The following is a 40,697-nucleotide window of genomic DNA, read 5'->3' as shown; positions in this document are numbered from 1 at the left end:
GGCGCCCGACGGTCGGCGCGGCGGTGTACGCGGTGCTGGTGGGCCGGGCGCAGCTCGCGGTCGTGCGGTCCGGCGGCGGCGCCGGCGAGGTGCGCGCGGCCACGGCGGCGGGCGTCCACGGGATGGTGCCGTTGCAGGCGGCGCTCGCGGCGCGGGGTTCGTGGCGGTCGGCGCTGGTCGTCGCGTGCGCGCTGCCGCTGGCCCGGCGCTTCGGCCGACAGGTGGGTCCCTCATGAGCACCAGGTTCGGGTACGGCACCAACGGGTTCGCCAACCACCGGCTGGACGACGCGCTCGCCGTCATCGCCGACCTCGGCTACCGGGGTGTCGCCCTCACCCTCGACCACCACCACCTCGACCCCTACGCGCCCGACCTGGCCCGCCGGGTCGACGCGGTGGCCCGGCGGCTGGCGGAGCTGGACCTCGGCGTCGTCGTCGAGACCGGCGCCCGCTACCTGCTCGACCCGCGCCGCAAGCACCACCCGACGCTGGTCTCCGACGGGCAGGAGCGGCGGGTGGACTTCCTGGGCCGGGCCCTCGTCGTGGCCCGCGACCTCGGCGCGGACTGCGTGTCGTTCTGGGCGGGCGTGCGCCCGGCGGACGTGCCGCCCGACCGGGCGTGGACCCGGCTGCGGTCCGGGGTGGCCGAGGTCGTCGACCTCGCCGACCGGGCCGGGGTGCGGCTGGGGCTGGAGCCCGAGCCGGGGCACGTGGTGGAGCGGCTCGACCAGGCGCTGGCGCTGCGCGCCGAACTGGGGGAGCCGCACGCGCTGGGCATCACGCTCGACGTGGGGCACTGCGTGGCCGTCGAACCGGAGGACGCGGCGGCGTGCGTCCGGCGGGCCGGCGACCTGCTGGTCAACGTACAGCTGGACGACATGCTGCCCGGCGTGCACGAGCACCTGGAGTTCGGCGAGGGCGCGTTGGACCTGCGCGCGACGCTCGCCGCGCTGGAGGACACCGGGTACCGGGGGCTGGCCGCGGTCGAGCTGCCCCGGCACAGCCACGCCGCGCCCGAGGTCGCCCGCCGCGCCCTGGCCGCCCTGCGCGCGGCAGGCACCCCCGACTGGCTGACCGGGGCCGAGCGCCGGGTCCGCGCCGACCCGACCGCCATCCGCACCCTGTTCCCGGTCGTCGGCCGCGAGGTGGGGCGCGGGCCGGTGCGGGCCGACGACCCGGGCGGCCTGGCGCACGGCACGGTGGACGACGCCGCCCGCGCCCGCCTGGTCGCGGCCCTGCCGGACGCCGCCGAGCTGCCCGACCTCTACCGGTACGGCGACGACGCGGAACGGCGCGGCGTGCTCCGGGCGCTCACCCCGGACACCGACCCGGCCATCGGCCTGCCGCTGGTGCGCGACGCGCTGCGCACCAACGACACCCGCCTGGTCGCCGCCGCGCTCGGCCCCTTCGCCGCCGCCCACCTCGACCCGCACACCTGGCGGCACGGCGTGCTCAAGTGCCTGTTCACCGGTGTGCCGCTGACCGTCGTGCACGACCTGGACCGCCGCGCCGACGACGAGCTGCTGCGCATGACCGCCGACTACGCCGCCGAGCGCGAGGCCGCGGGCCGGCCCGTGCCCGACGACGCCCTGCGCCTGCTGGGGAGGACCCCGTGAAGATCTTCGACCCGCACGTCCACATGACCTCCCGGACCACCGACGACTACGAGTCGATGGCGGCGGTCGGGGTGGCGGCGCTGGTGGAGCCCGCGTTCTGGCTGGGCCAGCCGCGCACCTCGGTGGGCTCCTTCGTGGACTACTTCGACTCGCTGATCGGGTGGGAGAGGTTCCGGGCGGCGCAGTTCGGCATCCGGCACCACTGCGCGCTGGCGCTGAACCCCAAGGAGGCCAACGACCCCCGGTGCGCCGAGGTGCTCGACGTGCTGCCCCGCTACCTGGCCAAGGACGGCGTGGTGGCGGTCGGCGAGGTCGGCTACGACTCCATGACGCCCGAGGAGGACGACGCGTTCGCCCGGCAGCTGGAACTGGCCGTCGAGCACCGGCTCCCGGTGCTCGTGCACACCCCGCACCGGGACAAGGCGGCGGGCACCCGCCGGACGCTGGACGTGGTGCGCGAGTCCGGCCTGCCGCCCGAGCGGGTGGTGGTGGACCACCTGAACGAGATGACCGTCGGGATGGTCGCGGACGCCGGGTGCTGGATGGGGTTCTCCATCTACCCGGACACCAAGATGGACGAGGAGCGCATGGTCGCGATCCTGCGCGAGCACGGCACCGACCGGGTCCTGGTCAACTCGGCCGCCGACTGGGGCCGCTCCGACCCGCTCAAGACCCACCTCACCGGGCTCGCCATGCTGGCCGCCGGGTTCGGGCAGCCCGACGTGGACCGGGTGCTGTGGCACAACCCGGTGGCCTTCTACGGGCAGAGCGGGCGACTGGTGCTCGACGAACCGGGGGAGACCGGTGTGTCCGGTGCGCCCGGGGCGTCGGGGACCTTCGCGGGCAACTCGATCCTGCGGGGTGGGTCGTGACCCTGTCCTACTGCACCAACGTGCACCCGGCCGAGGACCTGGCCGGCGTGCTGGCCCAGCTCGACCGCTACGCCGTGCCGGTGCGCGAGCACCTCGGCGCGGAACTGGGCCTGGGCCTGTGGCTGTCCGCGCCCGTGGCCCGCGAGCTGGCCGGGGACGCGCCGCGCCGCGCGGAGCTGCGCGCCGCCCTCGACGCGCGCGGCCTGGTCGTGCGCACCCTCAACGCCTTCCCGTACGGCGGCTTCCACCAGGAGGTGGTCAAGCACCGCGTCTACCACCCGGACTGGACCACCTCGGCGCGGCTGGAGTACACGCTCGACTGCGCGGCGGTGCTGGCCGACCTGCTCCCGGAGGGCGGGGCGGGCAGCGTCTCCACGCTGCCGCTGGCGTGGCGGCACCCGTGGTTCCCGGCCGACCACGCCGCCGCCCTGGCGCGCCTGGAGGAGGCGGCGGCCGGCCTGCGGGCGCTGGCCGACCGCACCGGCCGCGTGGTGCGGCTGGCGGTGGAACCCGAGCCCGGCTGCGTGGTGGACGACGTGGCCGACGCGGTGCGGCTGCTGGGCGGGCGGGTGGACCCGGAGTTCATCGGGCTGTGCCTGGACACCTGCCACCTGGCGGTGTCGTTCGCCGACCCGGCCGGTGCGGTGCGGTCGATCGACCGGGCCGGGCTGCGCGTGGTCAAGGTGCAGGCGTCGGCGGCGTTGGAGCTGATCGACCCGACCGACGCGGCCACCGTGCTCGGGCCGTTCGCCGAACCCCGCTACCTGCACCAGGTGCGCGCCTTCGCGCGCGGCGGCGTGCATCGGGCCGACGACCTGCCCGAGGCGTTCACCGCGCTGCCCACCGACGGGCCGTGGCGGGTGCACTTCCACGTCCCGCTGCACGCCGACCCGCCCGCGCCGCTGCGCTCGACCACCGACGTGCTGCGGCAGGCGGTGGCGGCGGTCCGCGAGGTCGGCCACACCCCGGACGTCGAGGTGGAGACCTACACCTGGTCCGTGCTGCCCGACGGTCCGACCGCCGACTCCGCCGACGAGCTGGCCGCCGGCATCGCGGCGGAGCTGCGCTGGGCCGCGAAGAACCTGGAGGTGCCGGCGTGACGCTGGTCGTGATCGACGTGGTGGGCCTGACGCCCGCGCTGCTGCCGCACATGCCGAACCTGCGCGCGGTGGGGGAGCGGGGCTTCCGGGCCGAGCTGGGCACCGTGCTGCCGGCCGTGACGTGCTCGGTCCAGTCGACGTTCCTGACCGGGCTGACCCCCGCCCGGCACGGGATCGTCGGCAACGGCTGGTACTTCCGCGACCTGGGCGAGGTCCACCTGTGGCGGCAGCACAACCGGCTCGTCCAGGGCGAGAAGCTGTGGGAGACCGCCCGCCGCGCCGACCCCGGCCACCGGTCGGCGAACATCTGCTGGTGGTACGCCATGGGCGCGAGCACGGACATCACCGTCACCCCGCGCCCGATCTACCACGCCGACGGCCGCAAGTCGCCCGACGCCTACGTCCGGCCGCCCGCCCTGCACGACGACCTCGTGGCGGAGCTGGGCGAGTTCCCGCTGTTCCAGTACTGGGGACCGACGGCCGCGCTGCGCTCCAGCGAGTGGATCGTGGGCGCGGCCCGCCGGGTGCTGGCCTCGGACCGGCCCGACCTGCTGCTGGTCTACGTCCCGCACCTGGACTACGACCTCCAGCGCTTCGGGCCGGACTCGCCGCAGGCCGTCCAGGCGGCCCGCGACGTGGACCGCGCCGTGGCGCCGCTGCTGGTCGACGCGCACGAAGCGGGGGCGACCGTGGTGGCGCTGTCCGAGTACGGCATCACCCCGGCCCGCCGCCCGGTCGACGTGAACCGCGCCCTGCGCCGCGCCGGGCTGCTGGAGGTCCACGCCCAGGCCGGGATGGAGTACCTCGACCCCTGGACCTCGCGGGCGTTCGCGGTGGCCGACCACCAGGTCGCGCACGTCTACGTCCGCGACCCGGCGGACCTGGCCAGGACCCGGGCGGTGGTGGCGGAGCTGGCCGGGGTGGACGAGGTCCTCGACCGGGACGCCCAGGCCCGGTTCGGCCTGGACCACGAGCGCGCCGGCGAACTCGTCGCCGTCGCCGAGCCGGACGCCTGGTTCACCTACTACTACTGGCTCGACGACGACCGCGCCCCCGACTTCGCCCGCGGCGTCGAGATCCACCGCAAACCCGGCTACGACCCGGCCGAGCTGTTCTTCGACCCGGCCGACCGCCTGGTCAAGGCCAGGGCGGGGCTCAACCTGGTGCGCAAGAAGGTCGGGTTGCGCTACGCCATGAGGACCGTGCCCCTGGACCCGTCCCCGGTGCGCGGCAGCCACGGTCGGTTGCCCGACCGGCCCGAGGACGGGCCCGTGCTGCTCTGCTCCACGCCGCACGCCCCCGAGGCGGTGGAGCGCGACGGCCGCCTGCCCGCCACGGCGGTCCGCGACCTGCTCCTCTCCCTGCACCACCCGCCGCGCCGACCCTGAACCGCTGCCGGACCACCCGCCCCGCCGACCCTGAACCCCCGCCACCGGAACACCTGCCCGCCTCGCCACCCGATCCGCCCCACCGGCCCTGACCCTCGCCCCCTGGCCCTCGCCCCCTGACTCCGCCGCCGCCGAACCTCCCCCCGCCTCCAACCCCCGCCGCCGAACCCGCCCCCACCTCCTGACCCCCGCCGCCGACCCCCGCCCGCGACCCCTGCGGTCGCCCCACACCGCCGACCAGCCACCCGCCCACGCGCGCTCCCTTACCCGATCGGGTGGCGGACGCGTTCCGACAACGTTGTCATCCTTGGGAGGGCCCTGTCATGAGCCCGCGAAGGCCGCGCCTGCCCGCCGTCCTCGCGCTGGTGCTCGCCGCGTCCGCGACGACCGCCACCGCACCCGCACAGGCCCAGCCACCACCGCTGGTCACCGACCCGACGAGCCTCGTCAACCACTTCATCGGCACCGGCAGCGGCGGCGAGCACGTCGGGTCGGTCAACACCTTCCCCGGCGCCGCCGCGCCGTTCGGGATGCTCAGCTGGAGCCCCGAGACCACCTCCAGGCCCGCCGGCGGCGGCTACGACCACCGCGACGCGGCCACCCTCGGCCTGAGCGTCACCCACCTGTCCGGCGTCGGCTGCCCGGTCCAGGGCGACCTGCCGATCCTGCCCACCATCGGCGCGGTCACCGGCTCGCCCGCGCGGGCCACCCTGCCGTTCAGCCACGCCGACGAGCGGGCGAGCCCCGGCCTGTTCGAGACCAGGCTCGGCGACGCGGGCACCGGCGGCGCGATCACCACCCGGGTCGCCGCGACCACCCGCACCGGCGTCGGCCGGTTCGAGTTCCCCGCCACCGACCGGGCGAACCTGCTGTTCAAGGCGGGTTCCTCGCAGGTGGCCAACACCGCCGTGCGGGTCCGCGTCACCGGTCCGGACCAGCTCGCGGGCACCATCTCCGGCGGCCGGTTCTGCGAGCAGCGCAACACCTCCACCGTGCACTTCGCCGCCGTCTTCGACCGGCCGTTCGCCGCCACCGGCACGTGGCAGGACGACGTGCTCACCCCCGGCGGCACGGCCGTGGACCACCCGCGCGGCGGCGCGTGGGTCACCTTCGACACCCGGCAGCAGCGCCAGGTCGGCCTGAAGGTCGCGATCAGCTACGTCAGCCAGGCCAACGCCCTGGCGAACCTGCGGGCCGAGGCGCCCGGCTGGGACGTCGACGGCGTCGCCCGGCAGACCCGCGCCGCCTGGCACCGGCTGCTGTCGAAGATCCAGGTCGGCGGCGGCACGCGCGACCAGCAGGCGCAGTTCTACACCGCCCTGTACCACTCCCTGCTGCACCCCAACGCGTCCAGCGACGTCAACGGCCAGTACACCGGCTTCGACCAGCGCGTGCACACCTCGGACCGCGTGCACTACACCAACTTCTCCGGCTGGGACACCTACCGCAGCCTGGTGCAGCTGCAAGCCGTCCTGGCGCCCGCCGAGACCAGCGCCATGATGCAGTCGCTGGTGGACATGGCGGCCGAGGGCGGCTGGCTGCCGAAGTGGCCGGTGGCCAACGCCTACACGGGCGTGATGAACGGCGACGCCGCCGCGGCGCTCCTCTCCTCGGCCCACGCGTTCGGCGCCCGCGACTTCGACACCCGCGCCGCGCTGGCCGCGGTGGTCAAGGGCGCGACGCGGGTGCCGACCCCGGCCGAGCTGGGGCAGGGCTGGTACGAGCAGCGGCCCGGCCTGGCCGAGTACCTGCGCGACGGCCACGTGCACAACACCAGGGCGTTCGACATCTCCCACGTGCCCAACGGCGCGTCGGCCACGCTGGAGTACGCGTTGGCGGACTTCGGCATCTCCCGGTTCGCCGCCGCGCTGGGCGACCAGGCCACCGCCCGCGCCTTCCTGGACCGCTCCCGGAACTGGACCACCCTGTTCAACCGGGGCTCCGGCTTCCTGCAACCGCGCGACGCGACCGGGGCGTTCCCGGCGGGCAACCCGCTGACCACCGGCCTCGGCGTGTTCGGCCAGTCCGGCTTCCAGGAGGGCAACGCCGCCCAGTACCTGTGGCTGGTGCCGCACGACGTCCGCACCCTGCTGGACGCGGTCGGCGGCGACGCGCGGGCGATCAGTCGGCTGGACCGGTTCTTCACGCGGGACAACGCCGGGCCCAACAACCCGTTCTACTGGGCGGGCAACGAGGTCAACATGCACGTGCCCTACCTCTACAACTACGCGGGCGCGCCGTGGCGCACCCAGGAGGTCGTGCGCCGGACCCTGGAGACCCGGTACGCCAACACGCCCGGCGGCGAGCCGGGCAACGACGACCTGGGCGCGCTCAGCTCCTGGTACGCGTGGTCGGCCATCGGCCTGTACCCGGCGACCCCGGGCACGGACGTGCTGACCGTGACCTCGCCGCTGTTCCCCCGGGTCAGCGTCGACCTGCCCGGTCACCGCACCACGATCACCTCCACCGGCAGCGGCACGTACGTGCGCGGCCTGGCGGTGGACGGCGCGGCGACGCAGCGCACCTGGCTGCCGGGGTCGGCGCTGCTCGGCGACGGACCGGGCGGCCGCACGGGCACCTCGCTCGCGTTCGCCCTGACCGGGCAGCCGGACCGCTCGTGGGGCACGGCCCCGGACGCGCGACCGCCGTCGTTCCCCGCCGGCGAGCCGAGGTTCCCGCCCGCCGTGACCCCGGTGGAGCTGACCAGCGCGCCCGCGCGGCCCTCGGTCGCCGTCGGCTCGACCTCCGAGGCCACGCTGTCGTTCGCGGTCGGCGTGGGCGCGGAACCGGTGTCGCCGGTGACCGTGCCGTCCGTGTCGTGGCGGGCCACCCCGCCGGCGGGGGTGACCGTGACCCCGGCCGAGGGCACCGCGCCGGTCGTGGACGGTGTGGCCACCGCCCGGGTGTCGCTGCGGGCGGAGGAGGGCGTGGTGCAGGGCTTCACGGGCATCCCGATCACGCTGACCTCGACCGCGGCGCTGTCCCCGGTCTCGGTGCCGGTCGCCGTGGTCGGCGCCGGCCCCACCGCCCGCGTGTGCGGCGTCCTGGGCGCGACGAACCAGGTCAGGGGCATCACCCACATCGAGAGCGGCGGCGACGGCGTCACCACGCCGGTCGTCGTCGGCGGGCGGGAGGCGCGCCGGATGGTCGAGCGCGTGCCCGGCGGCCTGCACATGTACTTCTCGGTGGACCAGCGGATCGCCTCGGACGGCCGGTTCCCGACCACCTTCGCGGTCGACTACCTCGACGAGGGCGCCTACTCGTGGGGCCTCCAGTACGACTCCCGCGACGGCGGCGCCTACCGGCACGCGGACAGCGTCACCAACACCGGCACCGGCACCTGGAAGACCGCCACGTTCACCGTGCCCGACGCGGCGCTGGCGCACCGCCAGAACGAGCGCGCCGACTTCCGCCTGGCCTCGGGCTCGCCGCTGGCCGTCCACCGGGTGACCGCGGTGGTCGCCGGGACGGGCGTGCTCCCGATGGACCTGTGCGGCTGATCCGCCAACGAGAGGAAACCTGCGATGTCCCAGTCCCCAACGGTGTGGGCACGGGCGATCGGCGCGGTGCTGCTGACCGCGTCCCTGCTCGTCGTCCCCCAGAGCACCGCCGTGGCGGTCATCCCGCCCGGCGACTACCAGCACGTGCAGCTCGCGGCGGGCGCCGCGAAGCTCGGCGAGGCGATGTCCCTGGCGGTCCTGCCGGACCGGTCCGTGGTGCACACCGCCCGCGACGGCACGGTCCGCGTGACCAACGCCGCCGGCAACACCACGTCCGTGGCGGGGAAGCTGAACGTCTACACCCACGACGAGGAGGGGTTGCAGGGCGTCGCGGCCGACCCGAACTTCGCCTCGAACAGGTGGCTGTACCTGTACTACTCGCCCCGGCTCTCCACCCCGGACGGCGACGCGCCGACCGAGGGCACCGAGGCCACGTTCGCCGCGTGGCGCGGCGAGCTGTACCTGTCGCGGTTCACCCTGCGCCCGGACAACACCCTGGACCTCGCGAGCGAGAAGATCGTGCTGCGCGTGCCCAACGACCGGGGCCAGTGCTGCCACGTGGGCGGCGACATCGACTTCGACGCCCAGGGCAACCTGTACCTGACCACGGGCGACGACACGAACCCGTTCGTGTCCGACGGGTACACCCCGACCGACGAGCGCACGAACCGCAACCCGCAGTTCGACGCCCAGCGCTCCTCGGGCAACACGAACGACCTGCGCGGCAAGGTGCTGCGGATCAGGCCGCAGGCCGACGGGACCTACACCGTCCCGGCCGGCAACATGTTCGCGCCGGGCACCGCGCGCACCCGGCCCGAGATCTACGCCATGGGCTTCCGCAACCCGTTCCGGATGAGCGTCGACAAGCCCACCGGGCACGTCTACCTGGGCGACTACGGGCCGGACGCGGGCGTGACGAACGCGAGCCGGGGCCCGAGCGGGCAGGTGGAGTTCAACCGGATCACCGCGCCGGGCAACTTCGGCTGGCCCTACTGCACCGGCACGAACACCACCGACGAGACCTACGTCCGCTTCACCTTCCCCAGCGGCCCCTCCGGCGCCCGCTACCAGTGCGGCTCCGGCGTGACCAACTCCTCGCCGCGCAACACCGGCCTGGCCACGCTGCCCCCGGCGCAGCCCGCGTGGATCAGGTACTCCGGTGACGCGGGCTCGCCGCCGGAGTTCGGCGGCGGCTCGGAGTCGCCGATGGGCGGCCCGGTCTACCGCTACGACCCGAACCTGAACTCGCCGACGAAGTTCCCGCAGTCGCTGGACGGCCGCTACTTCGCGGGCGAGTACGGCCGCCAGTGGATCAAGGCGATCGGCGTGAACGCGAACGGCTCACCGGGGGTGATCGAGGACTTCCCGTGGGACGGCACGCAGGTCATGGACATGCAGTTCGGCCCGGACGGCTCGCTCTACGTGCTCGACTACGGCACCGGAGAGGGCAACCAGGCCATCTACCGCATCGACTACAAGGGCAACGCGCCGCGCAACCCCGTCGCCAAGGCGGCGGCCGACCGGACCTCGGGCCCGGTGCCGCTGACCGTCCGGTTCTCCTCCGCCGGCAGCTCCGACCCGGAGGGCGGCGCGCTGTCCTACCGGTGGACCTTCGGCGACGGCGCGACCTCGACCGAGGCCAACCCGACGCACACCTACAGCAGGGCGGGCAACTACTCGCCGACGCTGACCGTCACCGACCCGCAGGGCCTCACCGGCACGGCGAGCGTCCTGGTCACCGCGGGCAACACCGCCCCGACCATCACCCTGGGCACGCCCGGTGACGGCACGCTGTTCTCCTTCGGCGACACCGTGCCGTTCCAGGTCACCGTCACCGACCCCGAGGACGGGCCGGTGAACTGCTCGCGGGTGAAGGTCACCTACCTGCTCGGCCACGACAGCCACCGGCACCAGATCACCCAGGCCACCGGCTGCTCCGGGCAGATCGCCGTGCCGGTCGACGGTGAGCACGACGCCGCGGCCAACATCTACGGCGTCTTCGACGCGGAGTACACCGACAACGCGGGCCTGACCTCGCACGCGGTCAGCGTCCTGCAACCGCGCCACCGGCAGGCCGAGCACTACGCCGCCCAGTCGGGCGTCGAGCCCGCCAACCACGGCGGCGCGCAGGGCGGCCGCACCGTCGGGTTCACCGACAACGGCGACTGGATCTCGTTCCAGCCCTACCGCCTGGGCAACGCCCGGTCGGTGACGGCCCGGGTGTCCTCCGGCGGGCCCGGCGGCACGATCGAGGTGCGCGCGGGGTCGGCGACCGGCTCGCTGCTCGGCACCCTCACCGTGCCGAACACCGGCGACTGGGACACGTTCGTGGAGGTCTCGGCGAACCTGTCGAACGCGCCGACCGGCACCACGGCGCTGGTCTTCGTGTTCAAGGGCGTGACGGGGCAGGGCAACCTGCTCGACCTGGACGCGTTCACCTTCGCCACCGGCACCACCCCGCCGCCGGCGACGGAGGTACTGGTGTTCAGCAAGACCGCGGGCTTCCGCCACGACGCCATCCCGGCGGGCACCCAGGCGATCCGCGAGCTGGGCGCGGCGAACGGGTTCACGGTCACCGCGACCGAGGACGCGGCCGCGTTCACGGCGGCGAACCTGGCGCGGTACGCGGCGGTGGTGTTCCTCAACACGACCGGCGACGTGCTGAACGACGCGCAGCAGTCGGCGTTCCAGTCCTACGTGGACGGTGGCGGCGGTTACGTCGGCGTGCACGCGGCGGCGGACACCGAGTACGACTGGCCGTACTACGGCCGGCTGGTGGGCGCGTACTTCCACTCGCACCCGAACATCCAGCCGGCCACCGTGCGGCCGGAGGACCGCGCGCACCCGGCGACCGCCCACCTGCCGACCGCGTGGAACCGCACGGACGAGTGGTACAACTTCCGCACCAACCCGCGCGCCACGTCCCGGGTGCTGGCCAACCTGGACGAGGCCAGCTACAGCGGCGGCAACATGGGCGGTGACCACCCCGTCTCGTGGTGCCGCGCGCAGGCGTCGGGCCGCTCGTTCTACACCGGGCTCGGGCACACCACCGAGTCCTACGCCGACCAGGCGTTCCGGACCCACCTGCTCGGCGGCATCCGGTACGCGGCGGGCCTGGTGCAGGCGGACTGCCGCCCGCAGCAGCAGCCGTCCACGCGGGTGGAGGGCGAGGCGTACACCTCGTCGTCCGGCGTGCAGGTCGCGTCGCACGGCACGGCCAGCGGCGGCCAGACCGTCGGCTACATCGACGGCGGCGACTGGGCGGGCTACGGGCAGACCGCCGCCTCGGGCAAGCGCCAGTTCACCGCGCGCGTGTCGTCGGGCAACGCGGGCGGGCGGATCGAGGTGCGCGCCGGGTCGCAGACGGGCACGCTGCTGGGCTCGGTCGCGGTCGCCAACACGGGTGGTTTCGACCGGTTCGCGGACGTGTCGACGACGCTGACCGGCAGCGGGACCGGACCGGTGTTCCTGGTGTTCACCGGCACGGGCTCGGGCGGGCTGTTCGACGTCGACCACTTCACCCTGTCCTGACCGGGAGCGGGTGAGCCCAGGTCCCCGAGCCCGGTCAGCGCGGGCTCGGGGACCTGTTCGACCCCGTGCGCTTCTGTCCGATCGTGTCAGTGACAGGTGTTTGGTCCAGACCATAACCTGGGGTGACGCCGCCGCTGTCCACCCTGTCGCGAAGAGGAGTTCCACTCGTGAGGACAGCACGCACGATCACCGCGACGGCCGCCGCGGCCATCGCCACGGCGGCCCTGAGCGCCGCGGCCCTGACCACCGCCGCCCTGCCCGCCGCCGCCGGTCCGGTCACCGACTGGGACCGGATGCTCGCCCAGCAGCCGCTGGTGCGCACCGCCGACACGGTCCAGGCCGAGGTGCTGCGCGGCGGCCACGCCGGGTTCGCCGGCCTGGTGCTGGAGGACGACCACGTCGCGCTGTGGTGGAAGGGCGACGTGCCCGCCGCCGTCCGCGCCGCCGCGTCCCGGGGCGAGGCCCCGGTGACCTTCGAGGCCGCCCGCCACTCCAACGCCGAGCTCCGCGAGGCCGCCAAGGTCGTCCAGGCGCAGCGCGGACCCGGCGTGCACGCGATCAAGGTGCCCGCCGACGGCAGCGGCCTGGTCCTGGGCGCCACCTCCGAGGTCGCCACCCGCGCCGTGCGCGTGGACGTGCCGGTGCGGACCGTGGTGGAGGAGCCGCTGGCCCCGGTGTCCCGGCAGAACGACGCGCCGCCGTGGAAGGGCGGGGCGACCATCGTGCTGGGCAACGCGGCCTGCACCTCCGGGTTCTCCGTCCGCAACGGCGACAACGCCCGGTTCCTGCTCACCGCGGGCCACTGCGGCAACCCCGGCGTGCGCGTCACCGACCCCACCGGCGAGTACATCGGCACGGCGGGCGCCAAGCACGGCGACCACGACATCATGCTGATCCCCACGGGCAACGTGGTGAACCAGCAGTACGTGGGCGGCGGGGACAGCAACTCCACCGAGGTCGTCCGCGGCTGGGGCGACGTCTACACCGGCGAGTACCTCTGCCAGTCCGGCGTGACCAGCGCCCGCACCACGGGCGCGCCGGTGTGCAACATCAAGGTCCTCTTCTTCTACGCCGACCGCGAGGACCTCGTGGAGGGCGAGCAGATGAACGGCCAGCCCTCCGCGCGACCCGGCGACAGCGGCGGCCCCGTGTACGGCCCCTCGTCGTCGGGCGGCGTCATCGCCAAGGGCACCGTGACCCGGGCGGCGGGCGCGCGGATCGGCTTCCAGGACTTCCGCACCGCCAACCGCGACTTCGGCGTCTACATCCCGCTCTGACCGCGCTGACCACCCCGATCCCGACCGCGCCGCGGGGGCGGTTCCGACCGCCCCCGCGGCGCGGTCGTCACTGCGCCTGTGGCGTCGGGTGGCCCTCCGAAGCCTGCACGACGACGATCCCGTGCCCGGACAGCGCGAGCTGGTACGCCTCGCCCGAGCCCCGCCCGATGGCCGCGGCGAGCTTCGCCGTCCGCCGGATCGAGGACTGCAACGAGGTGGACCACAGGACCGAGGACTGCATGTCGACGAACGTCGGCACGTCCACGTTCAGCACGACCGGCGTCCCGTACGCGGTGACGGCGAGCGACCCGGTGCCGGTGAACGTCGTGTTGAACAGGCCGCCGCTGAGCATCGACGCGCCCTCGACGCGGTTGATGTCCCACTTGAGGGTGCTCTCGAACGCGAGCACGTTCTTGCCGTTGACGGTCACGCCCTCGTCCTCCAGGTGGACGATGAACACCTCGTCCGCGTCCTGGGCGAGGAAGACGTCCCCGCTGCCCGACACCTTCATCAGCGACATGCCCTCGCCCGTGAGGGCTTTCTTGAACAGCTTGCCGAGGCCGCCGCTGCCCTCGTAGGCGAAGTCGACGTCGCCCTGGTAGGCGACCATCGACCCCTGTTTGGCGAAGAAGAAGCCCCCGGTGCCGGTGAGGTCGACCTTGAGCATCCGGTCGTTCTGGAGCTGGAAGCTGCCGGGCTCGACCGATCGCTCCGCGTGGTCGAGAAGTGAGCTGCGCATGACCCGATGGTGCAGGTGTTCCCCTGAACGCGCACCCCGGCACGCCGCCCGACGGCTACTTCCCCGGCCGGTGCCGAGGCGCCACCGCCGGGGGCGCACGAGTTCGGCGTTCCGGTCGACCCGCCCGGCCCGCGGTTATGATCATGCCCGGGTCAACCGAGGGGAGCCGCCGTGTCTCGTGCCGGATCGATCGGGCTCGTGCTGCCCCGCGACCTCGACGGCTCCCGGGTGCTGCCCTACGCGCGCCGCGCCGACGAACTCGGGTTCGACGAGCTGTGGGTGGTGGAGGACCTCGGCTTCCACGGCGGGATCGCCCAGGCGGCGGCCGTGCTGGCGGTGACCGGGCGCATCCGGGTCGGCATCGGGCTGCTGCCCGTGGGCGCGCGCAACGCCGCGTTCGCCGCCATGGAGGTGGCGACGCTGGCCCGGCTGTTCCCCGGCCGGGTGGACGTGGGCATCGGGCACGGGATGCCGGCGTGGATGCGGTCGGTGGGGGAGTGGCCCGCCAGTCCCCTGACGCTGCTGGAGGAGTACCTGCGCGCGGTGCGGGGGCTGCTGCGCGGGGAAGCCGTGCGGCCGGGCGAGTACGTCGCGCTGGACGGCGTCCGGTTGGAGGACGCGTGCCTGCCCGAGCAGGTGCCGCCGGTGCTGGCCGGGGTGCGCGGCCCGAGGTCGCTGGCCCTGTCCGGCCGGCTGGCGGACGGCACGGTCCTGGCCGAGCCGACCACCCCGGAGTACGTGCGCGCCGCGCTCGGGCGCATCGGCGCGCCGGGCCCCCACCGGCTCGTGGGCTACAACGCGGCCGCCGTCCACCCCGACCGGGCGGTGGCGGTCGACGCCGTGCGGGACGGGCTGGCGTGGATCGGCGAACCCGACTGGGCCCCGCACCTGGCCCCGCTGCCGTTCGCCGGGGAGTTCGCGGCGCTGCGCCGGGAGTGCGGCAGCCGCGAGGAGTTCGCGCGCCGGTTGCCCGAGGAGTGGGTGCGGCGGCTCGCGGTGGTCGGCACCCCCGACGACGCCAGGGCGCGGCTGGACGAGCTGTTCGCCGCGGGCCTGGACAGCGCCGTGCTCATCCCGACGGCCGGGCAGGGGCCGGAGCAGCTGGCCGCCGTCCTGCAACCCGCCGGGTAACCAGGGTTCGCAACCGGTGGCGCGGTCGCGGTGACCGGGCCCGGCGCGAGGACGCACGCGGCGCCCACCGCCGAGGTTCTGAACCGGTTCCGCGCGGAACTCGGCCGGCGACCGGCGATCCGGCTACCCGCACCACCCCGGTAATTGACCGATAAAGTGGCTCCGGAATTCCTGTCGATCATTTCAAGGGACGGCCGGGAGTTTTGTTGAAAGCGGGTCGTTGTTCACCTGTTCGAGGTGGGGCAGACTTCCTGCTTGCGGCGATGAACTTCGCTGACCGGGGACAAGCCATTGACCGAATGCGTGTGCCGTGTTCCGCGCGTTCCGTCTCCCTGCTGGTGCGCCCCGGTGTTGAAAGGTGTCGTAGTGTCCCGAAACCGATTGATGGGTGTCGTGGCCCTGTCCTGCCTCGTTTCCACGACCCTCTTCTCCGGCACCGCGTCGGCGGCGCCCGCCGCGTCGGAGTACCAGCCCGAGATGGTCACCGCCCTGGCGCGCACGCTGGGCGTCGACGAGTCGGCCGCGGTGCGGCGACTGGACCGCGAAGCCGACCAGCAGCGCCGCCTCGACGGCCTCGCGGCCCGGGGCGTGCGGGTCGACGGCGCGTTCTTCGACCGGTCCGGCACGCTCACCGTCAACGCCGACCGGGCGGCGGCGGCCGAGGTGCGCGCGGCCGGTCTCACCGCCCGCACGCCGGCCCGCGGCGAGGCCGCGCTGAACGAGGTGCAGGCCCACCTCGACCGGCTCGCGGCCCGGCAGGCGCCCGCCGGTGTCGCCTCGTGGGGCGTGGACGTGGCGGCGGACGTCGTGACGATCCAGGTCGTCGACCGCACCAGGCCGCCGGCCAGGGCGTTCCTGGCGGCGGCGGCCGAGCACGGCTCGAAGGTGCGCGTGGAGGAGGTGCCGCAGACGCTCTCCGCGCAGGCGGCGGTCTACCCGGGCAGCAAGATGACGATCAACGGTGGCTCGGGCTACTGCTCGGTCGGGTTCGGCGCGCGGTCCAGCAGCGGCGTGCAGTACCTGGTCAGCGCCGGGCACTGCGTCGCGGGCAACGCCTCCCTCTACTACGACGGCGTGCGGTTCGCCAGGGGCGCGGGCAGCCGGTACGCGCTGGGCTCCGACAGCGTCGACATGGGCGTGGCCCGGCTCGACGCGGGCAACTCGATCCCCACCCAGGTGGGCACCTGGGGCGCCGCCGGCCTGGTCCCGGTGAAGGGCGGCGCGAGGGGCGCGGTCGGCGCGTCGATCTGCAAGTCCGGCGCCACGACCGGCTGGACCTGCGGTTCGATCACCGGCTACAACCAGACCGTCACCTACACGGACCCGAACGGCGGCCCCTCGACCGTGGTTCGCGGGCTGGGCAAGTCGACCGTCTGCACGATGGGCGGCGACAGCGGCGGCGCCTACATCTCCGGCAACCAGGCGCAGGGCATGACCTCGGGCGGCCCGACCAACCAGCGGTGCACCTTCAACGGTGGCGCCCAGAGCGGGAAGTCCTCGTACTTCCAGCCGCTGAGCGACGCGCTGTCCTACTACGGGCTGACCCTGAACGTCGGCTGACAGAGAAGGGCATGAACGTCGATACCTCCGATCGGGGGTATCGACGTTCACCGTTTTGGGTGGTCATACTCGGTCATGGCAGCTCCCCAGCAACGACCCGGACCCGAGCAGGTCCTGAGCCAGGAGAAGTTCGCCGACGCCCTGCGCATCGCCATAGCGCGGCGCGACCTCACCCTCGACCGCATCCGCGCCCGGCTCGCGGACCGGGGCGTCGAGATCAGCATCGCCACGCTGAGCTACTGGCAGCAGGGCCGCAGCCGACCCGAGCGGCCCAACTCGCTGCGGGCGCTGCGCGAACTGGAGGGCATCCTCGACCTGCCGCCGGACACCCTGTTCGAGTTCCTGGAACCGCCCCGCCCGCGCGGCCGGCGCACCACCGGTGGCAGCCTGAGCATGGAGGACCTCTACGGCGCGGACTCGCCCATCCGCAGCGTGCTGGGCGGCCTCGACGAGCCGAACCCGGACGTCACCGTGCTGACCACCACCGAGGTCTGCTCCGTCGACGCCCGCCGGTCGCTGCGCCGCGTCTCGGCCACGCAGGTGCTGCGCGGCGCGGGCGACGGGTGCGACCGCTTCATCACCGTGCACGGCGTGGACGAGGGCGACGTGATGCCGTCGCACCTGACCGTGCGCGGCGGCGGCCGGCTCGGCGCGGTGAAGGTGGCCGAGGACAGCGGGTACGCCTCCGCCGCGATCGAGTTCGGGCGGGTCCTCGGCAGGAACGAGACCGCGGTGGTCGAGTACGAGTGGGTGATGGGGGAGAGCGACGTGCCCTCGCGCGGCCACGAACGCCGCTTCCGCACCGCCTGCGACGGCTACCTGCTGCGCGTCTGCTTCGACCGCGCCACCCTCCCCGCGCGCTGCTACGAGTACCGGCGCCCCAGCGTCGACGCACCCGCCACGTCGCGCCGGCGCATCATGATCGACCCGGCGGGCCAGGCCCACACCTACCTGCCGAAGTGCGAGCCCGGCGTGTACGGCATCGCCTGGGAGTGGGAATGACCCGCCCGTGACGCGGGCGCGCGGCGGCGGGTCGTCGCCCCGGACCCGCCCGCCCGGACCTCGACGTCGCGGAGGAGCGGGGAGGCCGGCCGTGACGTCGCGGTCCCGTCACCCCCGGCACGGGTCGGCGCGCACCCCACCGGGGAACTCAAGGTTCGTGCAAGGTTCGTGCAGGAGTGGTCCGCCAGACTGGTCGTGGTGGCCCGCCCGGGGGGGATCGGCAGAGGGGGCGGGCCACCATCGGGTGGCCCCCTCCCGTGCCGGAGGGGCTCAGTCCCCCGGCAGGACGCCCCGCGCGAAGGCGGCTTGGCCCACGTGCTGGAGGTCGTCCTCCACCACGCTGAGCAGCCGCACCGCCAGCGTCACCGGCGGGTCCCACGACTCGTCCACGACGCGGGCCAGGTCCTCGGGGCCCAGCCCGCGCACGTAGGCCGCGGTGCGCTCGTGCACCGCCCGGTGGTAGCCCAGCAGCAGGTCGGCGGGCGCCACGACCGCGGCGACCTCCCCGCTGTCGTGGCCGTAGCCGGTGTCCCCGTTCGGCAGCGGCAGGTCGAAGCGCCCCGCCCAGCCCCCGGCGGTCCAGACCTGCTCGGTGCCCGCGACCTCGGCCACGTGGTCGTCCTGCACGCGGGTCAGGTGCCAGACCAGCCAGGCGATCGAGTTGGCCGTGCCGCCGACCCGGTGCGCCAGCTGCCGCTGGGTCAGGCCGTCCAGCACGCGTTCCACCGACCCGCGGACCCGCTCGAACCCGTCCGCCAGCACGTCCACCGCGGTGACCTCGTCCATGCGCGCTCTTCCTCCAGCGGTCTCGACCGGGACGCTACCCGCTCGTCCATCGGGTGGCAGGTCGGCGGAGCCCGTTTTCCCCCTGGCGCGCCGGGTACCCGGCCGGCGAGGACCAGGTCGCCGCCGGATGGTTGGAGCCCGCCATGCTCAGCCGTGACGAGAAACGCCGGCTAGCCGAGATCGAGCGGCGGTTGGCCGCGGCCGACCCGGCGCTGGCCGAGGTGCTGCGGACCGGGTTGGCCGGGTCGGGCGGGCCCGCCAGGGCCGTCCTGGTCGTGTGCGCCCTCGGTGCGCTGCTGCTGGTGCTGGGCTTGCTGACGGCGACGTTCTCGCTGGTCTTCTGGAGCGTCGTCGCGTTCGTGTGCGCGGCCGGCGCGCACGTGATGAGGGGCGAGCGCGCGGGGCGCACCGGCTCGGGGGCGTGACCGGCTCGGTGGACCCGACCCTCCCGACGGCCGGCGAGGCCGTCGGGAGAGCCGGGCCCTCACCCCGGTGGAGCGCCGCGCTCACCCCGTGGTGAATACGACGTCCACCCAGTAGTTGTTGCCGATGTAGTGGCTGTCCGGGAACCCGGCGCCCGTCCGGTACCTGCCGTTCGCGTAGGGACCGGGCGCCGTCCACAGCGGTTCCGAGGTGAACGGCCCGCGCTTGCCGAAGTAGTCCCGGTTGACCGCGTACTGCCCGGTGGGCGAGTAGTAGGAGGCCACGTAGACCTGGCCCGCCTCCACGGGCACGGGGGCGTCGAAGGTCAGGGTCTGCCACCCGGAGGCGGTCTCACCGGTGAACGTGCCGGTCGCCAGCAGGACGCCCTGGTCGGTCCACAGCGAACCGGTGTGGGTGCCGGTGTCCCCGTCCCCCTTGTAGAACTTGACGGCGGTGACGGAGCCGGCCGCGGAGGAGCCGAACCGCACGCCCAGCTCGACCGCGACGCGCTGGCCGCCGGACGGCTCGTCGGGCACGGTCGCCTGGCTGAACAGCGAGCACGGGCACGCGGCCTGGGCCCCGGTGGTGAACGTCCACGTCGCGGTGGGCGCCATGACGTTGCCGTTGACGTCGGCGGCGAGCACGGTCGCGGTGTAGCGGGTGCCCGGCGCGAGCGGGGCGGCGGGTGTCCAGGTCACGGTCCTGCCGTCGGCGGACCGCGTCGGGGTGCCCGCCAGGCGCGCCTGGCCGTCGTCGGTCAGCAGGAACTGCGACGTCGCGAGGTCGACCGCCTCGCTGAAGCCCAGGGTCAGGCCGGCGTCCAGCCCCACGGACGTCGCGTCCGGGGCCGGGGTCCGGGTGTCGAGCACCGGCCGGGTGTGGTCGCCGTTCGTGCCGTGGCGGTAGACGACGTCCACCCAGTAGTTCGAACCCTGGTAGTAGGAGACGGGCATCCCGCCGCCGTAGCGGAACACGCCGTTGGGGGTGGCCGCGCTGTCGGACACGGCCTGGATGTGCCCGTAGCCGATGGGCCTGCGGGGGACGCCGAAGTAGCCGACCTCTATCGCGTAGTGGCCCTGGGGCGCGAAGTAGGACACCACGTAGGTCGTGTCGACCTCCACGACCACCGGGTCGTCGAAGAGCAGCGTCTGCCAGCCGGACGCGGTCTCGCCGGTGAACGTGCCGGTCGCCAGCCGCTGCCCGGTGGCCGACCAGAACGAGCCCGTGTGGGTGCCGTTGTTGCCCGCGCCCTTGTAGAACCGGACGCCCAGCACCTCGCCCCGGCTGGTGAAGTAGACCTTCGTGCCCAGCTCCACCGCCCCGGTGTCGCCGGTGGTGGTCAGGGCGGGCATCGCGAAGTCGTCCCAGATCGTGCACGGGCAGTCCGCGCCGCGCGGCGTGCCCGTGGTGAACGTCCAGGTGTGGGGTCCGACCGGGGTGCCCGTGGCGTCGTCGGCCTGGACCGACGCGGTGTAGGCGGTGCCCGGGGCCAGCGGCGCGGACGGGACGAACCGCGCGGTCGTGCCGGTCGGGAGGGACACCTGGCCGGCGACCGGGCCCGCGGGGCCGGCGAGGGTGAACTGGAGGGAGGGCTCGGCGAGCGCTTCGGTGAAGGTGGCGCTCACGGTCGGGGTCAGCGCGACGGTGCCCGCGCCGTCGACCGGGCTGGTGGCGGTCAGCGCGGCCGCCTGGACGCCGGGCTGGTCGGCGGCGGACGCGGGCGCGACGGGTGCCATGAGCAGGGCGGGCACGACCACCGCGATGGCGAGCAGCCGTGCCCGCGGTCTGCCTGATCTTCGGTCGGTTCCTGACGAAGGCATGGTTTTTTCGCCTTTCCCCTCGGGGCCGGGACGGCCCGCGGATACGTCGGGGATCGGTGGGCCCCGAGCCACCGTTACCGCTTTTTCCTCGGCTCTGCGGTATTCCACGGCACGGCGCGCGATCGGGGCGGCCGGCCGCGCGGTGAACCCGGGAGTGTGATCGCGGACCCCTGATATTCGGGGGTGGCAAGGGAAAGCGGCTTTTCGGCCGTGGCCGGCGCCCGGTCGGTGAGACCGATCGGGTGATTTCACCCCGTTCCCACCCCACTAATGTGAAAGGAAATCAACTTTTGGGGGTTCGACATGATCCGCCGTTTCCTCACCGCGGCCGCGGTCGCCTCGGCCGTGGCGACCGCGGTCCTGTCCGCCGCGCCCGCCCAGGCGATCCCGGTGTGCAAGGCCGGCTACCAGTGCACCAGGACCTACTACGCCGACAGCGCGTGGACCGTGGTGGTCGGCGGCTCCACGAAGTTCTGCGACGGCACGACCGACCAGTGGGGCCAGACGTCGCGGTACGTGGAGACCACGCAGGCCCAGTGCCAACCGGAATGACGCCCGTGTGCTGACGTGGCCGAACGCGGCTCCGCCGCGGACTTCGGGCCGGTTCGGCGCAACGGCATGTGCCGAACCGCCCAGTCCACGCGACTGCGAATGACACGTCCTGCGGCCGTTCGAGTGACTTCTGTAATGCCCCGCTCCCCGACGACGAAAGACCAGCGCAATGCCCCTGCCCCGTAGTGCCCGACCCCCGTAGTCCCGACCGGCCGACCCCTCGGCCGGGGTTGTGCCCCTGCTCGCGACCCTGCCCCGAGGAGACGACGTGCCGCGCCCGTCCAGACGCCTCTCCACCCTGTTCCTGGCCGTCCTGACCGTCGCCGGGTCGACGGCCGGCTACTCCGGCGCCCAGCCCCGGCCCGCCGCCCCGCAGCCGGTCACCCGGCAGGTCGCCGACCAGGCCCCCGAGCCGCCGCCCGGTGCCGCGTCCTACGCCTACGACGCCCTCGGGCGCCTCACCGGCGTCGTGGCCGCGGACGGCTCGGTCGCCCGCTACCGCTACGACGCCGCCGGCAACGTGACCGGCGTCGAGCGGCTCGGCACGCCCGCGGTGGCGGTGCTGTCGGCGGTGCCCGGCAGGGTGCGCCCCGGCGACTCCATCACCGTCACCGGCAAGGGCTTCACCACCTCGGGCACCACCGCCCGGATCAACGGCGCCCCGGCGCCGGTCACCTCCGCCAAGGCGACCGAACTGGTCGTGACCGTTCCCGACGGCGCCACGAGCGGCCCGCTGGAGGTCACCTCGCCGAACGGCACGGCCTCCCTCGACGGCGTCGTGGTCGTCGGCGACGACCGGCCCGCGCTGACCGGCTTCACGCCCGCGGCCGCCGCCCCGGGCGCCACCGTCACCCTCGGCGTCGTCCACACCGATCCCGAGTTCGCCAACAACCTGGTGCGACTCAACGGCGTCCTCGCCCCGGTCACCGCGCGCACCGACACCAGCCTCACCGTCACCGTGCCGCCCGGCGCGGCCTCGGGCCCGTTCTCGTTCAGCACCCCCGCCGGCACCGCGACCAGCTCCGCCGTCTTCGTGGTGCCGCCCTCGGGCGTCGCGCCGGAGAACATCGACTCGGCCGGCGCGATCCCCGTGGACACCGCGACCCAGGTCGCGATCCCCGCCGGGAAGTACGCGCTGCGCCACTTCGCGGCCGCCGACGGCGAGCGCTTCGCCGTGACGCTGAGCGGCGGCACGTTCGGCTCCTGCAACCTCGAAGCCCGCGCCTACGACGAGCGCAACCGGCAGACCGGCTCGGCGTCGTGCCCCGGCACGAACGGCTGGATCGAGACCGGCCCCGCGACCGGCGCGGGCCTGCGGACGATCGTGCTGCGCAACACCTCGGCCACCGCCGGCACCACCTCGGTGACCGTGCACCGGGTGCCCGCCGACCTCGACGCGGGCGCGCAGCCGCTGGACGGCACCGCGAAGACCGTCACCACCACCCACCCCGGCCGCAACGCCCACACCACGTTCCAGGGCACGGCCGGGCAGCGGGTGCTGATCCAGACGAGCGCCACGTCCTCCGGGTTCGGCTGCTGTGACCTGGACTGGTGGCTGGTCGCGCCGGACGGCACCCGGGTCGGGGCCGCGAGGTACGGCAACAGCACCCTGGACACCACGACCCTGCCGCAGACCGGCACCTACCTCATCCGGCTGGACCCGGCTCGCGGGCTCACCGGCTCGACCACGATCGCCGCGTGGAACGTCCCCGCCGACTTCGACGCCGGCGCGCAGGCGCTGGACGGGACCGCGAAGACGGTCACCTTCGGCAACCCCGGTCAGAACGGCTTCACCACGTTCCAGGGCGTCACGGGCCAGCGGGTCCTGGTGCAGACCAGCGGCACGTCCTCGGGCCTGGGTTGTTGCGACCTGGACTGGTGGTTGTCCGCGCCGGACGGCACGCGCGTCGGGGCCGCCAGGTACGGCAACAGCACGTTGGACACGATCGCGCTGCCGCAGGACGGCACGTACCGGGTGGTCTTCGACCCGGCCGCCGCTCTGACCGGCTCGACGACGGTCAGGGCGTGGACCGTGCCGGCCGATTTCGACGCGGGTGCGCAGGCGTTGGACGGGACCGCGAAGACGGTCACCTTCGGCAACCCGGGTCAGAACGGCTTCACCACGTTCCAGGGCGTCACGGGTCAGCGGGTGTTGATCCAGACCAGCGGCACGTCGTCCGGGCTCGGGTGCTGTGATCTCGACTGGTGGTTGTCCGCGCCGGACGGTTCGCGGGTGGGTTCGGCGAAGTACGGCAACAGCACGCTGGACACGATCGCGCTGCCGCAGGACGGCACGTACCGGGTGGTCTTCAACCCGGCCGCCGCCCTGGTCGGCTCGACGACGGTCAGGGCGTGGACCGTGCCGGCCGATTTCGACGCGGGTGCGCAGGCGTTGGACGGCACGGCGAAGACGGTCACCTTCGGCAACCCGGGTCAGAACGGCTTCACCACGTTCCAGGGCACGGCCGGTCAGCGGGTGTTGATCCAGACCAGTGCCACGTCGTCCGGGCTCGGGTGCTGTGACCTGGACTGGTGGCTGTCCGCGCCCAACGGCGCCCGGGTCGGCTCGGCCAAGTACGGCAACAGCACCCTGGACACCATCGCCCTGCCCGAGGACGGCACGTACCGGGTGGTCTTCAACCCGGCCGCCGCTCTGACCGGCTCGACGACGGTCAGGGCGTGGACCGTGCCGGCCGACTTCAACGCCGGCGCGCAGTCCTTGGACGGCACCGCGAAGACGGTGACGTTCGCCAACCCCGGTCAGAACGGGTACACGACGTTCCAGGGCACCGCGGGCCAGCGGGTCCTGGTGCAGACCAGCGGCACGTCCTCGGCGTTCGGGTGCTGTGACCTGGACTGGTGGTTGACCGCGCCCAACGGCGCTCGGGTCGGTTCGGCGAAGTACGGCAACAGCACGTTGGACACGATCGCGTTGCCGCAGGACGGCACGTACCGGATCGACTTCGACCCGGCCGCCGCCCTGGTCGGCGCCATCACGGTCAAGGCGTGGAACGTCCCCGCCGACTTCGACGCGGGCCAGCAGTCCTTGGACGGCACCGCGAAGACGGTGACGTTCGCCAACCCCGGTCAGAACGGGTACACGACGTTCCAGGGCACCGCGGGCCAGCGGGTCCTGGTGCAGACCAGCGGCACGTCCTCGGCGTTCGGGTGCTGTGACCTGGACTGGTGGTTGACCGCGCCCAACGGCGCCCGGGTCGGTTCGGCGAAGTACGGCAACAGCACGTTGGACACGATCGCGTTGCCGCAGGACGGCACGTACCGGATCGACTTCGACCCGGCCGCCGCCCTCGTCGGCGCCACGACCGTCAAGGCGTGGAACGTCCCGGCGGACCTCGACCTCGGCCCCCTGCCCCTCGACGGCACGGCGAAGCCCGTCACCTTCACCAACCCCGGCCAGGACGCCTTCGCCACGTTCACCGCCGCCGCCAACCAGCGCGTCGTCATCACCTCCACCGGCACGTCCTCGGCGTTCGGCTGCTGCGACCTGGACTGGCAGCTCAACGCCCCCAACGGCAGCCGCGTCGGCGCGGCCAAGTACGGCAACGGCACGCTGGACGTCACGCTGCCCTCGGCCGGCACGTACCGGCTGGTCGTGATGCCGACGGCCGCGCTGGTCGGGTCCGTCACGTTCACCGCCACCCGGCCCGCCGGCGCCGCCTCCGCCAGGACCGAGCTCACCCCGGCGGAGACGCAGGCCGAGACGCAGGCCCGGCCGGCGACCACACCGGCCGCCCGCAAGCCCGACGCCGCCCGCAACGTCGACGACCCCCGGCCGACGCGCCCCGCCCCCGGTCGGGTGCCCGCCGACCTGCGCTCGCCGAACGCGGCCACCCCGGACCGCACCCCGGAACCCGACCTGGCCCCGGCCTGGTCACCCGACCAGGGCAACCTCGACGGCGTCGACTGGGCCACCCGCCGCCCGGACCCCGAGCCGGTCACCGACCTGGTCGCCGCGCCCGGCAAGACGGCGGTCAGCGGCCACGTGCGCGGCCTCGACGGCGCGCCGCTGCGGGACATCCCGGTGCGCGTCGACGACGTCCGCACCACCACCGACGCGCAGGGCCGCTTCCTGCTCACCGGCGTCCGGACCAACGCCACCACGCTCGTCGTGGACGGCTACGCCGCCGAGACAGCCCCGGTCCGCTACGGCACCTTCCGCATCCGCGCCAAGGTCCGGCCGGACGTCACCACCCCGCTGGACGCGCCGGTCTGGCTGCCGCGACTGGACATGCGCAACACGGTCAGGATCGGTGCGCCGACCACCCGCGAGACCGTGCTGACCACCCCGGACGTGCCGGGCCTGGAGGTCCGCGTCCCGGCCGGGTCCGTGGTGCGCGACCAGGACGGCAACGTGGTGCGGGAGCTGGGCATCACCGCCATCCCGGTGGACCGGCCGCCGTACCCGCTGCCGCGCAACGGCATCGTGCCCACGTACTTCACCGTCCAGCCGGGCGGGACGTCGATCTTCCCGGACGGCGCGTCGGTGGTGTACCCGAACTACACCGACCTGCCGCCCGGCGCCGAGGTCGACTTCTGGAACTACGACCCGGCCGACAAGGGCTGGTACGTCTACGGCAAGGGCCGCGTCGACGACGGCGGCACGCGCGTGGTGCCGGACGAGAAGACCCGGCTGTGGACCCTCGACGGGGCCATGTTCAACACGCCCGGCAACCCCAAGCCGCAGAAGCCGTGGTGGCAGGACCTGATCGACAAGCTGTCCGGTGACCCGGTGGACCTGTCCACGGGCCTGCTCACCGACTCGCACACCGACCTCGGCCTCGGCGACACCATGCCGATCTCGCTCACCCGCATGTACTGGCAGGGTGACGGCCAGGTCCGCGAGTTCGGCCTGAACTCCGGCGCCGACTTCAACATGTTCCTGGCCTCCGAGCGCCAGTACCAGGAGGTCGACCTCTACACCCCCGGCGGCGGTCGGGCGCACTACGCGCGCACCTCGCCCGGCACGGGCTACAGCGACGCCGTGTTCGGCGCGGTCGGCTCACCGGGCCGCTACACCGGCTCCACCATCGCCCAGGTCGACGGCGACTGGGTGCTGACCCTGCGCGACGGCACCAAGTACTTCTTCCCCTGGTACGCCCGCGCACGCGCCATGCAGGACCGCAACGGCAACCAGGTCACCTTCATCCGGCCGAGCGGGGCCAACGGCGAGGTCACCCAGATCGTCTCGCCCAACGGCCGCTGGATCTCCCTGGAGTACGACTCGACCAACCGGGTCGTCGCGGCGCGCGACAACATCGGTCGCGCCACCTCCTACACCTACGACACCGCCGGCCGGCTGGCGACCGCCACCGACGTCGCGGGCAAGGTCACCACCTACACCTACGACAGCGCCAACCGGATCACCCGCATCACCGACGCGCGCGGCGTGGCCTACCTCGACGTCGTCTACGACGCCAACGGCCGCGTCCAGCGCCAGGACCTCGCCGACGGCGGCACCTTCCGGTTCGCCTACACGCTCGACCCGGCCGGCGCGATCACCGAGACGCGCGTGACCCAGCCCAACGGGGCGGTCCGCCGCGTCACCTTCGACGCCAACCACATGGTCGCGACCGACACCGCGGCCCACGGCACGCCCCTGGCCCGCACCACCACCTACGTGCGCGGGCCGGACAACCGGGTGGACGCGGTCGTCGACCCGCACGGCAGGCGCACCGGGTACACCTACGACGCGGCCCAGCGGATCACCCGGACCACCGGGCTGGCCGGCACCGCGGACGAGTTCGTCGGCGGCGAGGTCACCTACGGGCCGTTCGACCGGCCGCTGAGCACCACCGACCCGGCCGGCCGCACCACCACCTACACCTACGACGCCAAGGGCAACCCGCTCACCGTCACCGACCCGGCCGGCCTCGTCACCGCCACCACGTGGACCTCGACGGGCCAGGTCGCGAAGGTCACCGAGCCCGGCGGCGGCGTCACCTCGTTCACCTACGAGGCGGGCGGCGCGGTCGAGGCGAAGGACCCGCTGGGGCGCGTGACCCGGAACTTCGTGGACGCGGCCGGGCGGCTCGTGCAGGAGACCGACCCGGCCGGCGCGAAGTCCCTGACCGCGTACGACGTGTTCAACCAGCCGGTCACCGTCACCGACGCGCTGGGCGGGGTGAGCCGCTTCGCCTACGACGACAACGGCAACCTCACCTCGTACACCGACCAGCGCGGCAAGACCACGCGGTGGACCTACGACGGCCAGGACCGGCCGGTGTCCACCACCGACCCGCTCGGCCGCACCGCCACCACGACCTACGACGCGGCGGGCCGCGCCACGGCCTCGGTCAACCGCTCCGGCACCCGCTCGGAGACCGCCTTCGACCTGCTCGACCGGCCGACCTCGACCCGGTTCGGCGTCACGGGACCGCAGGCGCAGGAGTCCCGGCTCACCTACTCCTACAACGCGTTCGACCGCCTGACCGAGCTGCACGACACCGCCGGCGGCACGCTCACCAGCACCTACGACGCGCGGGACCGCCTGCTCACCACGACCGGCCCGAACGGCACCGTGGGGTACGGCTACGACGAGGGCGGCAGGCAGACGTCCACCAGCCTGCCCGGACTGCCCACCACCACCTACACCTACGACGACTCGGGCGCGTTCACCGGCGTGGCGCGGGGTGGCGAGGCCACCACGGCGACCCGTGACGCCGCGGGCCGGGTCGGGACCCTGACCCTGCCGGGCGGCTGGACGCAGACCTACGCCTACGACGCCGCGGGCCAGGTCACGGGCATCTCCTACGCCCACTCCGGCACGCCGAAGGGCGCCCTCGCCTACACCTACGACCCGGCCGGCCGGCGCACCTCCGTGACCGGCGACCTCGCCGGGGTGGTGCTCCCGGCGGCCCGCGCCGACCTGGTGTACGACGACGCCAACCGCCTGATCTCGGCGGGCGGCGTCGCGCTGACCTACGACGCCGACGGCAACCTGCGCGGCGACGGCGCCACCACCTACTCGTGGAACGCGCGCGGCAAGCTCACCGCCACCAGCCGCGTCGGCCTCACCTCGACCTACTCCTACGACGCGGAGGGCACCCGCACCGCCCGCGTGGTCGGCGGCGTCACCACGAGGTTCGTCCACGACGGCGCGAACGCGGTCGCCGAGCTGGACGCCGGCGGCGCGGTCACCGCGGCGCAGCTGGCCGGGGGAGTGGACCAGTGGTTCGCCCGCACCGCGGCCGGCGTCACCGACACGACCCTCACCGATGTGATCGGTTCGCCGATCGCCCTGGGGCGCGGCGACGGGGCGGTGGCCGCGACCACGGCCTACGACCCGTTCGGCACACCCGTCGCGACCGGCGACCGCCGCGGCTCGGACCTCGCGTTCACCGGCCGCCAGGACGACGGCACGGGCCTGATGCACTACCGGGCCCGCTACTACAGCCCGGCGTTGCAGCGGTTCGTGTCCGAGGACCCGATCGGCATCGCGGGCGGCACGAACCTCTACGCCTACGCGGCGAACTCGCCGACCAACCTCACCGACCCGTCCGGCCACAACCCGCTGCTGGTGGGCTGCCTGGTCGGCGGCCTGCTCGACGGCGGGATGAACTACGCGGGCCAGCGCCTGTCCGGCCGCAAGGTCGACTGGGGCGGCGTGGGCGCGGCGGCGGCGGGCGGCTGCGCGATGGGCGCCCTCGGCGGGCTCGGTGGGCTGGGCCGGGCGGGCAAGGCGCTCGACGCGATGCCGCCGTTCCCGAAGGCGCTGACCCAGGGCCGCAACGCCGACGCGGGCGTGGACGTCTACCAGGGCCTCCGCAACGGCGACCCCGTGTACTCGGGCATCACCAACGACCTGAAGCGGCGGGGTAACCAGCACTCCGGCCGGGACTTCGAACTCGACCCGGTCACCAAGAGCCCGGTGACCCGCGGCGAGGCCCGCGCCATCGAGCAGGCCCTCATCAACCGCAACCGCGGGGAGAACAAGATCAACAGCATCAGCCCGAAGCACCCGTACTACGATCAGGCCGTGAAGTGGGGTGAGGCGTGGCTGAACCGGAACCATCGCCGGTGAACCTGGTCGCGGGCACGGGCTCGCGCAAGGCGGTGCGACCGGGCGACGTGTTCACCCTGGAGCTGGCCGACGGCAGGCACCTGTTCGGTCGGGTCGTGGGCGCGGACCTGCCCCGGGGGCGGGCGCCCATCCCCGGCGCGTACCTGATCTACCTCTACGACGCGGTGTCCGGCTCGCCCGAGCCGGACCTCGCCCGCCTGCGCCCGGACGCCCTGCTCGCGCCGCCCCTGTTCATCAACCGCCTGCCCTGGACCAAGGGCTACTTCCGCACCGTCGCCCACCACGACCCCGCCCCGGCCGACCTGCTGGAGCGGCACTGCTTCCGCACCAGCGGCGGGGAGCACCTCGACCGGGACGGGCAGCCGACCACCCACACCGAGCCGTGCGGCTCGTGGACCCTGGCCGGGTACTTCTCGGTGGACCGCGAGATCGGCCGCGCCCTCGGCCTGCCGGTCGTGGGCTACTCGCGGTGAGCCCCACCCGCCGCGCCTTCCTCGCGGGTGCGGCGCTGACCGCGTTGGCCGGGTGCGCGGCGGACCCGGCGCCCGTCGGGCACCCGGCCCTGCGCCGCCCCCGGCGGGCGGGGGCGGTGGCGTTCCTGCGGACCGGGGCCGCCGCGCCGCTGCTGGAGCTGCGGGGCGAACCCGACGTCCTGGTGGGCCTGGGCGCCCGCCTGGCGCCGGGCACCCCCGGCCTGACCGCCATGCCCCCGTTCCCCGGCGAGGTGCTGATCCCGGAGCGCAGCAACACCGACGCGTTCCTCCAGGTCGAGGGGGACGACGAGGAGGAGTGCCGGGAACGCCTGGCGGGGCTCCTGGCCGCCCTGCCCGACGCGCGCGCGACCTGGCAGACCACCGTCCGCCGCGACACCGTCGACGGCGGGTTGCAGCGCAACCCCTTCGGCTTCGTGGAGGGGCAGACCAACAGCGGGTCGGTCCTCCTGCCCACCGGTGACGCGCTCCTCGCGGTGCGCGTCATCCGCTTGGCGCACCGGTCCTGGGACGCCGACACCCCGGAGCACCACCGCCGCGTCATCGGCCGCCACCCGGACGGCACCTGGCTCGACGGCGCCCCCGCCCACGCCGACCCCGGCTACGCCGCGGACCCGACGGGCGCGGTGATCCCCCTGGACTCGCACGTGCGCGCCATGAACCCCCGCACCCCGGGCGCGCCGGCGCCCCGGATGCTGCGCCGGTCCTGGGCCTACCAGGCCCCGCCCACCGCGCAGGGCACCCCGGACGAGGGCGTGCTGTTCATGGCCTTCCAGGACGACTTCGGGAAGGGTTTCGCCCTGGCCCAGTCCCGCATGGCGGGCGACGCCCTGCACCCGTACCTGCTCACCGTCGGCGGCGGTTACTACGCGGTGCCGACCGCCGGCTGACCGCCTGTCGTCCGCCGGGCGGGCGCGAACGTCGTCCTGCCCGGGACCCCGCCCGCCGACAACGGGCAGGAAGCGATCACCTACGGCGTGGTCGTGTGCGAGTCGGCCGACTCGCACGACAGCCGCACCCCCCAGGAACCCACCTCCGCCACCACCTTCACCGTCGTCACCGACCCCGACACCACCGACATGCCGGCCCGCGCCACCGTGCCGGTCCACAACAGCGCCGGCAACGGCCCGCCGGCCCAGTACCTGGCGCTCGTCTGACCGACACCGCCGGCGCGGCCCGAACCCGCCGGTGGTCCAGCGCCGCGCCGGTTTTGTCGGTGCCCCCCGATAGCGTGGGCGCAGTTCACGTGAAGGGGGAGCGAACGCATGTCTGCCACGACGTACCTGGAGCTGTCGGAGGCCGGGGACGGCGCGCACAAGTTCTACGAGGTGCGGGTCGACGACACCGAGGTCACCATCACCTACGGGCGCATCGGGGAGCAGGGGCAGGTCAGGAGCGCGACCTTCGCCGACCACGCCAAGGCGCTCAAGGCGGCCGAGAAGAAGATCGGCGAGAAGGTGCGCAAGGGCTACGCCCCCGCCGTCAAGGGCGCGCGCCAACGCCGGTCGGTGAGCCGGCGGCAGATCGTCAGCACCCGCTCGACCGCCCGCCAGGCGCCGGTGCTGTGGCAGTTCGCCTCGGGCGCCCCGGCGTTCGGCATCTTCATCGGGGAGGACCACGCCTGGGTCGGCAACGAGAACGGCGACGTCTACACCCTCACCCACGACGGCCGGGTCACCGGGCGCTTCGGCCTGCCCGACGCGGTCAAGTGCATCGTGGCCGACGGCTTCTGGATCTACGCGGGGTGCGACGACGGCCAGGTGTACGACCTGGGCGCCAAGGTGCCCCGGGTGGCCTACGAGATCGCGGACGACGTCGACATCTACTGGCTCGACATCCACGACGGCGTGCTGGGCGTGTCCGACCGGCAGGGCCGGGTGACCGTGGTGGACCACGAGGACGAGTTCCAGTGGTCGTGCCCCGCCGACGGCGACAACGCCTGGATGGTCCGGTGCGCGCCCGAGGGCGTCTTCCACGGCCACTCCGGCGGCGTCACCCACTACACCGGCCGCGGCCACCGGGCCTGGCACGCCGACACCGTCGGGGAGGTGCTCTTCGGCTGGCAGGAGCGCACCGAGGTCTTCGCGGGCACCAGCCTGGGCCGGGTGCACCGGTTCCGCAAGTCCGACGGGCGCAAGACGGCCGACTACCTCTGCGACGCGCCCGTGTTCTCCTGCGCGACCTCGCCCGACGGCGAGTTCGTCTTCGCCGGCGACAACCACTCCTCGGTGTACTGCTTCGCCGCCGACGGGACCCGGCTGTGGAAGCTGGCCACCGGGTGCGGCTCCGCGTTCTCCATGCAGTACCGCGACGAGCGGCTCTACCTGGTGACCACGAACGGGTCGCTCGCCTGCCTGGACGCCGGCCCGGCCGCCGTGCGCTCGGCCGAGCAGGGGCAGCTCCCGCCGCGCCAGGACATCAAGGCCGGCAGCATCGCCCGCGTCGAGGCGACCGCGGAGGTGGAGGTCGTCTCGCACGTCGCCCCGGGTGAGGGCGTCGTCGTGGAGTGCGTGCGGGAGGGCGGCCGGATCAGGGTGCACGTGGTCTCCGACGGGTACGACCGCTCGTGGGGCGTGCAGTTCCCGAAGCACATCCGCGTGCCCGGCGCCCGGTACCTGGTCTCCGAGGTGCTCACCTCGGCCGGCGGGTCGTTCTACCGCACCCGGGGCGAGATCAAGCGCCTCCGCTGAGCGCCCCGGCGGCACCCCCTGCCCCGTACCCGGTTGCGGGGCAGGGGGTGCCGCCGTTTCGGCCACGCCGAAGCGGGCAAGTGGCGGCGGGGTGCTGAGCCGATCGGCCGCACCACCGCCACTCCGCCCCCACCGGCCCGCCGTTCGGGCGGGGAAGCGCCACCGCGCCGTCACATCGGCAACCCGTGCGCACGATTCCCCGCGGCGTTGCCCGCCGAACGCGGCGGCGGTTATGTTCGATCGGTGTGGTCCGAGCCACACCTGGTCGAGGGGGTGCCCCGCCGGTGAGCGCACGGATGGCCGCTGTCGTCCTCCGCCGGTTCGGCGGGCCGGGAGCGCTGCGGGTGGAGCAGGTCGACGAACCCCGGTGCCCGCGGGGCGCGAGCCTGGTCGACGTCTCGTTGGCCGGGGTCAACTTCGACGACCTCGAACACCGCCGCGGCGCGGAACCAGGACTGCCGCTGCCCGCCGTGCTCGGGGTCGAGGTGGTCGGGCGGCGCCGGCGGGACGGGCGGCGGGTGGTGGCGCTGCTGCGCCGGGGCGGCGGGTACGCCCGGGTGGCCGCCGCCGTCGACGCGCACTGCGTGCCCGTGCCCGACGACCTCGACGACGCGCAGGCCGTGGCCCTCTTCGAGCAGGGCGCCACCGCCTACGGCGCGCTGCGCCTGGCGGGCCGGCTGCGGGCGGGCGAGTCGGTCGCGGTGACCTCCGCGGCGGGCGGCGTCGGGCACCTGGCGGTGCAGCTCGCGGTGGCGATGGGCGCGAAACCGGTGGTCGGGATCGCCTCCACGGCGGCCAAGCGGGCGGTGGTCGCCGAACTCGGCGCGGACGTCGTGCTCGCGCCGGAGCAGGTCGGGGAGCTGCGCGCGGTGACCGGCGGGCGCGGCGCGGACCTCGTGGTGGACGGGACCGGCGGCGACCAGGCGAGGGCGGCGCTGCGCGGCCTGGCGCCGTTCGGGCGGCTGGTGTCCTACGGCTGGCGCGGCGGCGCGGCGGGCTGCGGGTGGGTCGACGTCGGCACCGAGGAGCTGGTGGACGGCTCGGTCGGGGTGGCCGGGTTCTGGATGCGGCACGTGGTGGACGACCGGGCGCTGCTCACCGGCATCGCCGACGCGCTGTTCGACCTGGCTCGCGCGGGGGCGCTGACCGCGCGGATCGACCGGGTGGTGCCGCTGGCCGGGGTCGGCGCGGCCCACGCGGCGTTCGCCGCCCGGCAGACCGTCGGCAAGGTGCTCGTCGACGTGCGGGAGGTGGGCTGAGCGATGTTCAGCCGCTACTGCCGGACCGTGCTGTGCACGCCCGCCACCGCGCCGGAGCGCTTCGCCTCCTGCCACGGCTCGGGCGCGGACATCTGCCTGGTCGACCTGGAGGACGCCGTCGCGCCGTCGCGCAAGGAGGAGGCCCGGCGGTCCGCCGTGCGGTTCTTCACCGCCGCCAGGGGCCTGCCGGTGCGCTGCGCGGTGCGGATCAACCCGGTCGTGGAACCGGACGGGGTGCGGGACCTGCTGGCGCTGCGGGACTTCCCGGTGCCGCCGGAGGTCGTGCTCGTGCCCAAGGTCGAGTCCCCGAGGGACCTGGAGATCGTCGCCGGGGTGCTCGGCGGCCCGACCGCGCTGTTCGCGGTGATCGAGACCCCGCTGGGCGTGCAGCGGCTGCCGGAGATCGCCGCTGCCGGGCACGGCCTGTGCGCGCTGATCTTCGGGTCCGCCGACTACGCCGCCGCGCTCGGCATCGGCCCGGCCTGGGACCCCCTGGCGCACGCCCGGTCGGTGCTGGTGAACAGCGCGCGGGCGCACGACCTGCACGCCATCGACTCACCCACCTTCGACCTGGCCGACCGGGCGCTGCTGCGCCGGGAATCGCTGCTGGCCAAGCAGCTCGGGTTCAGCGGCAAGATCGCGCTGCACCCCGAGCAGCTGCCGGTCATCACCGAGGCGTTCACCCCGACGGCCGCCGAGCTGGCGCACGCCACGCGCGTGGTGGAGGCCGCGCTGCGCAGCGGCGACGGCGTCACCACGGTCGACGGCGGCATGGTCGGCAAACCGTTCTTCGAGGCGGCGCAGCGCCTCCTCGCCGAGTTCGGACCCCTCACCCACACCGGGAGCGTGACGCGCACACCATGACGGAGACGACCGCCGGCGCCGAGGCGCCCGATCCCCGGCGGAGCCGGGACGTGCGGGGAGCCCGCCGCTTCCGCAACAGCAGCGCCCTGGTGCGCAACTCCGACCCCGTCTGGCAGGCCGCCGCCGACCACGGGCTGATCGACATCCAGGTCGAGCACGAGTCGAACAACCGGCTGGTGGTGCCGGGCACCGGCCACGCGTTCGCGAACATGGTGTCCTGCTCGTACCTGGGGCTCAACCGGCACCCCGGGGTGCTGGAGGGCGCGATCGACGCGCTGCGCGAGACCGGGACCATCGAGCTGATGACCTCCACCACCCGCATCCGCCCGACGATCCAGGGCAGGCTGGAGGAGGAGCTGCGCGACCTGTTCGGCGCGGAGGTCCTGCTGGCCACCACGTGCACCGCGGCCACCGCGGGCATCCTGCCGCTGGTGGCGTCCGGGCACCTGGCGCCGGGCGGGCCGAGGGTGATGGTCTTCGACCGGTTCGCGCACTTCTCCATGTCCTACGTCAAGGCGATCTGCGCCGAGGAGAGCCTGGTCCTGACCTGCGACCACAACGACCTCGACTTCCTCGCCGACGCCTGCCGCAGGTACCCGAGCGTCGCCTACGTCGGCGACGGCGCGTACTCCATGGGCGGCGCCGCCGCGCTCGACGGGCTGCTGGAGCTCCAGGACCGGTACGGGCTGTACCTGTTCATCGACGACTCGCACTCCGTGTCGATCGTGGGCGAGCGCGGCGAGGGGTACGTGCGCTCCCGCACCGAGGTCGGCGAGCTGACCACGATCGTGTCCAGCCTGGGCAAGGGCTTCGGCAGCGGCGGCGGGGTCGCGCTGCTCGACAGCAGGCGCAAGGCGGAGTTCCTGTCCCGCCACGGCGGCCCGCTGGGCTGGTCGCAGGACGTGTCGGTGCCGACGATCGGGGCCGCGCTCGGCAGCGCCGCGGTGCACCGCTCGCCGGAGCTGGGCGAGCTCCAGGCCGCGCTGCGCGCCAACCTCGACCTGTTCGACCGCCTGCTGCCCACGCCGCTGGCGGGCAACGGCCTGCCGGTGCGCCGGATCGACGTCGGCGACGCGGACCGGGCCGTGGAGCTGTCGGCGGAGCTGTACCGGCGGGGCTACTACAGCTCCGCGGTCTTCTTCCCGATCGTGCCCCGGGGCGAGGCGGGACTGCGGGTGATGGTCCGCGCGGACCTGCCCGCCGAGGAGATCACCGCGTTCGCCGGGCACGTCGGGGACCTGCTCGCGACCCCGGCCACCGCCCGATGAGCGGGGGACCGCCGGTGCCGCCGGAGCACCCCGTGGGCTTCCGGCAGGTGGGGGAGAACCGGTTCCGCGAGGTCGTCGGGTTCTGCTACGAGGACCTCCAGGTCGGGGTGGTGATCGAGCACCGGCCCGGCCGCACCATCACCGAGATGGACAACGTGCTCATGTCCGTGCTCAGCATGAACGACTCCCCGCTGCACATCGACGCCGCGTTCAGCGAGCAGGGCGAGTGGGGCAGGCCGCTGGTGTCGAGCCTGGTGACGCTGAGCATCGTCGGCGGCATGACCGCGCGCAGCACCAGCGGCAAGGCGATCGCGAACCTGGGCTGGGACCGGATTCGGCTCACCGCGCCGGTGTTCGTCGGCGACACCCTCTACGCGGAGAGCGAGATCACCGACAAGCGGCTGTCGGAGAGCAGGCCGGGCCACGGCATCGCGCGGTGCCGGACGATCGGGCGCAAGTCGACCGGCGAGGTCGTGCTGACCTTCGAGCGCAGCTTCCTGGTGCCGACGCGCGAGGCGGACCCGCACCGCACCGCGGGGTACTGAGCGTGGCGGACCGGGGGCCGGCGGGGGTGGACGGGGGGCCGGCGGGGGTGGACGGGGGGCCGGCGGGGGTGGACGGGGGCGACCTGCACCGGTTCCGGGTGCTGGTCGGGGGTACCGCGGCCTCGTCGTTCGGCAGCTACCTGAACATGGTGGCGCTCAACCTGTTCGTCTACCAGGCGACCGGCAGCGCCGTGGCGACCGGCCTGTTCCTGGTGCTGCGGATGGCGACCGGGTTCGTCGCGGGCCTGGTGGGCGGTGCGGTGGCGGCCCGGCTGCCGCGCCGCCCGGTGATGATCGCCTGCGACCTGGTGCAGGCCGGGGTGCTGGTGGTGTTCGCGCTGTCCCCGGACGACGCGCGGGTGTCGCTGCTGCCGGTGGTGGCGGTGTCGATCGGGGCGCTGAGCACCACCAGCCAGCTGCTGCTGCGGGCGAGCGTGCCCGACCTGGTCGGCCCGGAGCACCGCCTGCGCGCCAACGGGCTGCTGGTCACCGGCCGCGCGGTGGCGATGGCGCTCGGGTTCGCCACCGGCGGTGTCCTGGTGACCTGGGTGGGCTACACCTCGGCGTTCCTGGTGAACGCGGGCACGTTCGGCCTGTCCGCGCTGGTGCTGGCCTCGGTCGCGCTGCGCTTCCCCGGCCGGGCGGCCACCCGGCCGGGGGCGGGACCGGGACCGGCGAAGCGGCGCGGGCTGGTGCTCGCGGCCCTGGCCGCCGCCCCCGCCGTGGCGGCCGTCGTGGCGATCCGCTCGGTGGACGCGTTCGGCTCGGCCTCGCACCAGGTGGGCATCCCGATCCACGCCACCCGGCTCCACCCGGCCGACCCGGCGGCGTTCGTCGGCAACTTCTGGGCGGCGTGGGCGGTCGGCCTGGTCGCCGCGCACCGGCTGGTGTCCCGGTTCCACCGGGGCGGTCGGCGGCACGACGAGTGGGCGTTCGTGATCGGCACCGCGGTGATGTCCGGGGCGTTCATCGCGGCGTTCAGCGGCATCGGGCAGCCGTGGGTGCTGCTGGTCGCCCTGGTGGCGGGGCTGGCCGACGGCGTCACCGAGATCACCTACACCACCCGCGTGCAGGCCGAGCCGGACCCGGCGCGCGGGTGGTTCTTCGGCCTGACCGCGATGGCCGAGAACGCCGGGTTGGGCCTGGGCCTGCTGGTCGCCTCGGGGCTGCTGGAGGTGTGGACGCCGTGGGGCGTCGCCGCGCTGATGCACGGCCTGGTGGTCGTGCTCGCCGCCGGGTACCTGGCCCTGACGGTCCGCCGCGCCGCGGACCCGCCTCACCCCGCCGACCTGCCCCATCCCGCCGACCTGCCCCATCCCGCCGGCCCGCACCGCGCGGAGGACCCGTCCCACCCCACCGACCTGCCCCACCTCGCCGACCCGCCCCGACCCGCGAACTGACGGGGGACCGCCGTGCCCGACACCTCGCCGATCGCCCTGGCCGGTCACCCGCTGGTGGCCGACGTCGCCGTGCTGGTCGCGACCACCACCGACGGCCGCACCGTCCGGGTCGCCCACGTCGTGCCACGACCGGGCGTGGCGCCCGACCGGGTGCGCCGCGTGGTGAGCGCCCTGGGCGCGCTCGACGGCGACCCCCGGCCGCTGCTGGTCTCCGCGCTCTCGTCGATCCCGCGCGACCGCGACGGCGAGCCCGACGAGGCGGCGCTGCGGCGGCTGCCGGTGCCCGAGTCGGTGACCACCCCGGTGCCCCTGCCACCACCCCCGACCGGGCGGCGGCACCTGGCCGAGTTCGTCGACTTGCCCCCGCAGTGGGTGGCGGGCCCTCCCCCCACCCTGGACGACGTCGTCGGCGCCGACCTCACCGGGCCGCCCTCGCTGACCGCCGGCGACGCCCCGGACCTCGCCGAGGACGACCCCGCCACGCTGGTCGAGGCGCTGCTCGCGGCGGCCCGGCGGCACCCGGACCGGGGCGTGCACGTCGTCGAGCGCGGCGCCGCCCGGGTGCTGACCTACCCCGAGCTGCTGGACCGGGCCCGGCGCACGCTCGCCGGGCTGCGCGCGGCCGGGCTGGCGGCGGGCGACGCGGCGGTGCTCCACACGCCCTCGCTGGCCGAGCACCTCACCGCGCTGTGGGCGTGCCTGCTCGGCGGCGTCCGCCCGGTCGCGGTGGCCCAGTCCGCGACCTACGCCGAGCGCACCGCGGTGCTGGACAAGCTGGAGCACGCCTGGCGCGACCTGGGCGAACCGGTGGTGCTCTCCGGCGGCGCCACCGTCGCCGGGCTGCGCGGGCACGCCGAGCGGTCCGGCCTGACCTCGATGCGGGTGCTCGACCTGGGCGCGTGCGCGGCCGCCGAACCGGTCGCGGAGGTGCGCCGGCCGGAGCCCGACGAGGTGGCGGTGCTCCAGCTGTCCTCGGGCAGCACGGGCAGGTCCAAGGTCATCCAGGTCACCCACCGCGGCCTGGTCCGCTACGCGCAGGCGGCGCGGCAGGTCAGCCGGATGGCCACCGGGGACGTGTTCGTCAACTGGCTGCCGCTCGACCACGTGGCCGGGGTCGTCATGTACCACTTCGGCCCGGTGGTGCTGGGCTGCGACAACGTGCACGTGCCCACCGCCGACGTGCTGGCCGACCCGCTGCGCTGGCTGGACCTGCTGCACGAGTACCGGGCGCAGCACAGCTGGTCGCCCAACTTCGGGTTCGGCCTGGTCGCCGACGCGCTCGCCACCGCCGACCCGGCGCGCACCTGGGACCTGACCCCGCTGCGCGCGCTGGTCAACGCGGGCGAGCAGTGCACGGAACCGGTGATGCGCCGGTTCGTGGCGGCGGCCGCCCGGTTCGGGGTGACCGCCGACACCGTGCTGCTGGCCTGGGGCATGGCCGAGACGTGCACGGCGATCACCTACCAGCCCTTCGGCCCGGACGCGGTGCAGCACGTGCGGCAGGCCGGGGGCGGCGGGCTGGAACTGCTCGCGGAGCCGGTCGCGGGCAGCTCGACGTTCCTGAGCATGGGCCGCCCCGCGCCCGGCTCGGAGTTCCGCGTCACCGGGTCCGACGGGACGACCGTGCTGCCGGAGCTGCGGATCGGCCGGTTGCAGGGGCGCTCGGAGCGCGTCACCCCCGGCTACCTCGACAACCCGGGGGCCAACGTCGAGGCGTTCCCCGACGGGGACTGGTTCGACACCGGGGACCTCGCGTTCGTGGCCGGCGGCCGGGTGACGATCACCGGGCGGGCCAAGGAGATCATCATCAACAACGGCGTCCACTACTACTGCCACGAGATCGAGGACGTGGTGGGGGCGCTGCCGGGGGTCGCGACGAGCTTCGTCGGCGCCTTCGGGGTGCCCGCGCCGGACGGCGGCGAGCGGCTGGCGGTGGTGTTCGTGCCCGCCGCCGGACTGACCGGCCGGGTGGTGGGCGAGGTCCGGCGGCGGCTGGCCGAGCGGTTCGGCCTGGTGTCGGTGCTGCTCGTGGCCGTGGACCGGGACGCCTTCGACAAGACCACCAGCGGCAAGGTCCAGCGCACGGCCATGCGCGGCAGGCTGCTGCGCGGCGAGCTGGACGACCGGGTGCGCGCGGTCGAGCTGGCGGAAGCGGCCCGCACCACCCTGCCCGACGCCCTGCACCGCCCGGTGTGGACGCCCCGTTCGTTCCCCGCCGGCCGCTCGCCCGGCCGGGTCCGCGTGGTCGGCGACCCGGCCCTGGTCGCCGCCGTGCCCGGCGCGCGGGCCCTGGACCCGGACCGCCTGAACCCGGACGACCTCGACGCGGACGTCCTGGTCCTGCCCGCCGGCCCCGACGAGGAGCGGGCGTCGACCCCCGTGCTGGACCTCGTCGCCCGGCTGGCCGGAGCGGGCTGGGCGGGCGAGCTGGTCACCGTCGGCCGGGCGGGCGGGTGCGCGGCGGCGCTGACCTCGTCGATCGCCGCCACCGCCGCCCTGGAACGGCCCGAGCTGCGCGCCTGGCACCTGGAGCTGCCCGGCCGGGACGACGACCCGGAACTGCTGGCGGAGGCGCTGACCTGGGTGCACCAGGAGCCGGTGATCGCCTGGCGCGACCGGCCGCTGGTCCGCGCGCTGGAGCCGGTCGAGCCCGTCCCGGACGCGTCCCCGGCGACCGGACCGGGCAGCTGCTGGCTGGTGACCGGCGGGCTGGGCGGCATCGGCCGGGTGGTACTGCCCGACCTGGGGCTGCGGCTGCTGGTCGTCGGCCGGGGACCGGCGGTCGACCTGGACGGGCTGGGTCCCGACGTGCGCTACGCGCGGGTCGACGTGGCGGACGCGGC

26 protein-coding genes and 1 pseudogene (1 of these 27 only partly in view) are annotated in these 40,697 nt (G+C 74.4%); 24 read left to right on the top strand and 3 right to left on the bottom strand.

The genetic code is table 11. The features are described 5' to 3' along the window. The 8 genes and pseudogenes from ACFP3R_RS24395 to ACFP3R_RS24360 all read left to right on the top strand — a co-directional run. Positions 1–236 (top strand): annotated as a pseudogene (locus ACFP3R_RS24395) (SCO3242 family prenyltransferase); the annotation flags it as partial. Next, positions 233–1,615, top strand: coding sequence for an EboA domain-containing protein (locus tag ACFP3R_RS24390; protein WP_380638715.1), 1,383 nt, complete (start codon positions 233–235; stop codon positions 1,613–1,615). The pseudogene ACFP3R_RS24395 and the gene ACFP3R_RS24390, both read left to right, overlap by 4 nt. After that, the gene (locus tag ACFP3R_RS24385) at positions 1,612–2,487 is read left to right on the top strand and encodes a TatD family hydrolase (protein ID WP_380638714.1); all 876 of its coding nucleotides are present in this window, start codon (positions 1,612–1,614) and stop codon (positions 2,485–2,487) included. Before ACFP3R_RS24390 ends, ACFP3R_RS24385 begins: the two co-directional genes overlap by 4 nt. Then, on the top strand, positions 2,484–3,587 hold the full coding sequence (gene eboE, locus ACFP3R_RS24380; protein WP_380638713.1) for a metabolite traffic protein EboE: 1,104 nt from the start codon (positions 2,484–2,486) through the stop codon (positions 3,585–3,587). Before ACFP3R_RS24385 ends, eboE begins: the two co-directional genes overlap by 4 nt. A 2-nt stretch (positions 3,588–3,589) precedes the next feature. Then, complete coding sequence (locus ACFP3R_RS24375; RefSeq protein ID WP_380638717.1) at positions 3,590–4,975, top strand: alkaline phosphatase family protein; 1,386 nt, start codon at positions 3,590–3,592, stop codon at positions 4,973–4,975. A 323-nt stretch (positions 4,976–5,298) separates the two neighbouring features. Next, the gene (locus tag ACFP3R_RS24370) at positions 5,299–8,475 is read left to right on the top strand and encodes a GH92 family glycosyl hydrolase (RefSeq protein WP_380638712.1); all 3,177 of its coding nucleotides are present in this window, start codon (positions 5,299–5,301) and stop codon (positions 8,473–8,475) included. A gap of 24 nt (positions 8,476–8,499) precedes the next feature. Continuing rightward, the gene (locus ACFP3R_RS24365; RefSeq protein WP_380638711.1) at positions 8,500–12,006 is read left to right on the top strand and encodes a ThuA domain-containing protein; all 3,507 of its coding nucleotides are present in this window, start codon (positions 8,500–8,502) and stop codon (positions 12,004–12,006) included. 167 nt (positions 12,007–12,173) lie between these two features. Then, on the top strand, positions 12,174–13,283 hold the full coding sequence (locus ACFP3R_RS24360) for a chymotrypsin family serine protease (protein WP_380638710.1): 1,110 nt from the start codon (positions 12,174–12,176) through the stop codon (positions 13,281–13,283). A 67-nt stretch (positions 13,284–13,350) separates the two neighbouring features. On the opposite strand, the gene ACFP3R_RS24355 is transcribed toward ACFP3R_RS24360, so the two are convergent. After that, positions 13,351–14,022 carry an AIM24 family protein gene (locus ACFP3R_RS24355; protein WP_380638709.1) on the bottom strand — a complete coding sequence of 224 codons (672 nt, stop codon included), beginning with the start codon at positions 14,020–14,022 and terminating at the stop codon, positions 13,351–13,353. Between the two features lie 171 nt (positions 14,023–14,193). Here ACFP3R_RS24355 and ACFP3R_RS24350 point away from each other — a divergent pair, with 171 nt between their 5' ends. The 3 genes from ACFP3R_RS24350 (at position 14,194) to ACFP3R_RS24340 (ending at position 17,715) form a co-directional block, all read left to right on the top strand. Next, positions 14,194–15,153, top strand: a complete 960-nt coding sequence (locus ACFP3R_RS24350; protein ID WP_380638708.1) for an LLM class flavin-dependent oxidoreductase — start codon at positions 14,194–14,196, stop codon at positions 15,151–15,153. 366 nt (positions 15,154–15,519) lie between these two features. Then, entirely contained in the window at positions 15,520–16,713 is a 1,194-nt protein-coding gene (locus tag ACFP3R_RS24345; RefSeq protein ID WP_380638707.1) for a S1 family peptidase, read from the top strand. Positions 16,714–16,788: 75 nt separating this feature from the next. Beyond that, entirely contained in the window at positions 16,789–17,715 is a 927-nt protein-coding gene (locus ACFP3R_RS24340; RefSeq protein WP_380638706.1) for a helix-turn-helix domain-containing protein, read from the top strand. 270 nt (positions 17,716–17,985) lie between these two features. On the opposite strand, the gene ACFP3R_RS24335 is transcribed toward ACFP3R_RS24340, so the two are convergent. After that, positions 17,986–18,501 (bottom strand): mycothiol transferase, encoded by a 516-nt coding sequence (locus ACFP3R_RS24335; protein ID WP_380638705.1) that lies wholly within the window; start codon positions 18,499–18,501, stop codon positions 17,986–17,988. Positions 18,502–18,644: 143 nt separating this feature from the next. Here ACFP3R_RS24335 and ACFP3R_RS24330 point away from each other — a divergent pair, with 143 nt between their 5' ends. Then, positions 18,645–18,926, top strand: coding sequence for a DUF3040 domain-containing protein (locus ACFP3R_RS24330; protein ID WP_380638704.1), 282 nt, complete (start codon positions 18,645–18,647; stop codon positions 18,924–18,926). Between the two features lie 81 nt (positions 18,927–19,007). On the opposite strand, the gene ACFP3R_RS24325 is transcribed toward ACFP3R_RS24330, so the two are convergent. After that, on the bottom strand, positions 19,008–20,744 hold the full coding sequence (locus tag ACFP3R_RS24325) for a DUF4082 domain-containing protein (RefSeq protein ID WP_380638703.1): 1,737 nt from the start codon (positions 20,742–20,744) through the stop codon (positions 19,008–19,010). Between the two features lie 303 nt (positions 20,745–21,047). Here ACFP3R_RS24325 and ACFP3R_RS24320 point away from each other — a divergent pair, with 303 nt between their 5' ends. From ACFP3R_RS24320 to ACFP3R_RS24265, 12 genes are all read left to right on the top strand, one after another. Continuing rightward, the gene (locus tag ACFP3R_RS24320; RefSeq protein ID WP_380638702.1) at positions 21,048–21,296 is read left to right on the top strand and encodes a DUF6289 family protein; all 249 of its coding nucleotides are present in this window, start codon (positions 21,048–21,050) and stop codon (positions 21,294–21,296) included. A 268-nt stretch (positions 21,297–21,564) separates the two neighbouring features. After that, a complete protein-coding gene (locus tag ACFP3R_RS24315; protein ID WP_380638701.1) occupies positions 21,565–29,337 on the top strand; it encodes an RHS repeat-associated core domain-containing protein in 7,773 nt (2,590 codons plus the stop codon). Further along, the gene (locus ACFP3R_RS24310) at positions 29,310–29,810 is read left to right on the top strand and encodes an immunity 26/phosphotriesterase HocA family protein (RefSeq protein WP_380638700.1); all 501 of its coding nucleotides are present in this window, start codon (positions 29,310–29,312) and stop codon (positions 29,808–29,810) included. The genes ACFP3R_RS24315 and ACFP3R_RS24310 overlap by 28 nt, the downstream gene beginning before the upstream one ends. Next, the gene (locus ACFP3R_RS24305; protein ID WP_380638699.1) at positions 29,807–30,718 is read left to right on the top strand and encodes a Dyp-type peroxidase; all 912 of its coding nucleotides are present in this window, start codon (positions 29,807–29,809) and stop codon (positions 30,716–30,718) included. Before ACFP3R_RS24310 ends, ACFP3R_RS24305 begins: the two co-directional genes overlap by 4 nt. A gap of 87 nt (positions 30,719–30,805) precedes the next feature. Beyond that, complete coding sequence (locus ACFP3R_RS24300; RefSeq protein ID WP_380638698.1) at positions 30,806–30,985, top strand: hypothetical protein; 180 nt, start codon at positions 30,806–30,808, stop codon at positions 30,983–30,985. 108 nt (positions 30,986–31,093) lie between these two features. Further along, a complete protein-coding gene (locus ACFP3R_RS24295) occupies positions 31,094–32,518 on the top strand; it encodes a WGR domain-containing protein (protein WP_380638697.1) in 1,425 nt (474 codons plus the stop codon). A gap of 284 nt (positions 32,519–32,802) precedes the next feature. Beyond that, positions 32,803–33,777 carry a quinone oxidoreductase family protein gene (locus ACFP3R_RS24290; RefSeq protein ID WP_380638696.1) on the top strand — a complete coding sequence of 325 codons (975 nt, stop codon included), beginning with the start codon at positions 32,803–32,805 and terminating at the stop codon, positions 33,775–33,777. Between the two features lie 3 nt (positions 33,778–33,780). Beyond that, complete coding sequence (locus tag ACFP3R_RS24285; RefSeq protein WP_380638695.1) at positions 33,781–34,641, top strand: HpcH/HpaI aldolase/citrate lyase family protein; 861 nt, start codon at positions 33,781–33,783, stop codon at positions 34,639–34,641. Beyond that, the gene (locus ACFP3R_RS24280; RefSeq protein WP_380638694.1) at positions 34,638–35,909 is read left to right on the top strand and encodes an aminotransferase class I/II-fold pyridoxal phosphate-dependent enzyme; all 1,272 of its coding nucleotides are present in this window, start codon (positions 34,638–34,640) and stop codon (positions 35,907–35,909) included. The genes ACFP3R_RS24285 and ACFP3R_RS24280 overlap by 4 nt, the downstream gene beginning before the upstream one ends. Then, positions 35,906–36,454 carry a MaoC family dehydratase gene (locus ACFP3R_RS24275; RefSeq protein ID WP_380638693.1) on the top strand — a complete coding sequence of 183 codons (549 nt, stop codon included), beginning with the start codon at positions 35,906–35,908 and terminating at the stop codon, positions 36,452–36,454. The genes ACFP3R_RS24280 and ACFP3R_RS24275 overlap by 4 nt, the downstream gene beginning before the upstream one ends. A 47-nt stretch (positions 36,455–36,501) precedes the next feature. Next, a complete protein-coding gene (locus ACFP3R_RS24270; protein ID WP_380638692.1) occupies positions 36,502–37,854 on the top strand; it encodes an MFS transporter in 1,353 nt (450 codons plus the stop codon). Between the two features lie 12 nt (positions 37,855–37,866). After that, a protein-coding gene (locus ACFP3R_RS24265) for a MupA/Atu3671 family FMN-dependent luciferase-like monooxygenase (protein WP_380638691.1) crosses the window boundary here: on the top strand, positions 37,867–40,697 show its 5' end (the start). The gene runs 11,383 nt beyond the window's last position; the window shows 2,831 of its 14,214 coding nt (coding positions 1–2,831); its start codon is at positions 37,867–37,869; its stop codon lies beyond the right edge, outside the window.

Origin of the sequence: Saccharothrix lopnurensis, assembly GCF_042658445.1 — a bacterium.
GTDB classification, from domain to species: Bacteria; Actinomycetota; Actinomycetes; order Mycobacteriales; family Pseudonocardiaceae; genus Actinosynnema; species Actinosynnema lopnurensis.
This window is presented reverse-complemented; position numbering and strand designations above follow the sequence as displayed.

Bases quoted from the DNA above. Each gene is read 5' to 3' on its own strand.
- ACFP3R_RS24335 (WP_380638705.1), bottom strand. From the start codon at position 18,501: ATGGACGAGGTCACCGCGGTGGACGTGCTGGCGGACGGGTTCGAGCGG.
- ACFP3R_RS24355 (WP_380638709.1), bottom strand. From the start codon at position 14,022: ATGCGCAGCTCACTTCTCGACCACGCGGAGCGATCGGTCGAGCCCGGC.
- ACFP3R_RS24330 (WP_380638704.1), top strand. From the start codon at position 18,645: ATGCTCAGCCGTGACGAGAAACGCCGGCTAGCCGAGATCGAGCGGCGG.
- ACFP3R_RS24390 (WP_380638715.1), top strand. From the start codon at position 233: ATGAGCACCAGGTTCGGGTACGGCACCAACGGGTTCGCCAACCACCGG.
- ACFP3R_RS24295 (WP_380638697.1), top strand. From the start codon at position 31,094: ATGTCTGCCACGACGTACCTGGAGCTGTCGGAGGCCGGGGACGGCGCG.
- ACFP3R_RS24320 (WP_380638702.1), top strand. From the start codon at position 21,048: ATGATCCGCCGTTTCCTCACCGCGGCCGCGGTCGCCTCGGCCGTGGCG.
- ACFP3R_RS24365 (WP_380638711.1), top strand. From the start codon at position 8,500: ATGTCCCAGTCCCCAACGGTGTGGGCACGGGCGATCGGCGCGGTGCTG.
- ACFP3R_RS24275 (WP_380638693.1), top strand. From the start codon at position 35,906: ATGAGCGGGGGACCGCCGGTGCCGCCGGAGCACCCCGTGGGCTTCCGG.
- ACFP3R_RS24370 (WP_380638712.1), top strand. From the start codon at position 5,299: ATGAGCCCGCGAAGGCCGCGCCTGCCCGCCGTCCTCGCGCTGGTGCTC.
- ACFP3R_RS24285 (WP_380638695.1), top strand. From the start codon at position 33,781: ATGTTCAGCCGCTACTGCCGGACCGTGCTGTGCACGCCCGCCACCGCG.
- ACFP3R_RS24340 (WP_380638706.1), top strand. From the start codon at position 16,789: ATGGCAGCTCCCCAGCAACGACCCGGACCCGAGCAGGTCCTGAGCCAG.
- ACFP3R_RS24325 (WP_380638703.1), bottom strand. From the start codon at position 20,744: ATGCCTTCGTCAGGAACCGACCGAAGATCAGGCAGACCGCGGGCACGG.
- ACFP3R_RS24280 (WP_380638694.1), top strand. From the start codon at position 34,638: ATGACGGAGACGACCGCCGGCGCCGAGGCGCCCGATCCCCGGCGGAGC.